Source organism: Streptococcus sp. Marseille-Q6488 (genome assembly GCF_946902925.1).
In the GTDB taxonomy this organism is placed as follows: Bacteria; Bacillota; Bacilli; order Lactobacillales; family Streptococcaceae; genus Streptococcus.
The window spans coordinates 1-51,683 of record NZ_CAMPPZ010000021.1 but is presented as its reverse complement, the minus strand read 5'-3'; the positions used below and the strand labels follow the sequence as shown (position 1 = coordinate 51,683).

Annotated in this window: 32 protein-coding genes and 2 pseudogenes; 28 read left to right on the top strand and 6 right to left on the bottom strand. The window is 39.7% G+C overall.

The window, feature by feature from the left end:
• The first annotated feature begins 222 nt into the window (after nucleotides 1-222).
• From mltG to OVN23_RS09465, 12 genes are all read left to right on the top strand, one after another.
• Nucleotides 223-1,887 carry an endolytic transglycosylase MltG gene (gene mltG, locus OVN23_RS09520; protein ID WP_173253302.1) on the top strand — a complete coding sequence of 555 codons (1,665 nt, stop codon included), beginning with the start codon at nucleotides 223-225 and terminating at the stop codon, nucleotides 1,885-1,887.
• Nucleotides 1,888-1,948: 61 nt separating this feature from the next.
• The gene (gene greA / locus OVN23_RS09515; RefSeq protein ID WP_000818760.1) at nucleotides 1,949-2,431 is read left to right on the top strand and encodes a transcription elongation factor GreA; all 483 of its coding nucleotides are present in this window, start codon (nucleotides 1,949-1,951) and stop codon (nucleotides 2,429-2,431) included.
• An 80-nt stretch (nucleotides 2,432-2,511) separates the two neighbouring features.
• Entirely contained in the window at nucleotides 2,512-3,873 is a 1,362-nt protein-coding gene (locus tag OVN23_RS09510) for an amino acid permease (RefSeq protein ID WP_173253303.1), read from the top strand.
• 99 nt (nucleotides 3,874-3,972) lie between these two features.
• A complete protein-coding gene (locus tag OVN23_RS09505) occupies nucleotides 3,973-4,383 on the top strand; it encodes a GNAT family N-acetyltransferase (RefSeq protein ID WP_173253304.1) in 411 nt (136 codons plus the stop codon).
• Nucleotides 4,384-4,822: 439 nt separating this feature from the next.
• Nucleotides 4,823-5,023, top strand: a complete 201-nt coding sequence (locus OVN23_RS09500) for a F0F1 ATP synthase subunit C (RefSeq protein ID WP_001054562.1) — start codon at nucleotides 4,823-4,825, stop codon at nucleotides 5,021-5,023.
• A 34-nt stretch (nucleotides 5,024-5,057) separates the two neighbouring features.
• Nucleotides 5,058-5,774 (top strand): F0F1 ATP synthase subunit A, encoded by a 717-nt coding sequence (gene atpB / locus OVN23_RS09495; RefSeq protein WP_000392851.1) that lies wholly within the window; start codon nucleotides 5,058-5,060, stop codon nucleotides 5,772-5,774.
• A gap of 13 nt (nucleotides 5,775-5,787) precedes the next feature.
• Complete coding sequence (atpF, locus tag OVN23_RS09490; protein WP_112444247.1) at nucleotides 5,788-6,282, top strand: F0F1 ATP synthase subunit B; 495 nt, start codon at nucleotides 5,788-5,790, stop codon at nucleotides 6,280-6,282.
• Complete coding sequence (locus OVN23_RS09485) at nucleotides 6,282-6,818, top strand: F0F1 ATP synthase subunit delta (protein WP_173253305.1); 537 nt, start codon at nucleotides 6,282-6,284, stop codon at nucleotides 6,816-6,818. Before atpF ends, OVN23_RS09485 begins: the two co-directional genes overlap by 1 nt.
• Before the next feature lie 14 nt (nucleotides 6,819-6,832).
• Nucleotides 6,833-8,338, top strand: coding sequence for a F0F1 ATP synthase subunit alpha (atpA, locus tag OVN23_RS09480; protein ID WP_173253306.1), 1,506 nt, complete (start codon nucleotides 6,833-6,835; stop codon nucleotides 8,336-8,338).
• 15 nt (nucleotides 8,339-8,353) lie between these two features.
• Nucleotides 8,354-9,232: a F0F1 ATP synthase subunit gamma gene (locus OVN23_RS09475; protein WP_173253307.1), complete on the top strand. Its 879-nt coding sequence runs from the start codon at nucleotides 8,354-8,356 to the stop codon at nucleotides 9,230-9,232.
• An 85-nt stretch (nucleotides 9,233-9,317) separates the two neighbouring features.
• Nucleotides 9,318-10,724: a F0F1 ATP synthase subunit beta gene (gene atpD, locus OVN23_RS09470; protein ID WP_000094360.1), complete on the top strand. Its 1,407-nt coding sequence runs from the start codon at nucleotides 9,318-9,320 to the stop codon at nucleotides 10,722-10,724.
• A gap of 10 nt (nucleotides 10,725-10,734) precedes the next feature.
• On the top strand, nucleotides 10,735-11,154 hold the full coding sequence (locus OVN23_RS09465) for a F0F1 ATP synthase subunit epsilon (protein ID WP_000068041.1): 420 nt from the start codon (nucleotides 10,735-10,737) through the stop codon (nucleotides 11,152-11,154).
• Between the two features lie 46 nt (nucleotides 11,155-11,200).
• Here OVN23_RS09465 and OVN23_RS09460 read toward each other — a convergent pair whose 3' ends face one another.
• Nucleotides 11,201-12,214 (bottom strand): lactonase family protein, encoded by a 1,014-nt coding sequence (locus OVN23_RS09460; protein WP_262082097.1) that lies wholly within the window; start codon nucleotides 12,212-12,214, stop codon nucleotides 11,201-11,203.
• 196 nt (nucleotides 12,215-12,410) lie between these two features.
• Here OVN23_RS09460 and OVN23_RS09455 point away from each other — a divergent pair, with 196 nt between their 5' ends.
• From OVN23_RS09455 to OVN23_RS09430, 6 genes are all read left to right on the top strand, one after another.
• On the top strand, nucleotides 12,411-14,387 hold the full coding sequence (locus OVN23_RS09455; RefSeq protein ID WP_173253538.1) for a peptide ABC transporter substrate-binding protein: 1,977 nt from the start codon (nucleotides 12,411-12,413) through the stop codon (nucleotides 14,385-14,387).
• Nucleotides 14,388-14,610: 223 nt separating this feature from the next.
• Nucleotides 14,611-15,777 (top strand): AI-2E family transporter, encoded by a 1,167-nt coding sequence (locus OVN23_RS09450; RefSeq protein ID WP_173253537.1) that lies wholly within the window; start codon nucleotides 14,611-14,613, stop codon nucleotides 15,775-15,777.
• Entirely contained in the window at nucleotides 15,767-16,996 is a 1,230-nt protein-coding gene (locus tag OVN23_RS09445; protein ID WP_173253536.1) for a tetratricopeptide repeat protein, read from the top strand. The genes OVN23_RS09450 and OVN23_RS09445 overlap by 11 nt, the downstream gene beginning before the upstream one ends.
• 145 nt (nucleotides 16,997-17,141) lie before the next feature.
• Nucleotides 17,142-17,783 (top strand): amino acid ABC transporter permease, encoded by a 642-nt coding sequence (locus OVN23_RS09440; RefSeq protein WP_031222863.1) that lies wholly within the window; start codon nucleotides 17,142-17,144, stop codon nucleotides 17,781-17,783.
• Nucleotides 17,784-17,792: 9 nt separating this feature from the next.
• Nucleotides 17,793-18,422: an amino acid ABC transporter ATP-binding protein gene (locus OVN23_RS09435; protein ID WP_173253535.1), complete on the top strand. Its 630-nt coding sequence runs from the start codon at nucleotides 17,793-17,795 to the stop codon at nucleotides 18,420-18,422.
• 12 nt (nucleotides 18,423-18,434) lie between these two features.
• Nucleotides 18,435-19,271 (top strand): amino acid ABC transporter substrate-binding protein, encoded by an 837-nt coding sequence (locus tag OVN23_RS09430; protein ID WP_173253534.1) that lies wholly within the window; start codon nucleotides 18,435-18,437, stop codon nucleotides 19,269-19,271.
• A 277-nt stretch (nucleotides 19,272-19,548) separates the two neighbouring features.
• On the opposite strand, the gene OVN23_RS09425 is transcribed toward OVN23_RS09430, so the two are convergent.
• From OVN23_RS09425 to OVN23_RS09415, 3 genes are all read right to left on the bottom strand, one after another.
• On the bottom strand, nucleotides 19,549-19,896 hold the full coding sequence (locus OVN23_RS09425) for a PedC/BrcD family bacteriocin maturation disulfide isomerase (protein WP_173278494.1): 348 nt from the start codon (nucleotides 19,894-19,896) through the stop codon (nucleotides 19,549-19,551).
• A 110-nt stretch (nucleotides 19,897-20,006) separates the two neighbouring features.
• Complete coding sequence (locus OVN23_RS09420) at nucleotides 20,007-21,725, bottom strand: phospho-sugar mutase (protein ID WP_164226889.1); 1,719 nt, start codon at nucleotides 21,723-21,725, stop codon at nucleotides 20,007-20,009.
• A gap of 324 nt (nucleotides 21,726-22,049) precedes the next feature.
• The gene (locus tag OVN23_RS09415) at nucleotides 22,050-22,976 is read right to left on the bottom strand and encodes an Rpn family recombination-promoting nuclease/putative transposase (protein WP_267241023.1); all 927 of its coding nucleotides are present in this window, start codon (nucleotides 22,974-22,976) and stop codon (nucleotides 22,050-22,052) included.
• Between the two features lie 475 nt (nucleotides 22,977-23,451).
• Between OVN23_RS09415 and OVN23_RS10445 the strand changes: the two genes are divergently transcribed.
• The 6 genes from OVN23_RS10445 to OVN23_RS09385 all read left to right on the top strand — a co-directional run bounded on the left by OVN23_RS10445 (nucleotide 23,452) and on the right by OVN23_RS09385 (nucleotide 35,192).
• Nucleotides 23,452-29,235, top strand: a complete 5,784-nt coding sequence (locus tag OVN23_RS10445) for a mucin-binding protein (protein WP_267241022.1) — start codon at nucleotides 23,452-23,454, stop codon at nucleotides 29,233-29,235.
• 598 nt (nucleotides 29,236-29,833) lie between these two features.
• Nucleotides 29,834-30,745 (top strand): Rpn family recombination-promoting nuclease/putative transposase, encoded by a 912-nt coding sequence (locus OVN23_RS09405; RefSeq protein ID WP_267241021.1) that lies wholly within the window; start codon nucleotides 29,834-29,836, stop codon nucleotides 30,743-30,745.
• Between the two features lie 161 nt (nucleotides 30,746-30,906).
• Nucleotides 30,907-31,386, top strand: coding sequence for an ATP-binding cassette domain-containing protein (locus OVN23_RS09400; protein WP_267241020.1), 480 nt, complete (start codon nucleotides 30,907-30,909; stop codon nucleotides 31,384-31,386).
• Nucleotides 31,387-31,500: 114 nt separating this feature from the next.
• Nucleotides 31,501-32,370 carry an aquaglyceroporin Gla gene (gla, locus tag OVN23_RS09395; protein ID WP_172922292.1) on the top strand — a complete coding sequence of 290 codons (870 nt, stop codon included), beginning with the start codon at nucleotides 31,501-31,503 and terminating at the stop codon, nucleotides 32,368-32,370.
• 1,088 nt (nucleotides 32,371-33,458) lie between these two features.
• On the top strand, nucleotides 33,459-34,655 hold the full coding sequence (gene tuf, locus OVN23_RS09390) for an elongation factor Tu (protein ID WP_001040724.1): 1,197 nt from the start codon (nucleotides 33,459-33,461) through the stop codon (nucleotides 34,653-34,655).
• Between the two features lie 96 nt (nucleotides 34,656-34,751).
• Entirely contained in the window at nucleotides 34,752-35,192 is a 441-nt protein-coding gene (locus OVN23_RS09385) for a hypothetical protein (protein ID WP_267241019.1), read from the top strand.
• Here the strand turns inward: OVN23_RS09385 and OVN23_RS09380 are convergent.
• Both OVN23_RS09380 and OVN23_RS09375 read right to left on the bottom strand, forming a co-directional pair.
• Nucleotides 35,180-36,262, bottom strand: a complete 1,083-nt coding sequence (locus OVN23_RS09380) for a DEAD/DEAH box helicase (protein ID WP_173253344.1) — start codon at nucleotides 36,260-36,262, stop codon at nucleotides 35,180-35,182. The genes OVN23_RS09385 and OVN23_RS09380 overlap by 13 nt on opposite strands.
• Nucleotides 36,259-37,236, bottom strand: a complete 978-nt coding sequence (locus tag OVN23_RS09375; RefSeq protein WP_173253343.1) for a Gfo/Idh/MocA family protein — start codon at nucleotides 37,234-37,236, stop codon at nucleotides 36,259-36,261. Before OVN23_RS09375 ends, OVN23_RS09380 begins: the two co-directional genes overlap by 4 nt.
• 197 nt (nucleotides 37,237-37,433) lie before the next feature.
• On the opposite strand from OVN23_RS09375, the gene OVN23_RS09370 reads away from it, so the two are divergent.
• The 4 genes and pseudogenes from OVN23_RS09370 to OVN23_RS09355 form a co-directional block, all read left to right on the top strand.
• The gene (locus OVN23_RS09370) at nucleotides 37,434-38,432 is read left to right on the top strand and encodes an Rpn family recombination-promoting nuclease/putative transposase (protein WP_173218624.1); all 999 of its coding nucleotides are present in this window, start codon (nucleotides 37,434-37,436) and stop codon (nucleotides 38,430-38,432) included.
• 5 nt (nucleotides 38,433-38,437) lie between these two features.
• Nucleotides 38,438-38,884: pseudogene (locus OVN23_RS09365) on the top strand (hypothetical protein); the annotation flags it as partial.
• Between the two features lie 5 nt (nucleotides 38,885-38,889).
• Nucleotides 38,890-39,264: pseudogene (locus tag OVN23_RS09360) on the top strand (hypothetical protein); the annotation flags it as partial.
• Nucleotides 39,265-40,623: 1,359 nt separating this feature from the next.
• The coding region (locus tag OVN23_RS09355; RefSeq protein WP_267241018.1) for a Rib/alpha-like domain-containing protein at nucleotides 40,624-51,683 on the top strand (11,060 nt) is incomplete at its 3' end.

Here is a 51,683-nt window from a genome sequence, read left to right as displayed (position 1 = left end):
TTTATGTTTTGTCATAGTAGACCTCGTTTCTAACTCAAACGTCTCACACTTAATTCCACCATAAAAATCCGTTTTAGACTAATTTCCACTTTGGTCAGGCAAGTGGAAGTTACTTTGAGAAGTTAGCGAGTATAAAAAATAAGCTAGGAAAAGTATCATAGGTTGCTTTTCTTGGACTTTTAAGATATAATATTATGGATTGTCAACAAGGAGGAAAAACTTTTGAGTGAAAAGTCAAGAGAAGAAGAGAAATTAAGCTTTAAAGAGCAGATTCTGAGAGATTTAGAAAAAGTAAAAGGCTATGATGAAGTTCTGAAAGAAGATAAGGCAGTAGTTCGCACTCCTGCAAATGAACCTTCAGCTGAAGAACTCATGGCTGATTCCTTGTCAACGGTAGAGGAGATTATGAGAAAAGCTCCTACAGTGCCTACTCACCCAAGTCAAGATGTACCAGCTTCTCCAGCAGATGATATTCAAAGAGAAACTCCTGGTGCTCCAAGTCATCCAAGTCAAGATGTACCTTCTTCTCCAGCGGAAGAAAGTGGTTCAAGACCAGGACCAGGTCCTATTAGACCTAAGAAACTTGAAAGAGAATACAATGAAACCCCAACAAGGGTAGCTGTTTCCTATAAGACGGCAGAGAAAAAAGCAGAACAAGCAGGTTCAGAAACACCTACGCCTGCTACAGAAACAGTGGATATCATCAGCGATACACCACGTCGTAGCCGTAGAGAAGGAGCAAAACCCGTTAAGCCTAAGAAAGAGAAGAAGTCACATGTGAAAGCCTTTGTGATTTCATTCCTTGTATTCCTTGCCTTGCTCTCAGCAGGTGGTTACTTTGGTTACCAGTATGTTCAGGCATCTTTACAGCCTGTGGATGCTTCATCGAAACAATATGTGACTGTTGGAATTCCAGAAGGTTCAAACGTTCAAGAAATCGGTACGACGCTTGAAAAAGCTGGTTTGGTAAAGCATGGTCTGATTTTTAGCTTTTATGCTAAGTATAAAAATTATACCGATTTGAAAGCAGGTTACTACAATTTGCAAAAGAGTATGAGTACAGAAGACTTACTCAAAGAGTTGCAAAAAGGTGGAACAGATGAACCACAAGAACCTGTCCTTGCGACTTTGACAATTCCAGAAGGTTATACCTTGGATCAGATTGCTCAAGCTGTGGGTCAATTGCAAGGTGACTTCAAAGAGCCTTTGACAGCGGAGGCTTTCTTGGCAAAAGTTCAAGATGAGACGTTTATCAGTCAAGCAGTAGCTAAATATCCTACTTTATTGGAAAGTTTGCCTACAAAAGACAGCGGTGCGCGTTATCGTTTGGAAGGATACCTTTTCCCAGCTACATACTCTATCAAGGAAAGCACAACTATTGAGAGCTTGATTGATGAGATGTTGGCAGCTATGGACAAGAACCTATCTCCTTATTATAGTACTATCAAATCTAAAAACTTGACTGTCAATGAGTTGTTGACCATTGCTTCCTTGGTCGAAAAAGAAGGTGCCAAGACAGAAGATCGTAAGCTCATTGCCGGTGTATTCTACAATCGTTTGAATCGTGATATGCCACTTCAAAGTAACATTGCAATCTTGTATGCCCAAGGAAAACTGGGGCAAAATATCAGCCTAGCTGAGGATGTTGCGATTGATACCAACATTGATTCACCTTATAATGTTTATAAAAATGTAGGTCTCATGCCTGGTCCAGTCGATAGTCCAAGTCTGGATGCGATTGAGTCAAGCATCAATCAAACTAAGAGCGATAACCTCTACTTTGTAGCAGATGTCACAGAAGGCAAGGTCTACTATGCTAACAATCAAGAAGACCACGACCGCAATGTCGCTGAACATGTCAACAGCAAATTAAACCAAACAAACTAAAATTATGTGATACTTCACATAATTTTCTTTCGAAAATATCATCAGAAGAAAGTTGAGAAAAATGGCAGAAAAAACATATCCTATGACCCTTGAGGAAAAGGAAAAACTTGAAAAAGAATTAGAAGAATTGAAATTGGTCCGCCGTCCAGAAGTGGTAGAACGCATTAAGATTGCCCGTTCATACGGTGACCTTTCAGAAAACAGTGAGTACGAAGCAGCTAAGGATGAACAAGCCTTTGTTGAAGGACAAATCTCTAGCTTGGAAACAAAAATCCGCTATGCTGAAATCGTCAATAGCGACGCAGTTGCCCAGGACGAAGTAGCGATTGGTAAAACAGTCACTATCCAAGAAATTGGTGAGGACGAAGAAGAAGTTTATATTATCGTAGGTTCAGCTGGTGCGGATGCCTTTGCAGGTAAGGTTTCAAATGAAAGCCCAATTGGACAAGCCTTGATTGGCAAGAAAACAGGTGACACAGCAACCATTGAAACGCCTGTTGGTAGCTATGATGTAAAAATCTTAAAGGTTGAAAAAACAGCCTAAAACAGAAGAAAGGAGTGGGGAGGCTGTGCGCTTCACTCACTCCTTTTTCCATTTTAAATTGAATTGAAATTGGAGACTATATGAGTTCAAAGAAAAAAAACAAGATGGAGCGTGGTCTGACCAATCGTCATGTGCAGGTTATGGCAATCGCTGGAACAATCGGAACAGGACTCTTTTTGGGAGCAGGTCGCTCTATCAGCCTAACAGGTCCTTCCATTGTACTGATTTATATGATTACTGGGGCTTTCATGTTCCTCATGATGCGTGCTGTTGGGGAAATGCTTTACCAAGACCCTGAGCAACATACCTTTATCAACTTTATCACACGCCATTTGGGTAAGGGCTGGGGCTATTTCTCGGTTTGGTCTTACTGGCTATCTGTTGTCTTTATCGGTATGGCGGAAATCACTGCTATCGCACATTATGTGCAATTTTGGTTCCCAACTTGGCCAAGTTGGATGATTGAGATTGGATTTTTGACCATTCTAGCCTTGGTCAATCTGATTGCGGTAAAGCTCTTTGGAGAAGTTGAGTTTTGGTTTGCGATGGTTAAGATTGTGGCTATTTTAGCCATGATTGCAACAGGAGTCTTTATGGTCTTGACAGGCTTTAAGACACCTCATGGAGTAGCAAGTTTAGCCAATATTGCTGATAATTTCTCCCTCTTCCCAAATGGAGGTGTCAACTTTGTCATGGCCTTCCAGATGGTCTTTTTTGCCTACCTTATGATTGAGTTTATCGGGGTCACAACTTCTGAAACCAAAAATCCACGTCATGTCTTGCCAAAAGCTGTTAAGGAAATTCCTCTACGAATCGTCTTTTTCTATGGCGGAGCCCTCTTGGCCATTATGTCCATCATTCCATGGCGTGAACTGGCTTCTGCTGATTCTCCCTTTGTTACAGTATTTGAATTGGCCGGTATCAAGTGGGCAGCAGCCTTGATTAACTTCGTCGTTTTGACCTCAGCAGCATCTGCTCTTAACTCAACCCTTTATTCAACAGGGCGCCATTTGTATCAGATTGCTCATGATTCGCCAAATCGCTTCCTAAAGGCTATCAAGGCAGATACTCTTTCTCGCCACAATGTGCCACAAAATGCCATCATTGCCTCAGCGATTTTGATTGCCCTAGCAGCCTTTATCAACGTCTTGCCAGGAGTTTCGGATGCCTTTGCCTTGATTACGGCATCATCATCAGGTGTCTATATTGCCATTTATATCTTGATCATGGTAGCTCACCTTAAATACCGCAAGTCACCAGACTTTATGGCGGATGGCTATCTCATGCCCCATTATCGTTTCTTAAATCCTTTAACCATGCTCTTCTTTGCCTTTGTCTTTGTAACCCTCTTTTTACAAGAGTCTACATTTGTAGGAGCAATCGGATCAGCTATCTGGATTATCGGTTTTGGGATTTATAGCCAGTGGAAATTTAGAAAATAGATTAAGAACTCATCAACTCAGGTTGGTGGGTTTTTCTAGTTTGACAGTCTATTGAAATAAGACTATAATCAAGCTGTATCAGTTTTCAAGGAGGTTTGGATGTACTTTAGATTGGAAAATAAGGAATCCCAGAAGGCGCACGAAATTGGGAATTTGATTCGTGCTTATAACCGTTCAAAAAGAGAAGAGGCTGAAAGTGAGCCACTTAATCTTTATGTCGAAGATGAAAAGGGCAATCTCCTGGCAGGTTTGATAGCAGAGACTTTTGGAAATTGGTTGGAGATAGAGTATTTGTTTGTGAAAGAGGAATTGCGAGGGCAAGGAATCGGTTCAAAACTATTGCAGCAAGCAGAAACTGAAGCTAAGAATCGAAACTGTCGTTTTGCTTTTGTCAATACTTACCAGTTTCAAGCTCCAGATTTTTATAAAAGGCATGGCTACAAGGAAGTCTTTAGGTTACAAGACTATCCCTACATTGGGAAAAGATATTATTACCAAAAGGATTTGTAAGGTGAATATGGAGGTGGACTGATGGATATGAGTAACTATCGATAAATACCAGTTAAATCCTACAACTTGTGTCTTTCTGGGCAATATTGGGTACAATGCAATGGCAGTTGAGAAATTGGGAATCAACTCCTATCAGGTTAAGAAAAAAAGTGATGTTGTTGATATTTTAAAACAATTTATTTAAACTAAAAACTCTCTATCTTTTTAAATTGACCTTAATCCGAGATTCCCCTCTCGGATTTTGTGTTGCTTTCATTAAATTTACAGGTAAGACTTGCTAGCTTCAGTAAATATACACAAGCTTTTCAGAATAGAGTGAAATACGAAAGAAAATGGAAGTAATTTTCATTAAACGCTTCCAATGTGCAAAAAAAGTTGACAAATTTAAATTTTAGGACTACACTAAGTAAGTAAATTTTATTTTAAAGGAGAATTCGTTATGAATTTAACATTTTTAGGCTTATGTATTGCCTGTATGGGCGTATCTGTCGGTGAAGGTTTATTGATGAATGGACTGTTTAAATCAGTAGCACGCCAACCAGATATGCTTTCTGAGTTTCGTAGTTTGATGTTTTTAGGTGTTGCCTTTATTGAAGGAACTTTCTTTGTAACTCTTGTCTTCTCATTTATTATCAAATAAATACATGGAACGAGAAGAAAAGGGAGGATTTTAGATGGAAGAAAGTATTAATCCAATCATCTCTATTGGTCCTGTTATCTTCAATCTGACTATGTTAGCCATGACCTTGTTGATTGTGGGAGTTATTTTTGTCTTTATTTATTGGGCAAGCCGCAATATGACCTTGAAACCCAAAGGAAAGCAAAATGTACTTGAGTATGTCTATGACTTTGTTATTGGATTTACAGAACCTAACATTGGTTCGCGCTACATGAAAGATTACTCACTCTTTTTCCTTTGTTTATTTCTTTTCATGGTGATTGCCAATAACCTTGGCTTAATGACAAAGCTTCAAACGATCGATGGGACTAACTGGTGGAGTTCGCCAACCGCTAATTTACAGTATGACTTAACCTTATCTTTTCTTGTCATTTTGTTGACACATATAGAAAGCGTTCGTCGTCGTGGATTTAAAAAAAGTATAAAATCTTTTATGAGTCCTGTTTTTGTCATACCGATGAATATCTTGGAAGAATTTACAAACTTCTTATCTTTGGCTTTGCGGATTTTTGGGAATATCTTTGCAGGAGAGGTCATGACGAGTTTGTTACTTCTTCTTTCCCACCAAGCTATTTATTGGTATCCAGTAGCCTTTGGAGCTAATTTGGCTTGGACTGCATTTTCTGTCTTTATTTCCTGCATCCAAGCTTATGTCTTTACTCTTTTGACATCTGTGTATTTAGGGAATAAGATTAATATTGAAGAGGAATAGAAAGGAGTAACTGATGCACGTAACAGTAGGTGAATTGATTGGTAATTTTATTTTAATCACTGGCTCTTTTATTCTTTTGCTAGTCTTGATTAAAAAATTTGCATGGTCTAATATTACAGGCATTTTCGAAGAAAGAGCTGAAAAAATTGCTACTGATATTGACAGTGCTGAAGAAGCCCGTCAAAAAGCAGAAGTATTGGCTCAAAAACGCGAAGATGAATTGGCTGGTAGCCGTAAAGAAGCCAAGGCAATCATTGAGAATGCGAAAGCAACAGCTGAGAAAAGTAAGGCTAGTATTTTAGTAGATGCTAAACTAGAAGCAGGACGCTTAAAAGAAAAAGCAAACCAAGAAATTGCTCAAAACAAAGCTGAAGCTTTACAAAGCGTTAAGGGTGAGGTAGCAGATTTGACCATCAGCCTAGCTGGTAAAATCATCTCACAAAACCTTGACGGTCATGCCCATAAAGAACTCATTGATCAGTATATCGATCAGCTAGGAGAAGCTTAATGGACAAGAAAACAGTAAAGGTAATTGAAAAATACAGCATGCCTTTTGTCCAATTGGTACTTGAAAAAGGAGAAGAAGCCCGTATCTTTTCAGACTTGACTCAAATCAAGCAAGTTGCTGAAGAAACAGGTTTACCTTCTTTTTTAAAAAAAGTGACAGTAGATGAGTCTGACAAGAAAAAAACGATTGCTTTTTTCCAAGACTCTGTGTCACCTTTATTACAAAACTTTATCCAGGTTCTGGCCTACAATCACAGAGTAAATCTTTTTTATGATGTGCTTGTAGATTGCTTGGACCGACTTGAAAAAGAAACAAATCGATTTGAAGTGACGATTACTGCTGCTCATCCTCTAACTGATGAACAAAAGAGTCGTTTGCTCCCTTTGATTGAGAAGAAAATGTCTCTGAAAGTAAGGAGTGTAAAAGAAGAAATCGATGAAAGTCTCATTGGTGGTTTTGTTATTTTTGCCAATCACAAGACAATTGATGTGAGTATTAAACAACAACTTAAAGTTGTTAAAGAAAATTTGAAATAGAAAGTGGTGTTCTTTTGGCAATTAACGCACAAGAAATCAGCGCTTTAATTAAGCAACAAATTGAAAATTTCAAACCCAATTTTGATGTGACTGAAACAGGTGTTGTAACCTATATCGGGGACGGTATCGCGCGTGCTCACGGCCTTGAAAATGCCATGAGTGGAGAGTTGTTGATCTTTGAAAACGGTTCTTATGGTATGGCTCAAAACTTAGAGTCAACAGACGTTGGTATTATCATCCTAGGTGACTTTACAGATATTCGTGAAGGCGATACAATCCGCCGTACAGGTAAAATCATGGAAGTCCCAGTAGGTGAAAGTCTGATTGGTCGTGTTGTGGATCCGCTTGGTCGTCCAGTTGACGGTCTTGGAGAAATCCACACAGATAAAACTCGTCCAGTAGAAGCGCCAGCTCCTGGTGTCATGCAACGTAAGTCAGTCTCAGAACCATTGCAAACTGGTTTGAAAGCTATTGACGCCCTTGTACCGATTGGTCGTGGTCAACGTGAGTTGATTATCGGTGACCGTCAGACAGGGAAAACAACCATTGCGATTGATACAATCTTGAACCAAAAAGATCAAGATATGATCTGTATCTATGTCGCAATTGGACAAAAAGAATCAACAGTTCGTACGCAAGTAGAAACACTTCGTCAGTACGGTGCCTTGGACTACACAATCGTTGTGACAGCTTCTGCTTCACAACCATCTCCATTGCTTTTCCTAGCTCCTTATGCTGGGGTTGCCATGGCGGAAGAATTTATGTACCAAGGGAAGCATGTTTTGATTGTATACGATGATCTATCAAAACAAGCGGTAGCTTATCGTGAACTGTCACTCTTGCTTCGTCGTCCTCCAGGTCGTGAAGCCTTCCCAGGTGATGTTTTCTATCTTCACAGCCGTTTGCTTGAGCGCTCAGCTAAAGTTTCTGATGAACTTGGTGGTGGATCAATTACAGCCCTACCATTTATCGAGACACAAGCAGGAGATATCTCTGCCTATATCGCAACCAACGTGATTTCTATCACTGATGGACAAATCTTCCTTGGCGATGGTCTCTTCAATGCGGGTATTCGTCCAGCCATCGATGCGGGTTCATCTGTATCACGTGTAGGTGGTTCTGCACAAATCAAAGCCATGAAGAAGGTTGCTGGTACACTTCGTATTGACCTTGCTTCATACCGTGAGTTGGAAGCCTTCACTAAGTTTGGTTCTGACTTGGATGCGGCAACACAGGCTAAATTGAACCGTGGACGTCGTACAGTTGAAGTATTGAAACAACCTGTTCATAAACCATTGCCTGTTGAGAAACAAGTAACCATTCTTTATGCTTTGACACATGGTTTCTTGGATACTGTTCCAGTAGATGATATTGTTCGTTTCGAGGAAGAGTTCCATGCCTTCTTTGATGCTCAACATCCAGAGATTTTGGAAACCATTCGTGATACAAAAGACTTGCCAGAAGAAGCAGTCTTGGATGCTGCGATTACAGAGTTTCTCAATCAATCTAGCTTCCAATAAGAATAGAGGTGTCAGATGGCAGTATCTCTAAATGATATTAAAACAAAAATCGCCTCAACAAAAAATACGAGTCAAATCACTAATGCCATGCAAATGGTATCGGCTGCTAAGCTAGGTCGCTCTGAAGAAGCTGCTCGCAACTTCCAAGTTTACGCTCAGAAAGTTCGCAAACTTTTGACAGACATCCTTCATGGTAATGGAGCTGGTGGTTCAACTAATCCCATGTTGATTAGCCGTCCAGTTAAGAAGACAGGTTATATCGTCATTACTTCAGACCGCGGTTTGGTTGGAGGTTATAATTCCTCTATTCTGAAAGCTGTTATGGAGTTGAAGGAAGAATACCACCCAGACGGTACAAGTTTTGAAATGATCTGTATCGGTGGAATGGGAGCTGATTTCTTTAAGGCCCGTGGTATTCAACCACTTTATGAACTACGTGGCTTGGCAGACCAACCTAGCTTTGATCAAGTTCGTAAGATTATTTCAAAAACTGTTGAAATGTACCAAAATGAACTTTTTGATGAGCTTTATGTTTGTTACAACCACCATGTCAATACCTTGACAAGCCAGATGCGTGTGGAACAAATGCTCCCAATTGTGGATTTGGATCCAAATGAAGCGGATGAAGAATATAGCTTGACTTTTGAATTGGAAACCAGCCGAGAAGAAATTTTGGAGCAGTTGTTGCCTCAATTTGCAGAAAGTATGATTTACGGTGCTATTATCGATGCTAAGACAGCTGAAAATGCTGCTGGTATGACAGCCATGCAAACAGCGACAGATAATGCTAAGAAAGTCATCAATGATTTGACAATTCAGTATAACCGTGCCAGACAGGCGGCGATTACACAAGAAATTACAGAAATCGTAGCAGGTGCTAGTGCCTTAGAATAGGCTCTAGCCCAGCTCGTATGAAAATGAACTTAGGACCTAGTTGAACTAGGAACCGACAGTATCTTATATAGAATAGGAGAAGGAGATGAGTTCAGGTAAAATTGCTCAGGTTATCGGTCCCGTTGTAGACGTCTTGTTTGCAGCAGGGGAAAAACTTCCTGAGATTAACAATGCACTTGTCGTCTACAAAAATGACGAAAGAAAAACAAAAATCGTCCTTGAAGTAGCCTTGGAGTTAGGAGATGGTATGGTCCGTACTATCGCCATGGAATCAACAGATGGGTTGACTCGTGGAATGGAAGTATTGGACACAGGTCGTCCAATCTCTGTACCAGTAGGTAAAGAAACTTTGGGACGTGTCTTCAATGTTTTGGGAGATACCATTGACTTGGAAGCTCCTTTTACAGAAGACGCAGAGCGTCAGCCAATTCATAAAAAAGCTCCAACTTTTGATGAGTTGTCTACCTCTTCTGAAATCCTTGAAACAGGGATTAAGGTTATCGACCTTCTTGCCCCTTACCTTAAAGGTGGTAAAGTTGGACTCTTCGGTGGTGCCGGAGTTGGTAAAACCGTCTTAATCCAAGAATTGATTCACAACATTGCCCAAGAACACGGTGGTATTTCAGTATTTACCGGTGTTGGGGAACGTACTCGTGAGGGGAATGACCTTTACTGGGAAATGAAAGAATCAGGCGTTATCGAGAAAACAGCCATGGTATTTGGTCAGATGAATGAGCCGCCAGGAGCACGTATGCGTGTTGCCCTTACTGGTTTGACAATCGCTGAATACTTCCGTGATGTGGAAGGCCAAGACGTGCTTCTCTTTATCGATAATATCTTCCGTTTCACTCAGGCTGGTTCAGAAGTATCTGCCCTTTTGGGTCGTATGCCATCAGCCGTTGGTTACCAACCAACACTTGCTACGGAAATGGGGCAATTGCAAGAGCGTATCACATCAACTAAGAAGGGGTCTGTAACCTCTATCCAGGCTATCTATGTGCCAGCGGATGACTATACTGACCCAGCGCCAGCAACAGCCTTCGCTCACTTGGATTCAACAACAAACTTGGAACGTAAGTTGGTACAATTGGGTATCTACCCAGCCGTTGACCCACTTGCTTCAAGTTCACGTGCCTTGGCACCTGAAATCGTTGGAGAAGAGCACTATGCAGTTGCTGCAGAAGTAAAACGTGTCCTTCAACGTTACCATGAATTGCAAGATATCATTGCTATCCTTGGTATGGATGAGCTTTCTGATGAAGAAAAGACCTTGGTGGCTCGTGCCCGTCGTATCCAGTTCTTCTTGTCACAAAACTTCAACGTTGCGGAACAATTTACTGGCCAGCCAGGCTCTTATGTTCCAGTTGCTGAAACTGTACGTGGCTTTAAGGAAATCCTTGATGGTAAATACGACCACTTACCAGAAGATGCCTTCCGTGGTGTAGGTTCTATCGAAGATGTGATTGCAAAAGCTGAAAAAATGGGATTTTAAGAGGTGATCTATGGCTCAGTTAACTGTCCAGATCGTGACACCAGATGGTCTCGTCTATGATCACCATGCCAGCTATGTATCGGTTCGAACTCTGGATGGTGAGATGGGGATCTTGCCACGACATGAAAATATGATTGCGGTTTTAGCAGTTGATGAAGTAAAGGTAAAACGTATTGATGACGAAGATCACGTGAACTGGATTGCAGTAAACGGTGGCGTTATTGAAATTGCCAATGATATGATTACAATCGTCGCTGACTCTGCAGAACGTGCTCGTGATATCGATATCAGTCGTGCAGAACGTGCCAAACTTCGTGCAGAACGTGCAATTGAAGAAGCACAAGACAAACACTTGATTGACCAAGAACGTCGTGCTAAGATTGCACTGCAACGTGCCATTAACCGTATTAATGTCGGAAATAGACTATAAGAAAAAATGAACTTGAAAATTCCAAGTTCATTTTTTATATGTTTTATTAAGGAGCAAAACGGATGCAGACTGCTTCGGGAACATGGAAGTCGTTGGAAAGTTCTGCTAGACGACCATTGTCACAATTACGTTTAAAGACAGTTGCATTGTCAGAGTCTTGGTGGACAGCAATGAGAAATTTTTGGTCAGGTGTCAAATCAAAATCACGTGGGGTCTGACCATGTGTTGGAACGATTTCTAGCAACTCTAAGCTACCGTCCGCAAGGATGGTATATACTGCGATAGAATCATGGCCACGGTTAGAAGCGTAGAGGTATTTACCGTCTTTAGAGAGACGAATAGCAGCGGTTCCATTAAAGCCTTCGTAAGCTTCTGGTAAAGTTGAAATGACCTGCATACGTTCAAATTCGCCAACGCCATCGTAGATTAAAACCTCGATAGTGCTATTGAGTTCACAAATGAGATAAGCGATTTTATAGTGGTTATGGAAAACAATATGACGAGAACCAGCTCCAGGAATACTATTGTAGGTATAGAGCTTAGATAATTTCCCTTCTTGATCAAGGTCATAAGTGATAACTTGGTCAGTACCCAAATCACAGGTCACTAGATAGTGGTCAGGTGTTAAATCTGTATAGTGAACATGGGGGGAAGCTTGATTCTCATGTGGACCTTGGCCACTGTGTTGATCTACATCACTAAGTAAAAGACTCCCATCCTCCTGACGTTTATAAACAAGGACCTGTCCTTTATGGTAGTTGGCTGCATAGACCAAATCACGCTTTTCATCAACGGCAACATAACAGTGGGGGGCTCCCTCCTCAACGACGTGATTTAATAAAGTCCCGTCAGTTTGATAGGCTGCAATGCCCCCCTTGCCATTTTGACTACCAACAGTGTATAGGTGTTGGTGCTGGTCAAAGGCAAGGTAGGTTGGACTTGGCTCAGCTGCAAAAAGTTCTAGGTTTGAAAGCTGACCAGTTTCTGTATCAAAGTCAGCCTTGTAAATCCCTTGGGAAGTACGACGTGTGTAAGTTCCAAAATAAACAGTTTCTTTCATAACTCTACCTCTATATAAAGATAAGACTATTATATCACAAAAACAAGCCAATTAAAGACATCCAATTAGATGTAAGCACTTTAAAAAATAATTGATTGGTTTTTTAAAAAACATAATAATATTGAGATTGTTTTCCTTACTTTTCTTCTTAAAAGTGCTATAATGAACTCATAAAATGTTTAAAGGAGTCCTTACTATGAAAAAACGAGTTTTTCTAGCAGCTGGTGTAGCTATACTCTCGGCAGCTATGCTAGCAGCGTGTTCAACAGGTGGTAAAGATGCTACTAAACCTGTTACCTATACCTATGTCTTCTCTACAGATCCTACGACTCTGGATTATACAGTTTCTGGTAACAAGAGTACAAAACAGGTCACAGGGAACGTTATTGACGGTCTACTTGAAAATGACCAATATGGGAATCTGGTTCCATCAGTTGCAGAAGATTGGACTGTTTCAAAAGATGGTTTGACCTATACCTATAAAATCCGTCAGGGTGTCAAATGGTATACCAATGAAGGCGAAGAGTATGGTGAAGTCAAAGCTCAGGACTTTGTAACTGGTCTGAAGCACGCAGCTGATAAGAAATCACAGGCTCTTTATCTGGTTCAAGACTCGGTTCAAGGTTTGGACGATTATGTCAATGGGAAAACAACAGATTTCTCTACTGTTGGTGTAAAAGCAACAGATGATTATACGGTTGTTTACACTTTGAACCATCCAGAATCTTTCTGGAATTCTAAGACAACAATGGGCGTTCTTGCCCCAATTAGCGAGGACTTTTTGGCTTCTAAAGGAGATGACTTTGGGAAGGCGACTGATGTAACAAGCATTCTTTATAATGGTGCCTACCTCCTCAAGGGATTGACATCTAAATCTTCCATTGAGATGACCAAAAATCAAAACTATTGGGATAAGCAAAATGTCTTTATTGATGATATTAAATTGTCTTTCTTTGATGGTCAGGATGCCGATTCTCTTGGACGTGGCTTTGATGAAGGACATTATCCAGCGGCACCTCTCTTTAAAAATTCTGCCAACTATGAACGTCTAAAAGAAAAGTACAAGGATAATATTGTATATGGTCAACAAAGAGGTGGCGTATTCTATATGTCTACTAATATTGATCGTGTAGCTTATAACCATACTGCTAAAACAAGTGATGTGGAAAAATCATCCACTAAAAAGGCTTTGTTGAATAAAGATTTCCGTCAATCCTTGGCTTTCGCTGCAGATCGTACGGCTGCAGTATCTCAAGTATTTGGGGACGAAGTGGCACCTCGTAAATTACGTACAAGTTTTACCCCTCCAACATTTGTCCAAGTTGGAGAGCAGTCGTTTGGGCAAGTAGCTAAGGAAGAACTGGATAAGTTGGATAGCGCTTGGAAAGACGTGAGTCTTGATGATGCACAAGATTCACTTCATAATGTAGACAAGGCTAAAGCTAAATTTGAAGTTGCTAAGAAAACACTTCAAGCCGATGGAGTACAGTTCCCCGTTCATTTAGACCTTCCAGTTTCCTCTACTCAGACAGATTTTATTCGTCAAGCCCAATCTTATAAACAATCCATTGAGGAAGCCTTAGGCTCTGAAAATATAGTGATTGACATTCAACAAGTTTCTGATGATGAATTGGGAAATATGACAGTATTTGCAACATCAACTGACAATATTGATTGGGATATCAATGTAAATAGTGGTTGGAGTCCTGATTATGCAGATCCATCAACCTATTTAGATGTATTTGATCCAACGTCTGGCCCAACTCTTCTAGGAGCACTTGGTGTAGCACCAGGTACAGATAATCCGGCAATCAAAGCTGTTGGTTTAGATAAGTTTAAAGAGTTAATTACGGATGCTAGTGGTGAGAAAACAGATCTGCAAAAACGTTATTCTAAATATGCTAAAGCTCAAGCTTGGTTAACAGATAGTGCCTTGGTTATTCCTGTATACTCAGATGGTGCCCAAATGCTAATAACGAAGAAAGTTCCAGGTAGCGGTGCAGATGGTTGGGTAGGTGATAAGACAAGTGAACACAGCTACAAGTACCAAAAATTACAAGACAAGATTGTAACGTCTAAAGAAATGGATGAGTTCCGTAAGAAATTTGCTGATGAAAAAGCCAAATCAAATGCTGATTATCAGAAGAACTTAGACCGTCATATTCAAGAATAATTGAATCTCCTCTTTTGAGGAGATTTTTTATGTCGCTGTCTCCATGTAATACTCAATGAAAATCAAAGAGCAAACTAGGAAGCTAGCCGCAGGCTGTACTTGAGTACGGCAAGGCGAAGCTGACGTGGTTTGAATTTGATTTTCGAAGAGTATAAGCACTTAAAAAAAGAGTTATTTTACTTCAAAAATGGTATAATGAGAGAACGATAGAAAGGAAGTATTTATGGAGCAAAAAGAGAAACATTTTAGCCTATCTTGGTTTTTTAAGTGGTTTTTAGATAACAAGGCCATTACGGTATTTTTAGTAACCTTATTATTGGGATTGAATCTTTTTATTTTAAGTAAGATTAGTTTTCTATTTTCACCTGTTTTAGACTTTTTAGCAGTTGTGATGTTGCCAGTCATTCTATCTGGTTTACTATACTATTTACTGAATCCTATTGTTGATTGGATGGAGAAGCGTAAGGTTAATCGCGTCATAGCCATCAGCATTGTCTTTGTCATCATAGCTCTCTTTATCATTTGGGGCTTGGCAGTCGCCATTCCAAATCTGCAACGTCAGGTTTTGACATTCGCAAGAAATGTACCAATCTATCTTGAAGATGCAGATAGGGTTATTGATGATTTGGTAACCAAGCGTTTACCAGATGATTTCAGGCCTCAGTTAGAACAAGTTTTGACAAACTTCTCTAGCCAGGCTACAGTTTGGGCAAGTAAGGTTTCATCTCAGGCAGTCAACTGGGTGAGCGCCTTTATTAGCGGGGCATCTCAAGTGATTGTTGCCTTGATTATCGTTCCTTTCATGCTCTTTTATCTCTTGCGTGATGGGAAAGACTTGCGTAACTATTTGACCCAATTCATGCCAACAAAATTGAAAGAACCTGTAGGACAAGTTTTGTCAGATGTGAATCAACAGTTGTCCAACTATGTTCGAGGGCAAGTGACAGTGGCTATTATTGTTGCAGTAATGTTTATGATCTTCTTCAAGATCATTGGTCTACGCTATGCGGTTACGCTGGGTGTTACTGCCGGTATTCTAAATCTGGTTCCTTATCTTGGTAGCTTCCTAGCCATGCTTCCTGCCTTAGTTCTGGGCTTGATTGCTGGTCCAGTCATGCTTTTGAAAGTAGTGATTGTCTTTATCGTAGAACAAACTATTGAAGGCCGTTTTGTCTCTCCATTGATTTTGGGAAGTCAATTAAACATCCATCCCATTAATGTTCTCTTTGTTTTGTTAACTTCAGGATCTATGTTTGGTATCTGGGGAGTTTTACTTGGTATTCCGGTTTATGCCTCTGCTAAGGTTGTCATTTCAGCCATTTTCGAATGGTATAAGGTAGTCAGTGGTCTATATGAATTAGAGGGCGAGGAAGTCAAGAGTGAACAATAGTCAACAGATGTTACAGGCTTTGGAGGAGCAAGATTTAGCCAAGGCAGAACATTATTTCGTCAAAGCTTTAGAAAATGATCCAAGTGACCTTCTGTATGAGTTGGCAACTTATCTTGAAGGGATTGGTTTTTATCCTCAGGCCAAGGAAATTTACCTGAAAATCGTAGAGGACTTTCCAGAGGTTCATCTTAATCTAGCAGCAATCGCTAGCGAGGATGGTCAAATAGAAGAATCCTTTGCCTATCTAGAGGAAATCCAAGCTGACAGTGACTGGTATATTTCGGCTTTGGCGCTTAAAGCAGACCTTTACCAGCTGGAAGGTTTGACAGATGTGGCGCGTGAGAAATTATTGGAGGCCTTGACTTACTCAGAGGATCCTCTCTTGATATTGGGCTTAGCAGAGTTGGATAGTGAGTTGGAAAATTACCAAGAAGCTATTCAAGGCTATGCCCAGTTAGATAATCGTACTATTTATGAGCAAACAGGCATTTCTACCTATCAACGAATTGGCTTTGCCTATGCCCAGTTAGGGAAATTTGAAACGGCTACTGAGTTTTTAGAAAAAGCTCTGGAGTTAGAATACGATGACCTAACAGCTTTTGAGCTGGCCAGTCTTTACTTTGATCAAGAAGAATATCAAAAAGCCACCCTCTACTTTAAGCAGCTTGATACCATTTCTCCTGATTTTGAAGGATATGAGTATGGGTACAGTCAGGCCTTACATAAGGAACATCAAGTTCAAGAAGCCCTGCGTATCGCTAAGCAAGGCTTAGAGAAAAATCCCTTTGAAACTCGCCTCTTGCTAGCTGCTTCACAATTCTCTTATGAATTGCATGATGCTAGTGGGGCAGAAAATTATCTCCTTACTGCTAAAGAAGATGCTGAGGATACGGAAGAAATCTTACTCCGTCTAGCAACTATTTATCTGGAGCAGGAGCGTTATGAGGATATTATAGACTTGCAGAGCGAAGAGCCAGAAAATCTCTTGACCAAGTGGATGATTGCTCGTTCCTATCAAGAAATGGACGATTTGGATACTGCCTATGAGCTTTACCAAGAGTTGGCAGGAGATTTAAAGGACAATCCAGAGTTTCTGGAACACTATATCTACCTCTTGCGTGAATTGGGCTACTTTGAGGAAGCAAAAGTTAATGCACAAGCTTACTTAAAACTGATTCCAGATGATGTGCAAATGCAAGAACTGTTTGAGAGATTGTAAGAATGTTTAAACATATAGAACTGTAGTTTATCTCTTTTGATAGCTACGGTTTTTATTTGTATATGATAGAATTTTTTTACAAAAATGGTTGGTTATTTTGTTTATTCATGCTATAATAGGAACAATTACTTTTAGGAGGTGCAGTATGTCTTATTTATTTGAGATATTACCGAGTTTACTGAATGGTGCGAGCACGACTGTACAGGTCTTTGCACTGGTCTTGCTATTTTCGATTCCTTTGGGCGTTTTGATTGCCTTTGCCTTGCAAGTCCATTGGAAGCCCCTCCATTATCTGATTAACATTTACATCTGGGTTATGCGTGGCACCCCCTTACTCTTGCAACTGATTTTTATTTATTATGTGCTTCCAAGTATTGGGATTCGTTTAGACCGCCTTCCTGCTGCCATTATTGCCTTTGTTCTCAACTATGCAGCTTACTTTGCAGAAATTTTCCGTGGAGGAATTGACACTATTCCAAGAGGACAGTATGAGGCTGCCAAGGTCTTGAAGTTTAGTCCCTTTGCCACAGTGCGCTATATTATCTTGCCCCAAGTGACCAAGATTGTTCTTCCTAGTGTCTTTAATGAAGTTATGAGTTTGGTCAAGGATACTTCTTTGGTCTATGCTCTTGGAATTTCAGACCTTATCTTGGCTAGTCGAACAGCTGCCAACCGTGACGCCAGTCTGGTTCCCATGTTCTTGGCAGGAGCCATTTACTTGATTTTGATTGGGATTGTGACAATTATTTCTAAAAAAGTTGAGAAGAAGTATAGTTATTATAGATAGGAGGCTGCCATGTTAGAATTACGAAATATCAATAAGGGATTTGGTGAAAAGCAAATTTTATCTAATTTCAGTCTAAGTATTCCTGAAAAGCAAATCCTGGCTATCGTTGGGCCTTCCGGTGGCGGTAAGACAACTCTTTTACGTATGCTTGCGGGTCTTGAAACCATTGATTCAGGGCAAATCTTTTATAATGGACAACCTTTAGAGCTGGATGAATTGCAGAAGCGAAACCTACTGGGATTTGTCTTCCAAGATTTTCAACTGTTCCCTCATTTATCAGTTTTGGACAATTTGACTTTATCGCCTGTGAAGACCATGGGGATGAAGCAGGAAGAAGCTGAGAAGAAGGCGAGTGGACTCTTGGAACAGTTAGGACTGGCAGGGCATGCAGATGCCTATCCATTTTCATTATCTGGTGGGCAAAAGCAGCGGGTGGCTTTGGCGCGTGCTATGATGATTGACCCAGAAATCATTGGCTACGATGAACCAACTTCTGCCCTAGATCCAGAATTGCGCTTGGAAGTGGAAAAACTAATCTTGCAAAATAGGGAACTTGGGATGACCCAGATTGTGGTAACCCACGATTTGCAGTTCGCGGAAAATATCGCAGATGTATTATTGAAAGTAGAACCTAAATAGGAGGAAAAATGGATGAAAAAATGGATGCTTGTATTAGTCAGTCTGATGACTGCTTTGTTCTTAGTAGCTTGTGGGAAAAATACTAGCGAAACTAGTGGAGACAATTGGTCTAAGTACCAGTCTAACAAGTCTATTACTATTGGATTTGATAGCACTTTTGTTCCAATGGGATTTGCTCAGAAAGATGGTTCTTATGCAGGATTTGATATTGATTTAGCTACAGCTGTTTTTGAAAAATACGGAATTACAGTAAATTGGCAACCGATTGATTGGGATTTGAAAGAAGCTGAATTGACAAAAGGAACGATTGATCTGATTTGGAATGGCTATTCCGCTACAGACGAACGCCGTGAAAAGGTAGCTTTCAGTAACTCATATATGAAGAATGAGCAGGTATTGGTTACGAAGAAATCATCTGGTATCACGACTGCAAAGGATATGGCTGGAAAGACATTAGGAGCTCAAGCCGGTTCATCTGGTTATGCGGACTTTGAAGCAAACCCAGCGATTTTAAAGGATATTGTCGCTAATAAGGAAGCGAATCAATACCAAACCTTTAATGAAGCCTTGATTGATTTGAAAAACGATCGAATTGACGGTCTATTGATTGACCGTGTCTATGCAAACTATTATTTAGAAGCAGAAGGTGTTTTAAACGATTATAATGTCTTTACAGTTGGACTAGAAACAGAAGCTTTTGCGGTTGGAGCCCGTAAGGAAGATACAACTCTGGTTAAGAAGATAAATGAAGCTTTTTCTAGTCTTTACAAGGACGGCAAGTTCCAAGAAATCAGCCAAAAATGGTTTGGAGAAGATGTAGCAACCAAAGAAGTAAAAGAAGGACAGTAAGATAAAATAGTGGCTGAGACTGCGTTTTGATTAGCAAAACGTAGTTTTTTTGTAATCTAGGAAAACGATAATAGCGATTGAATCTGGATAATTGAATATGGAATAGCCCACTGTGATTTCTAAACCATTGTTAAAAATTGATTTGACTTCCAAAATTAAAATGTGCTGTAACGAAACGCTGATGTAACTGTTTTAGGAACAATAAAACGCATAATATCAAGGTTTTTGCACCTTACATTATGCGTTTTTGTGATTTTAAGACTTGTTAGCTGATTTTTTACAATCCTGCGAAATCTTTGATTTCTTGTGCTGACATTGAAGAGTCGCAACGGACATTGATTTGTCCATCTGCAACGTGAACAAATCCTGGTACAGTTGGGATTCCGTAGCGTGAACGGAATGCTTGTAACTCATTGAGTTGGCTTGATTCTTCACTATTGATGAAGTAAATGTGAGCTTTGGTTTCAGCTACGACACCAGCCAATGTACCTGCAAATTTACGGCAGTAAGGGCAAGTTTTGCGACCGATAAAGAAGGTTGCAGTTTCTTTTTTATCAAGAGATTCTTGCGCACGCGCAACTGTAGTGACTTCAAGATCTTTGATATTATCTAAAAATTGTTCCATGAGATTACCTCGCTTTCATTGATATGTCTAGTATGCCATAAAGTTTCTAAAATTGCTTAGATTTGATACGAAAAAAAGATGAGATTATTTGGTCTCATCTTTTTAGATCTTTATTTTACAAAAGCATTGATTTCTGCTTCGATGTTAGCAATCTTAGCTTGTGATTCTTCGTTGGTTTCCCCTACAACTGCAATGTAGAACTTGATTTTTGGTTCTGTACCTGAAGGGCGAACAGCAATCCATGAACCGTCAGCAAGTGTGTATTTCAACACGTCACTTGGAGGAGTTGTCAAGTTTGTAACAGTACCGTCAGCAGCAGTAGCAGTTTGTGCCTTGAAGTCTTCTACGACAGTGATAGCTGTTGCATTCCATTCTTTTGGAGCATTATTACGGAATTTAGCCATAATTGCTTTGATTTGTTCAGCACCATCGACACCTGAAAGGGTAACAGAGATTGTCTTTTCTGCGTAGTAGCCATACTCTTTGTAGATTTCTTCGATACCGTCAGCAAGTGTCAAACCACGAGAACGGTAGTAGGCAGCAAGCTCAGCAACGACAAGAACGGCTTGGATAGCATCTTTATCACGTACGAATGGTTTAATCAAGTAACCGAAGCTTTCTTCAAATCCCATCATGTAAGTGTGATTGTGTTTTTCTTCGAATTCTTGGATTTTTTCAGCGATGAATTTGAAACCAGTCAGAACGTTGAACATGGTTGCCCCGTAGCTTTCAGCAATCTTCGTTACCAAGTCAGTTGATACGATAGATTTGCAGAGAGCGGCATTTTCAGGAAGAGTTCCAGCATTTTTATGAGCTTCCAAGATGTATTTTGCCATGATAGCACCGATTTGGTTACCTGAAAGGTTGAGGTAGCTACCATCTTTTTGAAGAACTTCAACACCAACACGGTCAGCGTCTGGGTCAGTTGCCACAAGAACATCTGCACCAACTTGACGACCAAGTTCTTCAGCGAGGGCAAAGGCTGCTTGACTTTCTGGGTTCGGAGATTTTACAGTTGAGAAGTCTGGGTCAGCAGTTGCTTGCGCTTCAACAACTTGAACAGAGTCAAATCCTGCTTGGGCAAGAGCACGACGAGCCAACATTTCACCAGTACCATGAAGTGGTGTGTAGACAATCTTCATGTCTTTACCAAATTCTTCAATCAAGGCTGGGTTGATGTTTACGTCTTTGACTTCTTTGAGGTATTCTACATCGACAGCTTCGCCGATGACTTCAATCAAGCCAGAAGATTTTTCAGCTTCCACATCAGCAACTTCTACCGCAAATGGATTTTCGATTGCACGGATATAAGTAGTCAAAGCGTCTGCGTCGTGTGGAGGCATTTGTCCACCATCTTCACCGTAAACCTTGTAACCGTTAAATGGAGCAGGGTTGTGGCTGGCTGTGACCATGATACCTGCGAAACAGTTGAGGTGACGAACTGCAAATGAGAGTTCTGGAGTTGGACGAAGGCTTTCAAATACGTAAGATTTGATACCGTGTTTAGCAAGAACTGCCGCAGATTCAAAGGCAAACTCAGGTGAGAAGTGACGGCTATCGTAGGCGATTGCGACACCACGTTCTTTTTCGTTTCCACCTTTTGACTCAATCAAACGAGCCAATCCTTCAGTAGCTTGGCGAACAACGTAGATGTTGATGCGGTTTGTACCTGCACCAATCAAGCCACGCATACCTGCAGTACCAAATTCAAGATTTGTATAGAAGGCATCTTCCTTTGTTTTTTCGTCCATATTTTCCAAATCTTGACGAAGGTAGTCAGGAAGCTCCGCAAAATCAACCCATTTCTGGTAATTTTCTTGGTAAGACATTAAAATTCTCCTTTATTTTTAAAACATTTAATCAGTTTGATTATATCATTTTTTTTAGTTTTAGTAAAACCTTATCTGCTTCGAAAATCTTTTCAAACTAGGTCAGATTGAATTTGGGGTTTATATGATGTTGAGGCTAGGGAAAATTCAATCTCAGTAAAAAAGTAAATCTTCTCATAATAAAACATTGATACCAAACGTTTTATTATGAGAAGACTTTTACCCAGTATCTTTATACACAACCTCAAAACAGTGTTTTGAGTAATCTGTGACTAGACGTTTAGTTCTAAGAATGCCATCTTGACCAGATGGTTTTCTTTACCGTTATTGGTGATAATCTTCTAGCAAGGCTTCAAACTCAGCCACGGTCATTCCTAACTGTCGGCTGGCAACCTCAGGTGTTAGAAGACCTTGGCGGACCATATCTAGGAAGGCAAAAAGTTTTCCACGCTCCAGTCCCTGCTCAATGCCCTCTGCGCGACCTCTCTCTACACCTTTTTCCTCCGCTTGTTCCAAGGCATAGTCCTGTGCTAACAAGGCTTGTTCTTCGCGCATACGTAGTTGACTAAACATTTTTCTGTCCTCCTCGGACCAGCTCTTGTAGTCCAGCAGTTGGTCTGCTTGGCTGATGGCTCGCTCGGGTTGCTGGGTAAAGGGCTTATTCCCGAAAAACTCCAACCACGGTTTGCGAACGCTATCTTTGCTGGTTTCTCTATATTTTTTTAGTTCTAAGAACGCCATCTTAACCAAATGGTTTTCTTGACCGTTACTTGTGATGGTTAAGACTTCACCCGTCGTGTCCTCTCGCATGCTGAAACTGTGGAAAGCCAAGTCATCTGAGAAGTAATTACTATCCACAATTGCAATAGCATATACTGGTGCGATGTGTTTATAACTCTGATGTGTATCACCTTCTCGTTGGCGAATTTTTTCAAGATTTTGATTGACCTGACTGCACAAGTAAGCCCACAGGCGATTGATGAAAAAATTCTGATGATGGACTTGTATTTCGATAATAACCTGTGTCCCATTGTCCAACTCCGCTAAGACGTCTATACTGGTATAGAAGTCCTGTGCCGAGTAGGGCAGGGAAGGTAAGACATGAATATTGCTCCCCTCCAAAATGGTTACATTTTTGGCTGGTAAATCCAGCATATCGCGAATAAATTGACAAGTGATCTCTGGATTGCTAAAAATTTTCTTAGCAACCAAGTCGTTGGTTGGGCTAATGCCCGGATGTCTGAGAATCATCCTTTTCCTCCTTTTATTATACCACAGTTTTAAATCTAAGTTTACTAGATTCGATGGTTCTATCTATTTATTCGGAAAAGAAAGGGAAAAGTTTAAAAATAGTAAGGCTGTTTGCTTGTAAATCAGTTGGGTTTCTTTTTTCTCCGTCGCTACTACACTTAAATTTTATAGGCTCTTGAAGTCAAAAAAATCCTCTATTTCTGTATAACACAGTCCCTTATGTAACTGACTCTTGGATATGGACGTATTACTATATTTCTTGGGTAGACTATCGATATAAAAGTGACTTTTGACGTTTGTGGACTGATGAAGGGCTCCTAGCCTAGCTTTGGTCTCAGTAAAAAGAGTCGTCTATCTCCTAATCTGCCATTCGTAAAGTTTGAAATTTACAGCCGACTGGTGTATAATATTTAGATGAAATTGTATTCTATTATGTAGAAATAGTAGAATAATATATATATATATGAAGGCGGGCATGAATAGTCCAGAAAAACAATTAAAATACAGTATACGAAAAGTAAGTGTCGGTGCAGCTAGTGTTGTTATAGGGGCGCTCTATCTTTTGATGGGGGCTGGGATTGCTCATGCTGAGGGTGTGGAGTCAGCGAGGGAAGCTGAGAGGACAGCAAACTCGACAAATCCAGAACAGTCTGGAAATGGAGAGACAGGAAATAAGCCTGACCTAAGCAATACTGAGGCAGCAAACACCTATAATGCTCCCGTAGCTGAAAATCCGCTAGTAGCTCCAGAAAGTACGAAACCTCGTACTCGTAGTAAAAGAGAATTACCTGATGGGGATACAGGAGAGACACTAGCTGGCAATGCAGGGACTGAATCAGAGCCGATTTCTAGAAATGAGGGAGGTTCAGACACAGCAGATACTGATTCAGCTTTACTGGATGCCAATCGTAAGGGTGACGTAGTAAAAGACGATCAGCCTGGGGTACGTGTGCCTAAGGCTGGAGAAAAGGGTGCGGATGATAAGAATGCCAATCTAACATTTGATGATCCTGGCGAAGATGCTACAGTTGAAGAAATGTGGAAGATTATCCAGAATATGCCGGATGACTTCCAAAACAACGAGCGTTCATACTTGAGAAACATGGATACTCTTGGGGATGCGCTTAGATTTAAAAACGGCAAAGTCAGTGAAGATGCAGACGGCGTGAAATTACAAGATGGTGAAATTCGTGAAATAGACAGTTTCGGTGGTTGGCGTGCTATCAACAAAGAGGGACATGCGGGTAAATTTGCCATCGGTAAGAAAAATGCGCAGGGTTACTTTACTGGTTGGTACATTGACAAAGATGGCAAACGTCAAGAAGGGGGAATGCTTGGTTCTAATGCCCTTGACCAAATCTTCCTTCACGAGCAAGCATTAGACCGTCGCTTCAAATATATGTTAATGCTTGCCAAAGGACGTACTCTTGCCAATAAAAATGATGAAGCACAAGATGGCACTCCATTTGATATAAAGACAGCGAATAGAACAGGAAATAAGGAAAATCTTGCTAGCTTACCTGTCAAAGAGAAGGAAGATATTCTCCAACATTCTCCAAATATTGAGGGATTCAATGGAATAGAAAAAACCTTCACTGCCTTCTCTACCAAATATGGAAGTCGTTTGAAAATCGACTTTGTAACAGGGTATATCTCAGACTATGAAGGGTCAAAAGGGACTTATCGTATCGTTGTTAAAGCGATTAAAAAGGATAAGAATGATACTTCAAAAGAAGTGGAAGAGACCATCTATGACCATACTATTAACCGAATTGACGGAATAGTAGAGAATGAAGAACGCTATAGCCAAGGTGTAGATTTAAGTGGGTTTAATAAAGTAATTAAAAATTTATTGAAAGATGAATACATTAAAAAAGTCAATGCTCTTGCAAATGCTAAATATAATGAAAAATATCCAGGTGAAAGAAGAGATAATAAGAAACTAGCACCTTTAAAAGAGGAAGCAAAACAAGAACTCGTTAAAAATGGAGACGTTATATATGAGTTACCTATCGATAAGGATAAATTAGAAGCTACAGGAAGGCAAAATAATTATTTTAAAGAGGGAAGTGTTTTTACAGTTCCATATGCAACTGTAGCTAATAAGCTCAAAAATATTTTAAGACCCAAATTGGATGCGGAGGTTCAAAAAGACTCTCCAGTATGGGAGAATAGCAGTGAAACATATCCAGACAACTCAACATTAACTAAGTCTAAAGACCCAGATCGTGTCTATAAATTATTGGATTTTGTATTACCAACTGCGAAAAAAATTATCTATCATGCAGATACAGACCAATTAGAACTCGTAACAGATCCAGATAAAGTAAAAAAACACCGTGCAGAGCTTGAGACGAAGTTGAATGATAAAAAAGCAAAATTAGAAACAGCTGATGAGACTAATAAAACTAAACTAAACAAAGAAATCTCTGCCTTAAAAGCAGCCATTGGATCCACAAACGCCTACACTTACCTGGAAGCAAGAAACGGTAGTCAAGAAGCAAAAATCCTTGGATCATACATGAAAGCAACTAGCAAACCTGATAGTAGTGAAATATCAGAAGCTGAATATGAAAAATATCATACTAATAAACTTGCTGCTACGGCAGACAAAGGTGTTGAAAGATTCACGGGATATTTTGTTGAAAAAAATAATGTCACACGTACCGATGTACTACCTGATGATAAATTATCAGAAATAATTAATACAGAGATTAGTGGCGATAAGGACAAATTAGGTAAAGGTGGATACTTCTCAACAGGAGATATTCCATTAGGTAAAGACGTTGTAGCCTACAAGATACAAGTGTTTGCGGAAAATGAAAAACGTGTTGGTGTTAACAAGCAAAGTCCAAGACTTCAATATAACTTACCAATCCTAGCCGATTTCTCAGTAATCCAAGATACCGTAGAACCGTCTAAAGAAGTCACAACACGTATTATTACTAAATTAAAAGAACAAGGTAAGATTACTGAAGACCAAGAGAAGAAAATAAAAGAAGAAATCAAAAAGAGTAAGAAGACATCTGAACTAAGATCTCAGCTGTCAGGAGATGTTAAAGTTAAGTATCAGGATGTCAATGGAACTCTATTGACGCTTAAGAATACTGTAACAGGTCAAAAAGAAACTGATTTAGGTAAAAAAGGAGAAGATGGAACATACCTTGCTGTCGATAGTGGACTACGATATACAGAATATAATGTTAGTGATAAAAAATTAGAGACGATTACAGCTAGTGATGGTAAACGTTATAGACTGAAAAGATCGTTGGACAACGGTACTCTTGAAGAGGGAAGGTTAAAAGCTTCTGCTGCTGAAAGAGGAACTATATCTGAGAGTCCAGCAACAGTAACGTTTGTATATGAGGAAGATACTACGCCACCAGCGCCAGCAGAAGTAGATGCAACCAGAACAGTTAAGAGAACAATTACCTATGTAAAAGAAGATAATGTGAATGGAGTTATAAAAAGAACGACTCTTGAAGAACGAAAGACAGAAAATACAGTCACATTCACAGGAAAAGAAGTAACTAATACAGCGGATAATACGGTGTCTTACAAGGACTGGACAAGCACAAATAGTAAATTCCCGAAAGTAGATACACCAGTACTAGAAGGTTATATCGCAGATATAGCAAGCGTAGGAGAAGAAGAAGCAACAGCGCCAACTTCAACTGGTGAGGTGACTAATCTAACGAAAAAAGTTGTTTATACAAAACTAGGAAATTGGGTACCAAACTTACCGAAAGGTGTAACACCACCAGAAGGTACAGATATGACACCAAAACCATATCCAAATAATCCAAACGATCCAACTAAGCCTGGTGATCCAACGGATCCAAATGTACCAGTAATTCCATATGTACCAGGATATACACCAAATGTTGGCGGAACTCCTTTAGTACCGAAAAATCCAACAGATTTAACGGAAGGATATACACCACCAACTCCAACAGATCCAAAAACAAATATAGAAATAAACTATACACCAGACCCACAAAAAGCAGTAGTAAAAGTCTATACGATCAGAGATGGCGTAAAAATAGAATTGCCGAATGAAAAAGTAAGTATCGATAGTGGTATACCAGACGCTGCAATTCCTTCAACAAAGCTTGATGAAAAAATCAAAGACTTAGAAAAACGTGGATATATTGTAGATAATAAAACACCATTAAAAGGTGAAACGTTTGATAAAGTAAAAGATTCAGAAACTGGAGACCCATCGCAAGTTTATGAACTCATTCTTAGAGAGCGTACATCAGTTGAAACAGAAACAAAATCTGTAACACGTACGATTAAATACTATAAAATTGATGAAACAAATGGATCAAAAGTTGAAGTTGATAATGGTAAATTAACGAATACTAAGACAGCTGAATTTACCCGCGAAGTAACAACTAACTTAGCGACAGGTCTAACAACAATCGGTGCATGGAGTGATAAACAAACACTAGATGAAGTGAAAACTCCAGTATTAACTGGATATATAGCTGATAAAATGAAGGTTCCTTCTAGTGAAGTGACAGCTGATACTGAATCGTTTGAAGAGGAAGTTGTCTACAAGAAAATTGGAAGCTGGGTACCAAAAGTGCCAGGTGTAGAAACACCAACGCCACTGCCATATCCAAACCATCCGACTGATCCAACTAAACCTGGAGAACCAGAATATCCACAGCCAGGAACACCAGTTGAACCAAACACACCGAAACCACCAGTGATTCCATATGTGCCAGGTTATACACCTAAGACACCAGATGGAAATCCGTTAGTACCAGTTGATCCAAATAATCCAGAAACTGGATACAGGGTACCACCGATTCCAGAAACACCAGAAAACGATACGCCGATTGAGTATGAAAAAGATCCTCAAAGAGCTGTAGTGAAGGTGTTCAACACAACAACTGGAACCGAGGTAGAATTACCAAAAGAGAAAGTAGAACTTTCAGGTGAAACAGGTGAACCAATTCCTGCAGATTCAGTAATAACTAAGATTGCAGAGTTGGAAAAACGTGGATATACAGTAGAAAACAAGGAACCATTGAAAGGTGCAACATTCGATAAGAATAAAGACCCTGAAAATGGAGATCCAACTCAAGTATTCAAATTACTTGTTAAGGAACGTACTGTAGAAGTAACAACACCACCAACTCCAAATACACCGGTTGACCCTAATATTCCAGACGGACCAAAATGGCCAGAAACTGGATTAGCAAAATCTGACTTAGAAAAAGAAGTAACACGTACAATTACTTACGTTAAGAAAGAAACTGCGGATGGACCAGAAGAGCCAAGTGGAAAAGAACCAGTAAAACAAACAGCCCACTTCAAACGTAGTGCGACATATAATGCAGTTACAGGAACAATCACATACGGAAAATGGGAAAGTGCGGACAAAGAATTAGCAAAAGTAGACACACCTGAATTAACAGGATATGTAGCAGACAAAGCTTCAGTAGATAAAGTGGAAACAAATGCAGATTCGACAGGATTAGATCAAAAAGTAGTTTATACTAAACTAGGAAGTTGGGTACCAAGATTACCAGAAGGTGTAACACCACCGACAGGAACAGATATGACACCAAAACCATATCCAAACAATCCGACAGATCCAACTAAGCCTGGAGATCCAACGGATCCTAATACACCAAATGTACCAGTAATACCATACGTACCAGGATACACACCGAAGATTGGTGAAACACCATTACAACCAAAAGTGCCAAATGATCCAACACAAGGATACATTCCACCAGCGGTACCAACAGAACCAGGTAAGGATACACCGATTACGTATGAAAAAGTTCCAAACACACCTACTCCGGAAGAACCGGTAAAACCAACTCCAGAAAGTAATCATATTACAATCTGGGTGGATGAAAATGGTAAGCCATTGAAACCAGAAAAACCTGGAACTCATGAGCCAGGAAATATTCCTGGATACAGATATATTACAACTGTAACGAAGGATGGTGTTACAATTCATAGATTTGAAAAGATAACACCAGTAGAGCCTAATAATCCTGTTCCACAGAAACCGACCACACCGATTCCAACTCCACAAGATCCGACTATTCCAACACCAGAAAGTCAAATTCCAACTCCAAACACTCCAGAAGCAAATACTCCGACTTCTGAGACAAATAGAAGAGAGGAATTGCCAAACACAGGTACAGAAGCGAATGCTACCTTGGCTAGCGCTGGTATCATGACCTTGTTAGCTGGTCTAGGATTAGGATTCTTCAAGAAAAAAGAAGACTAAAAACTCATAGTTTTTAAGAAGATGATTCGTCATCTTCTTTTTTTGGCTCATTGTCAACTGTAGTGGGGTGGAGAAAAGCTAATACTCTTCGAAAATCTCTTCAAACCGCGTCAACGTCGCCTTACCGTAGATATATGTAACTGACTTCGTCAGTCTTATCTACAACCTCAAAGCAGTACTTTGAGCAGCCTGCGGCTAGTTTCCTAGTTTGCTCTTTGATTTTCATTGAGTATAAGATTAAGAAGAGGCTGAGAAAAAGCCTCTCAAATCAGAAAAACGCATAGTATCAGGTGTTCAAAACTTGAGACTATGCGTTTTATTGTGGGAAGATTGACTTTATTTTCTCCGGAAGTTGAGTTTTGGTCCAGTCTCTTTAAATTATATGTTATCTTAAATTCAGAACAGAACATTATAACTTATAAAACATTGCTAGAAATTGATTCGACTTTACTATCCTATTTGTTCAGAGTTTATTTCATTTTGCTATAAAGTTTGATATTTCTTTTGTTTTTTCTACTCTTTTTCCGAATAAATAGATAGAAGCATCGAATCTAGTAAATTAGATTAAAAAATGTGCTATAATGAAAGGAGAAGAAATATGACTGTACGTCATCCGGGCATTAGCCCAACCAATGACTTGGTTGCTAAGAAAATCTTTAGCAATCCAGAAATCACTTGTCAATTTATTCGCGATATGCTGGACTTGCCAGCAAAAAATGTAACTATTTTGGAGGGAAGCAATATTCACGTCTTGCCTTCCCTGCCCTACTCAGCGCAGGATTTCTATACCAGTATAGATGTTTTGGCGGAGTTGGATAATGGGACGCAAGTAATTATTGAGATTCAGGTACATCATCAGAATTTTTTCATCAATCGCCTGTGGGCTTATCTGTGCAGTCAGGTCAATCAAAACCTAGAAAAAATTCGCCAGCAAGAGGGCAATACTCACCAGAGTTACAAGCATATCGCACCTGTTTACGCAATAGCTATTGTGGATAGTAATTATTTCCAAGATGATCTAGCTTTCCACAGTTTCAGTATGCGCGAGGACACGACAGGTGATGTCTTAACCATCACAAATAACGGTCAAGAAAACCATCTAGTCAAGATGGCGTTCTTGGAATTAAAAAAATATAGAGAAACCAGCAAAGATAAGGTTCGCAAGCCGTGGTTGGAGTTTTTCGGGAACAAACCCTTTACCCAAGAACCCGAGCGAGCCATCAGCCAAGCAGACCAACTACTGGACTACAAGAGCTGGTCCGAGGAGGACAGGAAAATGTTTAGTCAACTACGTATGCGAGAAGAACAAGCCTTGTTAGCACAGGACTATGCCTTGGAAACAGCTAGGGCTGAGGGGATTGAACAAGGACTTGAACGAGGACGAGCGGAAGGCATTGAAGAGGGATTAAAAGTAGGTCTAGTAAATCTCGTTTGCCAAGGTCTGCTGCCATCTGAGGTTGCCAGTCAGCAGTTGGGTATGTCAGTATCTGAATTTGAGTCACTCTTGTGAACGAGTAAAAATGTTTTACCATCTATCTTGCAAAATAAATAGAATTTCTAATCCAAATGTTTTTTAATACCAAGCATAAGCAGAGCTGGTTTTTCTAGGATATTTGGGTTAAGACTTACGATTATCTTGAATGCCTTAGGGAAACATGCTATACTACTTGTATGATTATTTTACAAGCTAATAAAATTGAACGTTCTTTTGCAGGAGAGGTTCTTTTTGATAGTATCAACCTGCAGGTTGATGAACGAGATCGGATTGCCCTTGTTGGGAAAAATGGTGCAGGTAAGTCTACTCTTTTGAAGATTTTGGTTGGAGAAGAGGAGCCAACTAGTGGAGAAATCAATAAGAAAAAAGATATTTCTCTGTCTTACCTAGCCCAAGATAGCCGTTTTGAGGTTGTAGATAAGACTGACGAAGTCAGCTCAAAACACCGTTTTGAGGTTGCAGATAAGACTGACGAAGTCAGCTCAAAACACCGTTTTGAGGTTGCAGATAAGACTGACGAAGTCAGCTCAAAACACCGTTTTGAGGTTGTAGATAAGACTGACGAAGTCAGCTCAAAACACCGTTTTGAGGTTGTAGATAAGACTGACGAAGTCAGTTACATATATCTACGGCAAGGCGACGTTGACGTGGTTTGAAGAGATTTTCGAAGAGTATTATTTTTAAAAAATCTTTCCAGAAACTAGTTGCTAAATAGGGTAAAAATTGATAAAATAAGGAATGTCTAAAAAATTTTAAGGAGAATCTAGCAAATGGATTTCACATGGGCACTGAAGTATGCCACTGAATTTTTGGGAACTGCCATTTTGATCATTCTTGGGAATGGTGCAGTTGCCAACGTTGAACTTAAAGGTACGAAAGGTCACCAAAGTGGCTGGATCGTCATCGCTGTTGGTTATGGTATGGGGGTTATGATCCCAGCCTTGATGTTTGGTAACGTATCTGGGAACCACATCAACCCTGCTTTCACTCTAGGACTTGCAGTTAGCGGTCTTTTCCCTTGGGCACAAGTGGTACCTTACATTATCGCGCAAGTCTTGGGGGCTATCTTTGGTCAAGCCTTGGTTGTGGCAACACACCGCCCATTCTACTTGAAAACTGAAAACCCAAATAACATCTTGGGAACTTTCTCAACTATTTCAAGTATTGACCATGGTACAAAAGAAAGTCGCTATGCAGCAACTGTCAATGGTTTGATTAACGAGTTTGTTGGTTCATTTGTTTTGTTCTTTGCAGCTCTTGGTTTGACTAAAAACTTCTTTGGTGCTGAAGTGCTTCAATACATGAAACAAATGGCAACACAAGCAGGACAAACAGTTGATTTTTCTGACTTGGCTATTAAAGCACAGGTGGCTCCACACACTGCTTCAGGACTTTCTGTGGCTCACTTGGCACTTGGTTTCCTCGTTATGGCTTTGGTAACATCACTTGGAGGACCTACAGGACCTGCCTTGAACCCAGCTCGTGACTTGGGACCACGTCTCCTTCATGCTTTCCTTCCAAAATCAGTTCTTGGTGAGCATAAAGGCGATTCAAAATGGTGGTATTCTTGGGTACCAGTAGTAGCACCTATTGCAGCAGCAATTGCGGCAGTAGCTGTATTCAAATTCCTTTATCTCTAAGAAATAGCTCCTTTAACATTTGAGTGAGCACCATCTATAAGTAAGAGAGGATCAGATTGGTTCTCTCTTTTTGATTTTCTAGGAAATGAAAGAAAGTCTAAACAAACTCCTCTCCAGCAGTGGTTTAGAAGTCTCAGTGGGCTATTCAGCTTTAATGGGTTATAGTAGCTTGCAGTTGAAATAATAGATCCTTGTTTCTAAAACATTGTGAGAAATTGGTTTGAATTCCCCAATCAAATTGTGCAGTTTTCATTCTACTATATATTATTGAAGCTGGGGTCCCTATCTTGTAAGTCTGCTTTATAGTGGGTTGAAGTTGGAATAGTCCGCCCTTCTTTCTCGAACATTGTGAGAAATGGATTTGCCTTCCTCAACAAAATGTTCAGTTTCTATTTCATTTCGCTATAAAATAAGCGATTAGGGGGCTATTCTTCGACCGACATTGGCTCTGCTGTGTCCTTATCGTTTTATCTGCAATCTTATACTCAATGAAAATCAAAGAGTAAACTAGGAAGCTAGCCGCAGGTTGTTCAAAGCACTGCTTTGAGGTTGTAGATAGAACTGATGAAGTCAGCTCAAAATAGTGTTTTGAGGTTGTAGATGAAGAAGTTGGGCAAAAACTTGACTTTAGGAGAAAATGAAGTAAATCGTCCCACAATAAAACGCATAGTACCAAGGTTTCTCAAGACCTGATATTATATGTTTTTCTGATTGCAAAGACTTTTTGACCAGTTTCAACTATACCTACGGTAAGGCGACGCTGACGTGGTTTGAAGAGATGTTCGAAGAGTATTAAACTGATGTTGTGAATAACTTATACCTAGCTTCCTAGTTTGCTTTTGTAGTATAAACCAGAGACTGTTTGCATTTTCAGCAAGTGAGTGGATGAATAATGCTGAAAACTCCTCGAAGGATAAGTCTATTTAGTACTTTCTATATAGTTAGTTAAATTTTTACCAAGAATAATTCACAAAAACGTTGTAAAACACTTGCAATTTAGCTGAAATTTGATAAAATAGTAAGGAAAGTTAGACTGTATTGCCTACTGTCTATCTATAAAATATATTTTATTGGAGGCTTTTACTCAAATGGCAAAAGAAAAATACGATCGTAGTAAACCACACGTTAACATTGGTACTATCGGACACGTTGACCACGGTAAAACTACCCTAACTGCAGCTATCACAACTGTTTTGGCACGTCGCTTGCCTTCATCAGTTAACCAACCTAAAGACTATGCGTCTATCGATGCTGCTCCAGAAGAACGCGAACGCGGTATCACTATCAACACTGCGCACGTTGAGTACGAAACTGAAAAACGTCACTACGCTCACATCGACGCTCCAGGACACGCGGACTACGTTAAAAACATGATCACTGGTGCTGCTCAAATGGACGGAGCTATCCTTGTAGTAGCTTCAACTGACGGACCAATGCCACAAACTCGTGAGCACATCCTTCTTTCACGTCAGGTTGGTGTTAAACACCTTATCGTCTTCATGAACAAAGTTGACTTGGTTGACGACGAAGAATTGCTTGAATTGGTTGAAATGGAAATCCGTGACCTATTGTCAGAATACGACTTCCCAGGTGACGATCTTCCAGTTATCCAAGGTTCAGCTCTTAAAGCTCTTGAAGGTGACTCTAAATACGAAGACATCGTTATGGAATTGATGAACACAGTTGATGAGTACATCCCAGAACCAGAACGTGACACTGACAAACCATTGCTTCTTCCAGTCGAGGACGTATTCTCAATCACTGGACGTGGTACAGTTGCTTCAGGACGTATCGACCGTGGTATCGTTAAAGTCAACGACGAAATCGAAATCGTTGGTATCAAAGAAGAAACTCAAAAAGCAGTTGTTACTGGTGTTGAAATGTTCCGTAAACAACTTGACGAAGGTCTTGCCGGAGATAACGTAGGTGTCCTTCTTCGTGGTGTTCAACGTGATGAAATCGAACGTGGACAAGTTATCGCTAAACCAGGTTCAATCAACCCACACACTAAATTCAAAGGTGAAGTTTACATCCTTACTAAAGAAGAAGGTGGACGTCACACTCCATTCTTCAACAACTACCGTCCACAATTCTACTTCCGTACTACTGACGTTACAGGTTCAATCGAACTTCCAGCAGGTACTGAAATGGTAATGCCTGGTGATAACGTGACAATCGACGTTGAGTTGATCCACCCAATCGCCGTAGAACAAGGTACTACATTCTCTATCCGTGAGGGTGGACGTACTGTTGGTTCAGGTATGGTTACAGAAATCGAAGCTTAATTCGATTTAGTTCCCAGAAGAACAATTATTTAAGTCAGACACTAAAAGAATCTTGCTTTGCAAGGTTCTTTTTTTCAGGTATTGAACTAATACTCAATGAAAATCACAGAGCAAACTAGGAAGCTAGCCGCAGGCTGCTCAAAACATGTTTTTGAGGTTGTAGATAGAACTGACGAAGTCAGCTCAAAGTATGTTTTTGAGGTTGTAGATAGAACTGACGAAGTCAGCTCAAAGTATGTTTTTGAGGTTGTAGATAGAACTGACGAAGTCAGCTCAAAGTATGTTTTTGAGGTTGTAGATAAGACTGACGAAGTCATCTCAAAACACTGTCTTGAGGTTGTAGATAAGACTGACGAAGTCATCTCAAAACATGGTCTTGAGGTTGTAGATAAGACTGACGAAGTCAGTAACCATCCATACAGCAAGGCGAAGCTGACGCGGTTTGAAGAGATTTTCGAAGAGTATAAAATTGAATTGCTTATAAAAAAGCTCCATACACCGGATGTGTATAGAGCAATGAGGCTTTATTTAATATAGAGTTCTTGATTTTTCAAGACAATTTCACGTACGCTCGCAAATTTCTTGAGTTTTTTAAGTTCTTCTGGATGAGTGACGAGAGTGATAACATAACCTTCCTTGCCCATACGACCAGTACGGCCAGCACGGTGTGTGTAGGTTTCGCTATCTCTAGGAACATCAAAGTTTACGACGCATTCTAGGCTATCGATATCAATCCCTCGAGCCAAAAGGTCAGTTGCAAGAAGCAGGGTTAGTTGCTTATCTTTAAACTTTTCTAAGATGACTTTTCTAAATTTAACATTGACATCACTAGCGAGGGAAACAGCTAATATATCCCGATACTGTAGTTTTTCCTCTGCACTTCCAAGGTCTGATAGGCTGTTAAAGAAGATTAGACCGCGGAAATCCTCCACATGAGCTAGTTTTCGTAGCATATCCACTCGGTGACGTTGGTCTACCTGCATGTAGAAATGTTGGATGTTATCCAATTTTTGGTCAGAAAGATCAATAGTATGTGTGTTAGGTGCAATCTTTTCTTGGTCAAACTTGGTCGTCGCACTCATGTAGATGAGTTGGTGGTCACGCGGTGCGTAGTGAGTAATTTTCTCGACAAAGTGTATCTGAGAATCATCGAGCAATTGGTCAAATTCATCCAGGATGATGGTTTCCACATTCATCATCTTGATTTTTTTCAATTTAATGAGTTCAAAGATACGGCCAGGAGTTCCAATCAGAATTTCTGGTCCTTTTTTTAAGCGTTCAATCTGGCGTTTCTGACTTGAACCTGATAGGAAGAGTTGGGCTGTCAAGCCGATGGCTTCTGACCACGTTTTACATACGTCAAAAATCTGTCCAGCAAGCTCCGTATTTGGTGCTAGAATCAAGAGTTGCTGCGCTTTTTTCTTTTGTAGTCTGAGAAGACTTGGTAGGAGGTAAGCTAGGGTCTTACCGGTTCCTGTTGGGCTCACTCCTAGAAGATTTTCTCCAGCAAGAAGGGGCTCAAATAGTTGAGTTTGAATGGGGGTAAATTCTTGGAAACCGAGTTGGTCGCTCAGTTCTTGCCATTCAGTCGGTAGTTTGCTTTTCATTTTTCTGCCTCAAATCTAATGCCAGCAGTCTGGCGCATGGTATATAGTAGCTCATGAACAGAGCCTGCATCATCCAGCCAATTCTGGTAGAGTGTCTGGTCTGGTTGCTGAATCATCTGTGCAAATGCAGCGACTTCCTCAGTCATCGTATGAGGAGCCTGTTGGATAGGGAGCTGGACTTGATTGCCTTGATGGTCGGTAAAAATAGCTGAGCGGACATGCTCAATGGTGTTGAGAGTCAATGTTCCATCTGTTGTATAAATCTCGCAAGGAAGATTGGAAGTGATGTTTTTCCCAGACTTGATATGAACTTGAAAGTCTGGGTAGAAGAGAATTCCGTCACCATTTAGGTCAATGCTATTGTCAAGCTGTTGAGCCTGGTAAGTCGCGTCATTAGCTTTTCCAAAAAGGCGAACGGCAGCGTAGAGAGGATAAATCCCCAAATCCATAAGAGCTCCACCAGCAAAACGGGCTGAAAAGACATTTGGTGTCTGTCCAGCTAACAAGTTAGGCATCTTGGAAGAATACTTGGCATAGTTGAAATCTGCTCCCAAAATCTGTTTGTCTGCTAAAAAGTTTTTGATGATAGTGAGAGCTTTTTCATGGTAATTACGAGCTGCTTCAAAGATAAAACAGTGATTTTTTTCAGCTGTTTGAACCAAATCCAGCCATTCTTGTGGTTGAGTGACAGCTGGCTTTTCAAGAATAACATGTTTACCAGCAGACAAGGCAGTTTTTGCCTGAGCAAAATGCAAGGAGTTTGGACTGGCAATATAGACCACATCAAAGGAGCTCTTGAAGAAGTCTTCTAATTGATCGAATAGTTGGATATTCTCATAGTGAGAAGTAAAGGTTGCTGCGGTTTCAAGTTTCCTAGAATAGACTGCGACCAGCTGGTATTTTCCACTAGCATGGGCTGCTTCTATGAAGTGATGGCTGATAGCGCCAGTGCCGATGACACCTAATTTTAGCATAGATACTCCTTTTCCGATTTTAAATCCTTCTTTCATTATAACATAGATAGACGGGACTATCCAACAGAGGGTAAAAATTTTCAAATAAGCGATTAGCTTTCTTCTGAAGAAAAGCTTTCTTTTACGAATAAATAGATAGAAGCATCAAATCTAGTAAATTAGATTAAAAAATGTGCTATAATAGAAGGAGGAAAAGGATGATTCTAAGACATCCGGGCATCAGCCCAACTAATGACTTGGTTGCTAAGAAAATTTTTAGCAACCCAGAAATCACTTGTCAATTTATTCGCGATATGCTGGATTTACCAGCAAAAAATGTGACCATTTTGGAGGGAAGTAACATTCATGTCTTGCCTTCCTTACCGTACTCGGCACAGGATTTCTATACAAGTATAGATGTTTTGGCGGAGTTGGATAATGGTACGCAAGTTATCATCGAAATTCAGGTTCATCATCAGAATTTTTTCATCAATCGTTTATGGGCTTACCTGTGCAGTCAGGTCAATCAAAATCTTGAAAAAATTCGTCAGCGTGAAGGTGATACCCATCAGAGTTACAAACATATCGCACCAGTATACGCAATTGCCATTGTGGATAGCAATTACTTTTCAGATGACTTGGCTTTCCATAGCTTTAGTATGCGCGAGGACACGACAGGTGAGATTTTAACAATTACAAACAATGGACAAGAAAACCATCTGGTCAAGATGGCGTTCTTGGAACTCAAAAAATACAGAGAAACCAGCAAAGACGAGGTTCGCAAGCCGTGGTTGGAGTTTTTTGGTAATAAGCCCTTTACTCAACAACCCGAGCGAGCCATCAGCCAAGCAGACCAACTGCTAGATTACAAGAGCTGGTCCGAGGAGGACAGGAAGATGTTTAGTGAACAACGCAGGCGTGAAGAACAAGCCTTACTCGCTCAGGACTATGCCTTGGAACAAGCTGAAGAAAAAGGGTTGGAGAGAGGTCGTGCAGAAGGTATTGAACAAGGGTTAGAGCGTGGTCTTGAACGCGGTCGTGCAGAGGGGATTGAACGTGGACGAGCTGAAGGGATTGAACAAGGTCTAGAGCGTGGAAAACTTTTTGCCTTCCTAGATATGGTCCGTCAAGGTCTTCTGACTTCCGAGGTTGCCAGCCAGCAATTGGGAATGACTGTCTCTGAGTTTGAAGAATTATTGAAGAACCATCATAAATAAGACCTAAAAAATACAGGGAAACTAGCAAAGACGAGGTTCGCAAGCCATGGTTGGAGTTTTTCGGAAACAAACCTTTTACTCAAGAACCCGAGTGAGTCATCAGCCAGGCAGATCAACTGCTGGACTACAAGAGCTGGTCCGAGGAGGACAGGAAGATGTTTAGTCAACTACGTATGCGCGAAGAACAAGCCTTGTTAGCACAGGACTATGCCTTGGAACAAGCTGAAGAAAAAGGGTTGGAGAGAGGTCGTGCAGAAGGACTTGAACGCGGTCGTGCAGAGGGGATTGAACAGGGCATCGAAAAAGGTTTAGAACAAGGACTTGAACGTGGAAAACTTTTTGCCTTTCTGGATATGGTTCGCCAAGGACTTCTGACTTCTGAGGTTGCCAGTCAGCAGTTGGGCATATCAGTCTCTGAGTTTGAGGCGCTATTGAAGGCCCACCATAAATAAGACCTAAAAAATATAGAGAAACCAGCAAAGATAGCATTCGCAAACCATGGTTGGAGTTTTTTGGGAACAAACCCTTTACTCAGCACCCCGAGCGAGCCATCAGCCAAGCAGACCAACTGCTGGACTACAAGAGCTGGTCCGAGGAGGACAGGAAGATGTTTAGTCAACTACGTATGCGTGAAGAACAAGCATTATTAGCACAGGACTATGCCTTGGAAACAGCTAGGGCGGAAGGTATTGAACAAGGTCTAGAGCGTGGGAAATTCTTTGCCTTTCTGGATATGGTTCGCCAAGGACTTCTGACTTCCGAGGTTGCCAGTCAGCAGTTGGGTATGTCAGCATCTGAGTTTGAGGCGCTATTGAAGGACCACCATAAATAAGACCTAAAAAATACAGAGAAACCAGCAAAGACGAGGTTCGTAAACCCTGGTTGGAGTTTTTCGGGAATAAACCCTTTACCCAGCACCCCGAGCGAGCCATCAGCCAGGCGGACCAACTGCTGGATTAAAAATTAGGAAATATCGTGTAGAAAATAGTAACAGATTTTACCTCTTTGTGGGGTGAAGTCTGTTTTTTTGTATGATGGGCAGGTCCTACATCTGAGTGGCAAGCTCTCCGTAGGTATCCGCTATCGGTTAATGCATAGCATATATAAATGAAATAAGAACTGAACAAATCAGTCAGGAAAGTCAAAGTAATTTCTATCAATGTTTTAGAAGTACTAGTGAACTATTCCAAATTCAATATCCTATAAACGAAAATCAAAAAGCAAGGCAGGAGACTTATGTAGGATAGCTCAAAATACTAATCTTAGATTAAGGATAAGAGTAGAATGATAATCAATAGATTTAGAACAAATATAATGAGCTAAAGCTGGGATAGTACAAGGGGCTTTTAAAATATTGTTATAAATTGATTGAAATTCCAAGACCAATTTGTTTGATTCTTGTTTCATTTTGTTTTAATTGCTTTTTATAGTGAGTTGAATTTAGAATAGCACATCATAGTTTCTAAAGCATTGTTAGAAATTACTTTAAAATCCCCTTATCAATTTGTTCATATTCTATTTCAATCTACTATATTTCCAAGCTTGATTATCATGAGGTAAGGGCTGAAAGCGGTCTAGGGATAGGAGTGATTTTGGAGATGAGAATCGTCAAAGGAAGGAATAAGGAGATTGTGGCTCTAGGAATAGGGGATAGTGAGATGAAATAAAAGCTGAACAATTCAATTTCTAACCAGCTAACCATTTAATCTTGTTGCAAATAGGTATCGAATAAGTCCCGTAAGTCTTAGCCATTTTTCAGAAACTGATGATAAGCTCTTCCAATAAAAAATAGGGAGGTTTTTCAAACTAAAATCCGAATCCATACTTGGTTTCTAAATCAAATTTAATATATTCAGACTACTAAAAACCATCCAATTATAACTATTATTATACTAAAATTTTCATAAATAAAGATATAGAAAAGTTATTAGTTTCTAGGAAATAAATCAAAAAAAGCGTATATCTATAATCAATATAATAATCATATACTAAAAAATTCTCTAAAAATCAAGATTTTTGGATGATTAGATGGTAAATTCGGGGGGGGGGGTATGGTATAATTATTACTAGACTGTACACTGGGTGCAGTGGGTTAAATAGTTCTATCAATACTATTTAATATCATGTGAGTTTGAAGATGATAAGGCTATTTTTGTTTTCAAAACAACTTACAAAAAAGGAGAAAAATTTCATGGACTTTGGAAAATATAACAAAGAAAAGGTTTTCCGATATTCGATTCGAAAATACCACTTTGGTGCTGCCAGTGTCGCGGTTGCGGCATTGATGTTCTTTGCTAACGGGGCAGTAGCAGCGCATGAACCCATCACTCCAGCCACGGCAAGTGATGTCGTTACGGCAGGTTCTGATGGAAAGGCAGACGGTGATTTAGGAAGCTCGGATGAGGGAGACTCGAACAAGGTTTCAACTGACCAGCCAGCTGAACTCAAAGCAGCTGATGAGGTGAAAACGCAGGAAGCACCAGCTGAGGGAACCAATCAAGGGCAAGCAGGAGCTGAGTCTAACTCTGCTCAGTCAGAGACAAATCCAGCTAACCAAGAACCTTCTCAAGCAGGAGAAGTAAAAGAGCAAGAACAGCCGACTGTCGCTGATACGACAGCAGCCAAATCGACTCAAGGGAATCTGCAAGCTTTGTTGGCAAAACTAACGCTTAGCTCAATGCAGGAACTGCATGCTGAAGTGGAAGCGCGCCTAGCAGCAGCTAAGGCAGTTTTGGAAGATCCAAAAGCGACGCAAGCGCAGGTTGATGAGCAAGCAAGAGCTATGGAAGCTCTAATTCGTCGTGTTAATCAAGCCTTGGAGCCATCGCAACCAAAATTGATAGACTTGGGAGAAGCAGATTCGGCAAATAATAAGCTGGTCGCTTCAGAAGGATCTGTGACCGAGCGAGCAAGCAGAGGAAAGCGTCGTAAAAGAGAGGAAGTGATCGAGCCTGAGTCAGTTGCAAACCAAGTTAGTCCAACTGATGCAGGAAAGGAGACGGCTCCTGAAGCTAGCTCTCAAACGAATCCTAAAAGACGTGGTAAAAGAACTGAAAGCGTAGAACAACCTGCGACTGAAGCAAAAGAAACACCGAAACAATTGTCAACGTACACAAATGGTTCAGGTACTTATGCATTAAAAGATGAAATGGATAAAATCGTTGCTTATTTAAGAAAAAATGGTGGCGATGAGACAAAAGTAGCGTTAATCAAAGCAAATTCCGACAAGTTAAACGAAAAACTTGGACTTGCTGACGAAGATGGTGTGATATCAGAAGAAGACTTCAATAAAGCGCTGCAAGATCTTGACTATGCTCGTGCTACTATCGAAGGATTTTTAGAGGATAAGGAAAATGGTGGTAAAACAGAAATACCTAAGCCTGAAGCGATACTAAACCGTCAAGAGCGTTCGGTAGCTAATAATGGTTCAACTTCTTATGATAATAGTAAGGTTAACTATTTCGAAGATGGAAAACATGGTGCGTCGCCTTACTTAAAATATACTTATGTATATTACAATAGGGTACAAAGAGGTGTAGCTGTTGATAATGTAGACCGTTCTGTTTCAGAGGGGAAAGGATATATCTATGCCGATGTAACACCTACTAAAACTGGATTCAGATGGGATTTATATATTAATCAAGGTAACCATCAATTAGCAGGATCTGGGTTCTGGTTTACAGTACCTAAGGATCAAAGATACAAAGCTAATACAGCTACGGCAGAGCGCATTTCACCAGGGAAAACATCAGGTACAGCAGAATCACCGAATAGCGATACAATTTTAGATATGTTGAAACTTGATTACTTAGGGTTTGATAATGAAACACAAGGTAACAATAATCAAACAGGTATCACAAGAAAAGGTAGAATGTTAACTGAATTAATGGAAGTAGGTTCACTAGATAGATTAGCAAGACAAGTAAAAGGTTCGGCTTTATATAATAGGTCGAAAGAAACTTCTGCAGAGCGAACACTAGCCGATAATAAATTTAACATCATTAATGGCAAAGATAGTAATCTGTATTATTTTGAAATGCCGGATACAAAAGATAGTTATCACCTGAGTTTTGAAACGACGGGTAACTATCACAGGATAGGTGATTTAGCTTATGCGGTTGGTTCTAAGGGGACGAAACAAGAAGACGGATTAACTACTATTTACCTTGTTAACCAATGGTCTGCAAAAACACCAGCAGAATCACAAGAGATTGATAAATATCCATTCTCGATTAAAGGAAGTGGAGATTTCTTAGTTGATCAAGATAGAATTTATTCTACTGCTTTTTCAGGATATGGTGCCTCTTTAGGTGGAAACTTATATTCTGGAGGAGATATAGTTAATAAACCATTTGATCCTCGTGCGAACGGAGTTATCTCATATGGAGGAAATAGTTCTAATCCAGATCAACAACGTAAGATTGATTTTTATTCTTATCTTGAATACAAAGATGGAGCTGAGACTACAGAAAAAGGGAAAAAAGATGTTATTCTTAATGGAGTAGACCAAACTTTTACTTTCTATAGAGAAAATGGTACAGAAATTTCTGGAATCGACTTATCAAAAGAAGTAGCGTCGACTCCTGGTAAACATTCTTATTTCTACATTCGTAGGATGGGTGATGGTTCATCAGATAAAGGAAGTTTCAGATTTATTACGAAACCTAAAACGCCTAATTTTACAGGTGATGTAGGATTTGTTGGTGAGTCTAGAGCGTTAACAGCTTCTAATGGGACTAATGGTATCCCTATGACTTTATACCTTCAAGTGCCAGGTGAGGCTAAGGCAAGAGAAATAGATACACAAGTAGCTAACACTAGAGGAGAAGTAACTTTTAAAACTACTACAATAGAAAAAGGAACTTATTTTGTTCGTTCTGTTGTTCCAACAGGTGGACATGTTGACTACAGTGGGAACAAACACCAAACTGTGGATTCTGAAAAGTCAACAGAAAAGCAAGCAATAGTAGCACCGAAAGTAAAAGTAGGAAATATTGAATTGTTGCCAACAAGTACGGTAGCAAATGCACAAGTATTATATACAGTAGTCCAAGGAGAACGATTCCGTCCGCGTATTGAGGTATGGGATGATGCTGGGAAGTTAAATAAATTTACAATTTCTAACTTACCTTCAGGTGTTACAGCTAATGCCAACTTTACACCGCAAAATAATGCGACTGAACGAAATACTTTTGACGCAGTATTCAATGGAAGTGTTCAGGAAAATCAAGCTGTAGGTTCATATACAGCTAAGATAACGGTTGCTGATGAATCTAATAAAGAAAAAGATTATTACTTCAAATATGAAGTTGTTACTCGTGATACAGAAGCACCAACTGTAACGATGAATGGAAAAGCATTAACTGAAACTGCGACAGATAATCGTTTTGCTATTTATCGAGGAGCAGCATTTAATCCGACATTTGTTGTTAATGATAATTCTGGAACAACGACATATCTTAAAGTGAATGATACACCTAATGGTGTATGGTTTAACAAACAAGGAAGTAGTGATTTAGCTAAAGAGGGGACTATGCGAAATGGTTCTGCTGAGGCAACGTACCAAATTTCACACGATAATGTGGTAGAGGCGAGTGCCCCACTGGGTACACATGAAGCAAATGTTGTAGTAAGAGATGCTCGTGGAAATGAAAAAACATATAAATTCCAATATACAGTAGTAGATGTACAAGCGAAAAATACACCTAAAGATGTTGCGGTTAATTCAACACTAGGGGAACCACAAGATTACTTAAAAGTGGTTGATAATAGCTCAGGAACTGAAGCGTCTAAGTATCTTCCGGATAAGGTTACCTATACTTGGAAAGAGGGAACAACAACTAAAGCGAATAATACAAAATTAGACACAGTAGGCACTGTTACTAAATACAAAGCAACAGTGAATATACCTAACAGTACGACTCCTGTTAAAAAGACAATTGATGGCAATGAATATACGATCTATGCCCCAACAAGTGTGGAAAAAGCTATTACATTCAATGTTCAAGATACAGTAGCGCCAACGGTTAAATTAACAAATAAAGCAAACAACAATACTGAAGTTACATTAACGAATAATCCATCGGTTACAACTATTGATGTATATCGTGGAGCGATTGTTGAATTACCATTTAAGTATTATGATAATGCTAATACTGGTAAAGTAAATATTAGCTATGTATCTGGGCTTCCTACTGGAGTAAAATTCAATGAAAGTGAAACAGCTACTAGCGATGCTACTATTAACCAAAATGGTAAGACAGAATCTACTCCGGGAACTTACACTGTAAGAGGTAGAGTGGCTACAGATGCGCCTCTTGGAGTGCAGACAGTTACATTAAAAGTATCTGATGCTGCTAATGGTAATGTAGATCAAGGTAATAAAAAAGAGGTTAAATTCAATATTCGTGTTTTAGATATTGATTTTGAAGGAAGATATTCATCAACTACTGGAGCTACGAAAATTGTTAAGGAATTAAGACTGAATGAGCAAACTTCAGATCCGAATGAATATTTAACTGCAATAACAGGAACAGATAGAAGGGATGGATTATTCCCACAAGGTATGACGTTCCGTTATATTACTGGAGCAAATAATAATGAATTTAAAACAAATTTAACATTCACTGCACCTGGGAAATATCTTGTAAAAGCGGGAGCGTTCTACCCAACAACTTATGTACCGACAAATGGTTTATCAACAACTCCAGCTAATGCAACAGGAGATAGACTTGATGAAATTAGAAATCGTACATATACGACTCGTGATATTGAATTCCATGTTAAACCAACAGCGCCGACTGTTACTGCTGAGGCTAATGGGGATGTAGTAGTAGCACATTCAAATCAACCGAATGTTAACACATTGAGCTTTACTTATACAGATAAAGATAATAGACAACAAACAGTAACAGCTACTAAGACAGGTAATACATGGGCATTGAATAATGCTCCTGCGGACGGTGTGACAATCAATGCTACTTCTGGAACTGTGACAATTAAAGATCGTCAAGTAAGAGATGCTACAGAAGTTACAGCTAAGGTAGAGGCACAAGGTATAGAAAGTATTGGTACACCTGCAACTTCACTAGCTGGCGAGAAGACTCCGCCTACATTTACTTTTAGTAATAAATATACAGAAGTTGTGAGTGGAGAACGTGTTGTTTATGTAACACCGACAGAGGATTTAGCGGGTGGTTCGATTACATTAGGAACTGTGAATGATAATTCTGGTAAGTTAAGAGAAGTTGTGCTATATCATGGTAATGGACGTGATACTCATATGGAATTTGGCTTAAATTACAACAAAAAATCTAGTGAGAACAATGTTGAGTTTAATGCGCCATATGATATTGAGATTACAGGGAAACTGCCAAAAATAAATTCAAATACAGGTCGTATATGGAATAACAATGACAGTGTTGTAACTCGTTATGTTTATGCCAAAGATGCTGCAGATAATGAGTTGAAAGATGTTAGCGATAATAACCAAAATCCAACTCGTGTGAAAATCAAAGTATTGACGCAAGCTGCTAAGTATGAACCTACTATCAACGCTCAAACACTTAAAAAAGATCTTACAGTAAGCGGTGTAAGTGTAACTGAAGCAGAATTTAATAAGATGAAATCAAACTTAACATTCTCTACAAATAGAGGAGATGTTAAGGTAGCATACAATTCTCCAGATATGAATATCACTATGAAAGAGAATGGTGCTATTAAGAGTGAGGGTGGTTCATATTACGTAGGAGCTACGATTACGTATCCAGATGGTTCAACTAAGGACATTCGAATACCAGTTGAAACTGCAGATAAGGTAGCCCCAACAGTTAAATTAACGAATCGAACAGATGCTGATAGAGTCGTAACATTAAATGCTAATGAATCTACTTCTCCAGTAGTGACTGTCTATCGTGGAGCTAATTTAAATCTACCATTAACATTCTTTGATAATGACTCAGATGGTAGAGTAAATCTTAAGTATGTAAGTGGTTTACCAAATGGAATTCAGTTTAATGGAACTAGTGATACATTAACAGAGACTGGAAAAACACAAGATTCAGTCGGAACGCATACTATCACAGGAAGAATTCCAGCGAATGCACAATTAGGACTTAGAACTGTAACGCTTAAGGTGTCTGATGGAAGTAATGGAGTTGATTCAGGGAATAAAACAGAAGTCAAATTCCGTCTGAAAGTAGTAGATTTAGATTTTGAATCATCACGTTCTAAACAAGCGAATCAACCATCAATTACAGTACCGGCAACTGCAGGGCAAAGTCTTGAAGATGCGAATAACTACTTAACGGTTAACGATGGGACAAATCGTCAAGATAATGGTAATTTCCCTAGTGGCATGACATTCCGTATGGTAAATGAAGCTGGTGAGGTTATTACAAAATTACCAGAAGCACCAGGACGTTACGTAGTGAAAGCTAGAGCATACTTCCCAGTTGGATATGCAGGAACTGAAGGGATTGGAACTGTAGTAACAGGGAATGCTGATAATCAGCTTAATGGACGTCGTTACATTGAAAAAACAATTAATTTTGAAGTCAAACCAACAGCACCAGTAGTAACGCCACAAGATAATGGTGATGTGATTATTACACATGGTAATGAGACGAATGTAAATCGTCTAAGAGTGACTTACACTACACAGGCAACTAATCCGCAAGAAGTAACCTATACTGCATCTAAAAATGGAGATACATGGTCATTTGGCTCAGGGACTCCAATTACAATTGATGGAGCAACAGGTACTGTTAAAATTAAAGACCGTTCTGTAAAAGATGGCTCAACAGTAAAAGTTAAAGCCTTCATGACTACAAATGGTAATCTTGAAAGTAGCGAGGCAACTGGAGTTGCTAAAGATGGAGATCATGTCTTCCCTACAGTTGAATTCCAAAATACGGAAGAAGATGCAGATGGAAATCGTGTAGTATACATCACACCAACAGAAGAAACTAATTTACCAGTGGCAACGTTTAATGATAATTCAAATAAATTATCGCAAGTAGGATTTGTTGAATATAATGGAAACTTTGCTGACTTAGGTGATGTGGGTATTGATTATGATAGATATCCAACAAATGGAGATACGATATACGAAGCACCGAAGACAGCAATTGTAACGGGTACGTTGAATAAATTACAAAAAAATGGAAGAGTATGGGCAAATGAAGACGTAATTATAACTCGTTATGCAAGTGCAATCGATGCAGCAGGAAATGATTTACACACAGTTCCAGGAAATAAACTTAATGATAAAGCCAGTCCAACACGTGTGTTATTCAAGGTTAGAACACAAGCAACTAAGTATACGCCAACGATAACAGTTCAACATCTTGGAAAAGATATTGCGCTAGATAATGCAACAGTGACTCAAGAAGAGTTTGAAGCCATGAAACAAAACCTTAAATTCACTACTACAAAAGGTGATGTAAAAGTAGCGTATAATACTGCAAACATGATGATCTCTATGAATAATGGTGGTGCTATCACGCGTGATTCAACTAATAATAGTTACAAAATTGGAGCAACGATTACATATCCAGATGGTTCTTCGGAAACTATTGATATTCCGATAACTGCGCCGTCACAAAGAGACATTTACACACCAACAGCAGTAGAGAAAACAGTAGAAAAAGATAGTCAACCAGAAGCTAGAGACAGTATATCAAATGCCTCAAGCTTACCAGAAAATACAAGGATTGAATGGAAAGCAGGAACTTTAAATACATCAGCACCAGGAGTCAAACAAGCGACAATAACAGTAGCGTATCCAGATGGAACAAGTGAAGATGTAGAGCATGTTACAGTAAACGTTAAACCAAGTCAACCAGCAGTAACTCCTGCGGGTAACGGAGATGTTACAATAACTCCAGTGGATAAACCAAATGTTAATACACTAAAAGTAACTTACACTCCAGCAGACAACAACCAGCTTCAAGATAATGGTGATGTAACGAAAACGCCTCAAGCAGTTGCGGAGATTGTAGCTACTAAGGGTACTAATAACCAATGGACTATTACAACCGGTCAAAAAGACGGTATTAGTATAGATCCAAGCACTGGTGAAATCACACTGAAAGATGAAGTAGTAAAAGGTCAAGCAGCTGTAACAGCTAAAGTCGCAGCTCAAGGAGTAGAAAGTGATGACTCTGTGGCTCAAGTTGCAACTGGAGATCAAACAAATCCAGTTATCGGAGCTTCTTCGAAAATTGTAGGAGTAGGAACAAATGTTAATATTCCTCTTGACCTATCAGATGGAACAGGTGTAGGTATTGACGAAGGAAATATTAAAGTTACAGGATTGCCAACGAGTCTAAGCTATGACAAAGCTACTAAATCAATCACAGGAACTTTAGATTCAGTTTCTAAAAATGAAATTAAGGTAACTGTCTTAGATAAGAACGGTAATAAAGCAGAGAAGATGATTACGATTACTGCTGTTAAACTTAAACCTATCTTCGCTATTAAAGATGCAACTATTGAGAATGTTGATAATGCAGCTAACTTTGTAGAAATTCCTGAAGGGGTTACGTTAACTTCTGCATCATGGAAAGATGGCGACAAACCAACAACAGCGACAGTAGGAAGTACAAATAAAACTGTAGAAGTTAATCTAGATGGTGAAAGAACAGAATTGACTATTCCAGTAACGGTGTATCCAACTGTTACTCTTCGCAAAGTTAATAACAAAGAAGTGGCAACATACTATGAGATTGTTGGTAAAGCATTGACATCAGCTTTATGGGGAACTAGAGGTAGAACACAACCTCCTACAGCAGACTTCTATGTAGCATTTGAAGGAGACAGACCAGCAGGGACTACGGTTGAATTTGAGAATGGAGTGCCTCTAAGCATAGTAGCAGGAGAAATGGCACACAAAATAATTGTTACTTATCCAAATGGAACTGGTACTGTAGTAAAAACAGTTACTTTCAAAACATATAACTATGAGCCAAATTATCCAACAGGAAAAGAGTATTTTGAAACAGAAGTAGGAAAAGCATTTAAAAATACAAATGTCAATTCTTATGTCAAACCAAGTACTAATTTAAGTACTCCATCAAGAGTTTTCATCGGATGGGGGAATCATGGTTATGGTGCTTCTCCAGTAGATAAAGCACAAACAACTATAGGATTACGTGAAGAAAATGTCAATGTTCACTATGGAAATAGTATTTTAGGTCTACGTGGTGACGATAGTAATCTTTATAGTGAGCAAGACATCAAAGTTGCTCTAGCTGTTAAACCAAAAGCACCAACACTTCAAGGACAAGCAGGAACTAGACCTGCCGTTACGGTATCTAACCTACCAGAAGCTTCGGAATTAGCGTCAGGAGCAATTGTAAAAGTACAACTTAAAGACGCTCAAGGTAATGTTGTAGCAGAAAAAGAAGTTACAGCAGGGGAGGCAACAGTAACATTCGCGGCAGCTGACTACAAGAAAGACTTAACATTAGGAGAGCAACTAAATGCTAATGTCCTTGTCTCTGGAACATACAAAAAAACAGAAGGAAGTACACAAGTAGATACTGATTATGAAGTATCTTCTACTAATAGCGATTCGGTTACGGTTAAAAACTATGCTGACTTCTACAGAGATCAAGTCACTTATCCAACGAATGCTGAAAAAGTGACTTATGGTAATAGTGATATTGCTAATGGTAACTTTATAGATGCAGCCAAAGAGCGCTTTGTAGCTAAAATTCAAGAAGTTAATGCAAATAATAATAACTTACCTGCAGATGTAACTTATACTAAGGGAACTACGGATGATAAGGCGAAAGTAGCTACGATTAACTTCCCAGAAGATGGTTCTACTATTGACATTTCTCATACGCAAGTAGCCAAACCAACAGCACCGACATTTAATGCAACTGTAGGAAGTGGCGAAGATGCCAAACTAAGTGATGTGGATCGTACAATTTCTGGTACAGCCCTTGAAAGTGCTACGAAGGTTGTATTGACCTTACAAACTGGTAGAACTGTTGAAATTGACGCTAATAATGGAAAAGACCCAGCTAATCTTCAACCAGGTGAAGGTGCACTGAAAAATGGTGTCTGGACCTATAAACTTCCAGATAATACCTACTTACGTCAGACAGACCAAACAGCTGAAATTGGATCGTCAGACCAACCTGTTAAAGTAAAACAAACTGTCTTTACTGCGGAAAGCGATGAAAGCAAGATTTATGTAGCCAAAGAGCGTAGTTTCGCAGGGAAAACCATTACAGCAGCTAAGGGAAGTCAAACTCTGACTGACTTGAAAACAGATGCTCGAAAAGGTATTAAATATACTGAAAAAGATGTAGAAAAAGACTTCCCAAGTGACTTTACAGCTACATGGAAAGAGACACCTGACGTTGAAACAGTTGGAACAAGAAAGTATAAGGTTCAATTAACTGAAACTTCTGCAACCGGCACAAATAAAGTCGGCGAATACGATGTAACGATTACAGTGACAAATCCAGCACCAGCAGCGTTGACTTATGAGAATAAACAAAATGGTGAAACTGTTGTAACTATTCCAGAAGATGCAGACGAAGTAGTATTTACTGTTCCTACAACTGATACAAATGTAAATACAATAACTGTAAGTAAAGCGAATGGCTGGACAGCAGATGGTATTGAAAAACGTGGAAATACTTGGGTCTTCCCAGCGAACTCAGTACAAGGAAATCGTCAAGTAACAGCAGTTGCGACAGCGGGAAGTGGTGATACGAAGAGTGCGCAAACACCAACGTCGATTTCAGCGCCTGCACATACAGTGACGACTAAGACGATTACAAAAGTAATCGGTGAAAATCCTACGAATGCAGAGTTACTTGCGGCGGTAGATGTAGCTAACAAACAATCAGCTGCACTGAAAGAAGGAACACAATATCCAACTACAGTAGGTAGCCATACTCTTGACGTTGTTGTTACTTACGCAGATCAAAGTACAGAAAAAGTAACAGTTCCGTATGTGGTGAAACCAGCAGACAAGACAGCTCTAACGCAAGCGAATAATGCCTTAGGCAGCGAAATCACAAGTGCACCAGACACAGCTGACAAGCCAGCAAGCAAAGTGACTGCATATGACGACGCTAAGCAAAAAGCAGAAGCAGCTAAGAAAGCAGCGGAAGCTGTAATAGTGGACGACAATGCGACACCAGCAGCCGTCCAAGCAGAGATTACGAAAGTAAATGAAGCTAAAGACGCGTTGAAGAAAGCAGAAGATGCCGTAACCGCAGCAGCGAC

Bases quoted from the DNA above. Each gene is read 5' to 3' on its own strand.
- OVN23_RS09425 (WP_173278494.1), bottom strand. From the start codon at position 19,896: ATGGAACAATTTTTAGATAATATCAAAGATCTTGAAGTCACTACAGTT.
- gla (WP_172922292.1), top strand. From the start codon at position 31,501: ATGGATTTCACATGGGCACTGAAGTATGCCACTGAATTTTTGGGAACT.
- OVN23_RS09415 (WP_267241023.1), bottom strand. From the start codon at position 22,976: ATGATTCTCAGACATCCGGGCATTAGCCCAACCAACGACTTGGTTGCT.
- OVN23_RS09420 (WP_164226889.1), bottom strand. From the start codon at position 21,725: ATGTCTTACCAAGAAAATTACCAGAAATGGGTTGATTTTGCGGAGCTT.
- OVN23_RS09435 (WP_173253535.1), top strand. From the start codon at position 17,793: ATGTTAGAATTACGAAATATCAATAAGGGATTTGGTGAAAAGCAAATT.
- atpB (WP_000392851.1), top strand. From the start codon at position 5,058: ATGGAAGAAAGTATTAATCCAATCATCTCTATTGGTCCTGTTATCTTC.
- OVN23_RS09400 (WP_267241020.1), top strand. From the start codon at position 30,907: ATGATTATTTTACAAGCTAATAAAATTGAACGTTCTTTTGCAGGAGAG.
- OVN23_RS10445 (WP_267241022.1), top strand. From the start codon at position 23,452: ATGAATAGTCCAGAAAAACAATTAAAATACAGTATACGAAAAGTAAGT.
- OVN23_RS09430 (WP_173253534.1), top strand. From the start codon at position 18,435: ATGAAAAAATGGATGCTTGTATTAGTCAGTCTGATGACTGCTTTGTTC.
- atpD (WP_000094360.1), top strand. From the start codon at position 9,318: ATGAGTTCAGGTAAAATTGCTCAGGTTATCGGTCCCGTTGTAGACGTC.
- OVN23_RS09465 (WP_000068041.1), top strand. From the start codon at position 10,735: ATGGCTCAGTTAACTGTCCAGATCGTGACACCAGATGGTCTCGTCTAT.
- OVN23_RS09510 (WP_173253303.1), top strand. From the start codon at position 2,512: ATGAGTTCAAAGAAAAAAAACAAGATGGAGCGTGGTCTGACCAATCGT.
- OVN23_RS09385 (WP_267241019.1), top strand. From the start codon at position 34,752: ATGAAAATCACAGAGCAAACTAGGAAGCTAGCCGCAGGCTGCTCAAAA.
- greA (WP_000818760.1), top strand. From the start codon at position 1,949: ATGGCAGAAAAAACATATCCTATGACCCTTGAGGAAAAGGAAAAACTT.
- OVN23_RS09440 (WP_031222863.1), top strand. From the start codon at position 17,142: ATGTCTTATTTATTTGAGATATTACCGAGTTTACTGAATGGTGCGAGC.
- OVN23_RS09450 (WP_173253537.1), top strand. From the start codon at position 14,611: ATGGAGCAAAAAGAGAAACATTTTAGCCTATCTTGGTTTTTTAAGTGG.
- tuf (WP_001040724.1), top strand. From the start codon at position 33,459: ATGGCAAAAGAAAAATACGATCGTAGTAAACCACACGTTAACATTGGT.
- OVN23_RS09375 (WP_173253343.1), bottom strand. From the start codon at position 37,236: ATGCTAAAATTAGGTGTCATCGGCACTGGCGCTATCAGCCATCACTTC.
- OVN23_RS09485 (WP_173253305.1), top strand. From the start codon at position 6,282: ATGGACAAGAAAACAGTAAAGGTAATTGAAAAATACAGCATGCCTTTT.
- OVN23_RS09370 (WP_173218624.1), top strand. From the start codon at position 37,434: ATGATTCTAAGACATCCGGGCATCAGCCCAACTAATGACTTGGTTGCT.
- OVN23_RS09500 (WP_001054562.1), top strand. From the start codon at position 4,823: ATGAATTTAACATTTTTAGGCTTATGTATTGCCTGTATGGGCGTATCT.
- OVN23_RS09405 (WP_267241021.1), top strand. From the start codon at position 29,834: ATGACTGTACGTCATCCGGGCATTAGCCCAACCAATGACTTGGTTGCT.
- OVN23_RS09505 (WP_173253304.1), top strand. From the start codon at position 3,973: ATGTACTTTAGATTGGAAAATAAGGAATCCCAGAAGGCGCACGAAATT.
- atpF (WP_112444247.1), top strand. From the start codon at position 5,788: ATGCACGTAACAGTAGGTGAATTGATTGGTAATTTTATTTTAATCACT.
- OVN23_RS09460 (WP_262082097.1), bottom strand. From the start codon at position 12,214: ATGAAAGAAACTGTTTATTTTGGAACTTACACACGTCGTACTTCCCAA.
- OVN23_RS09380 (WP_173253344.1), bottom strand. From the start codon at position 36,262: ATGAAAAGCAAACTACCGACTGAATGGCAAGAACTGAGCGACCAACTC.
- OVN23_RS09475 (WP_173253307.1), top strand. From the start codon at position 8,354: ATGGCAGTATCTCTAAATGATATTAAAACAAAAATCGCCTCAACAAAA.
- OVN23_RS09455 (WP_173253538.1), top strand. From the start codon at position 12,411: ATGAAAAAACGAGTTTTTCTAGCAGCTGGTGTAGCTATACTCTCGGCA.